Below are 54,732 nucleotides of genomic sequence, written 5' to 3'. Positions count from 1 at the left end.
ATCGACACGCCGAGGTCATTGACCACCACCTTGGCGCCGGCGGCGGCCAGTGCCAGCGCGATGCCGCGCCCGATTCCACCACCTGCGCCCGTCACCAGCGCGACCTTGCCTGCCATCAAACCGCTCATTGCGTTGCTCCTCTGAATACTTTTTGTGCGGTCACCGACCGCAAACCCGGCCAAACACCCCTGCGCCGCGGGCATTCGCCCGCCGGTGCGGTCAATCCGGATGTCCACTCCGCAGCGGATACGATAAATTGACGGCCGAGACTTTGGAATTCACGAATCACAAAACTGGCCTTTGGCCTGACGGAAGCCCATGCATTACGACCTGACCGATCTCCGCCTCTTCCTGAACGTTGGCGAGACGGAGAACCTGACCCGCGCGGCCGAACGCAGCTTCCTGTCGCTGCCCGCGGCCAGCACCCGGATCAAGCAGCTGGAAGAGGCGTTCCAGACACAATTGCTGATCCGCCAGGTCAAGGGGGTGCGCCTGACGCCGGCGGGCGATGCGCTGCTGCGCCACGCGCGCGAGGTCTTCCGCGAACTGGAATGCCTGCACGCCGACCTGCGGCCCTATGCCAAGGGCGTCAAGGGCCGGGTGCGGCTGCTGGCCAATACCACCGCCACCAACTCGTTCCTGGCCACCGGCGTATCGCGCTTCCTGAGCGAGAACCCGGACGTGGATATCGAGCTGGAAGAGCACCTGTCGCAGGAAATCGTCTCGGCGATCAGCGCCGGCGCCGCCGACCTGGGCATCGTGGCCGGTGAAGTCGCCACCCAGGACCTGGACGCGATGCACCTGTGCAGCGATGAGCTGATCGTGATCGCCCCCGTCAACCACCCGCTGCCGGCCTTCAAGCGGCTGCATTTCGCCGACCTGCTCGATACCTGCCGCTTTGTCGGCCTGAACCAGTTCAGCGCGATCCAGTCGTTTTTGGACCGCATCGCCGGCGGCATGGGCAAGCGCATCAGCCTGCGCATCCAGGTGGGCAGCTTCGATGCCGTATGCCGCATGGTCGAGGCCGGCGCCGGCATCGCCATCGTGCCCAACAGCTGCGCGCGCCGCTACGCCAGCCGCAAGGTGCTGCGCTTTATCCAGCTGGAAGACGAATGGGCCAAGCGCGAGCTGCGCCTGGTGCGCCGCCCGGGGCGCGAACTGCCCCAGTTTGCCGAAACCCTGATCCAGTACCTGGTCGACGCGGCGCGCGAGCCCGTGTAAATCAGGGAAGCCGCCGGCCGTTCAGCCGGCGGTCAGCCCGCCGCCCTGCACCACCAGCCCCGCCAGCGGGCTCAGCGACACCGTCATCACGACCAGCAGCAGGCCCATGGCGAAGACACCGGGCCAGCTGGTGCGGCCACAGCGCGCCAGCGAATCATGCACCAGTTCCGGTGAGAAATGGTACTCGCGCAGGTGCCGGATGGTCGCCTCGGCATGCCAGCGGTAGATCTGGTTGCCATACATGCCCAGCAGCAGCGCCATGGCATACAGCATCGGCCGGACCGCCAGCGGCATCTTCAGCCCGAACAGCGCGTGCAGCACCGGTTCGGCGCAGACGATCAGCGCATAGACCCCCACCTGCCAGTACATGCGCCGGTAGGCCATCCAGAACGGCCCCAGCAGGCACGCCGCCCAGTTCCACGACATGCCGCCGCGTGCCTCTGCCAGGGACCAGCGCTGGCTGTAGTACGCATAGCGCGGCCCCACGAATGCGGCCAGCGCCGCGTCGTCACGGATCGATGATTTCATGGCTGCCTCCCCCTGCTCTGCCACGGCCGCGCCTGTGGATCGCGGCGCAACCTGTGCCACAGCATAGGGCGCAGCGCGCGCGGGCAGCGTGCGCTGGCGCGCATTGCTGTGGGAAATGACGCAAATTGGCGGGCAAGCGAACAGACCGGCGCACGCCGGGCGGCACGGGGTGCCGGATGCGCCGGGCGCGGGTGCGCTATTTCCAGCGCTGCAGGACCTGCAGGATGACCAGCGTGAAAATGGTGGCGATCACCGCCGTGGTATCGCGACCCAGGCCGGCAGCCACGCCGATGGCCGCGACCATCCAGATGCTGGCCGCGGTGGTCAGGCCCTGGATGTGGGCTTCGTCGCTGTGCTTCAGGATCGCGCCGGCGCCAAGGAAGCCGATGCCGGCAATCAGCCCCTGCAGCACGCGGCTGATGTCGGCCAGCGGCGTCCCTGCCTGCAGCGGCACCAGCACGAACAGCGCCGAGCCCAGCGCCACCAGCATATGGGTGCGCAGCCCCGCTGCCTTGCCGGAGGCCTCGCGCTGATAGCCGATCAGGCCGCCCAGCAGCACCGCCATGAACAGGCGTGCCAGGATGCGGGTGGCCTCGCCAGCGTCCGGCACATCGGCGAACTCGGCGCGCAAGACACTGTAGATCTCGGACCAGACCCCGTCCATGGCTCGTCTCCGGGTGCTTGGGTACAGACCTGAGCGTAGCACGGGATGGCCTGCCGGCAACCGGGCCGGCGGGCCGCAAGGCACTCGCGCCACGCCGCGCGGGGCCGCCCGCCAGGCGCTTGCGGCTGCGTCCTACATCGCAAGCGGAAGCTTTCCGACAGTGCCGGCATGACGGCATTCCTATATTGGAATCACCGATTACCGTCATCGACAGGAGTTGCACCATGCCCTATATCCTTGCCTGGCTACTTGGCGTCCCGGCCTTCATCCTGGTCCTGATCTGGCTCTTCATGCACTGATTCCCAGGCCCGGCGTGCCAGCCATCCCCGCGCAAGAGGCCGCTGCACCGGCCTCTTGCGCAACTGCGGGCGCCCCGGCGCCGCATGCAGCTTCCGCCTCCCCCCGCTTCCGGCCCACCTAAGCCGCTCTTTCGCAAATCCGAATTTCAGCGTGCCGGGGGCTCGGGAATAATGGCCCCATTCAATCCGAGCGGGGCTACCCCATGCACGCACATCAGGATCCAGACCAGCTGTACCCCGAAATCCGCGAAGCGATGCGCGACCTCTGCGCCGGCTTCGATTCGGCGTACTGGCAACGGGTGGAAGAGCAGAACGCCTTTCCTGAGACCTTTGTCCAGGCGCTGACCCAGGCGGGCTGGCTGTCGGCGCTGATCCCCGAAGCCTATGGCGGCTCGGGCCTGTCGCTGACCGCGGCCTCGGTCATCATGGAGGAAATCAACCGCAGCGGCGGCAATTCCGGCGCCTGCCACGGCCAGATGTACGTGATGGGCTGCCTGCTGCGCCACGGCTCCGAAGCGCAGAAACAGCGCTGGCTGCCGGGCATCGCCTCGGGCGAGCTGCGCATGCAGTCGATGGCCGTGACCGAGCCCACCACCGGCACCGACACCACCAAGCTCAAGACCACCGCGGTACGCCAGGGCGACAAGTACATCGTCAATGGCCAGAAGGTATGGATTTCGCGCGTGCAGCATTCGGACCTGATGCTGCTGCTGGCGCGCACCACGCCGCTGGACCAGGTCAAGCGCAAGTCCGAGGGCCTGTCGGTGTTTGTGGTGGACCTGCGCGATGCCATCGGCAAGGGCCTGACGGTCAAGCCGATCCGCAACATGGTCAACCACGAGACCAATGAGCTGTTCTTCGACAACCTCGAAGTCCCCGCCGAAAACCTGATCGGCGAGGAAGGCAAGGGCCTGAAGTACATCCTCGACGGCCTCAACGCCGAGCGCATCCTGATCGCCGCCGAGTGCATCGGCGACGGCTACTGGTTTGTCGAGCGCGCCAGCAACTATGCGCGCGACCGCATCGTGTTCGACCGCCCGATCGGCCAGAACCAGGCCGTGCAGTTCCCGATCGCGCACTCCTACATCAATGTCGAGGCCGCCAGCCTGATGCGCTACAAGGCCGCGCAGCTGTTCGACTCCGGCAAGCCGTGCGGCAAGGAAGCCAATATCTCCAAGCTGCTGGCCGCCGACGCGTCGTGGGAAGCGGCCAACGTCTGCCTGCAGACGCACGGCGGCTTCGGCTTTGCCGCCGAGTACGACATCGAACGCAAATTCCGCGAAACGCGCCTGTACCAGGTGGCGCCGATCTCGACCAACCTGATCCTGTCCTACGTGGCCGAGCATGTGCTCGAGCTGCCGCGTTCGTTCTAAGGCTTTCCATGTCCCAATCCCCCCAAGGCATCCGCCCGCTCGACGGCGTCCGCGTGGTGTCGCTCGAACACGCGGTGGCCGCTCCCTTCGCCACGCGCCAGCTGGCCGACCTGGGCGCCCGCGTCATCAAGATCGAGCGCCCCGGCGCCGGCGACTTCGCGCGCGGCTATGACCAGTCGGTGCACGGCCAGGCCTCGTACTTCGTCTGGCTCAACCGGGGCAAGGAAAGCCTGACGCTGGACCTGAAGGACAACGAGGCGCAGACCATCCTGCACCGCCTGCTGGCCGATGCCGACGTGCTGGTGCAGAACCTGGCGCCCGGCGCCGCCGCCCGCATGGGCCTGGACTTCGACAGCCTGCATGGCAAGTACGAGAAGCTGATCGTCTGCGACATCTCCGGCTATGGCGACTCGGGCCCCTATCGCGACAAGAAGGCCTATGACCTGCTGATCCAGGCCGCCGCCGGCCTGGTGGGCCTCACCGGCGGCCCGAACGAGCCGTCGCGCGCCGGCGTTTCGATCGCCGACATCGCGGCCGGCATGTATGCCTACAGCGGCATCCTCTCGGCGCTGCTGCAGCGCGGCCGCACCGGCAGGGGCCTGCGCGTGCAGGTGACCATGTTCGAGGCGATGGCCGAATGGATGAACCAGGTTCTCTATTTCGGCCACTATGGCGGCAAGCCGCCGGCTCGCTTCGGCGCGTCGCATCCGACCATCGCCCCGTATGGCGTGCATCGCACCGGCAATGGCAGCGTGATCTTCAGCGTGCAGAACGAACGCGAGTTCGCCAGTTTCTGCGAGGTCGTGCTCGGCAATCGGGAACTGGCACAGGACGAGCGCTTTTCCAGCAATACCGCCCGCGTGCGCAACCGCCCCGAACTCACCGCCCTCATCGAAGAACGTTTTGCGTCGCTGACGGTGGAGCAGGCCGAGGCGCTGCTGGACCAGGCGCAGATCGCCAATGCTCCGATGAACGACATCGAAGGCGTATGGAACCATCCGCAACTGCAAGCGCGCCAGCGCTGGCGCGAAGTCGCCACCCCGGGCGGCCCCATCGATGCGCTGCTGCCGCCCGCCAACCTGTCCGGCGTGGAGCCGGTGATGGGCGACGTACCGGCGCTGGGCGCGCACAGCCGCAAGATCCTCGCCGAACTCGGCTATGCCGACAGCGACATCGCCGCGCTGGCGGACAAACAGACTATCTGAGCCAATACCGGCGCCCGGGCAAACCGGGCGCTCCCTTCTTTCTGCAAGCACCTGTTCAATTTCCGGAGCCGGCATGAGCCAAGCCGCAGACACCACTTACCCCACCCGCCAGCTTTGCGATTTCCTGGCCAACCTCAAGCTGTCCGACGTGCCCGCGCCCGTGATCGAGCGCGCCAAGGACCTGTTCCTTGACTGGATCGCCTCGGCCATCGCGGGCAAGGACGCCCCGGCCGTGCGCCGCATCCAGGAGTTTGCCGCCGCGATGGGGCCGACGCAGGGCGCGGCCGAAGTGCTGGTGGACCGCCGCCGCACCTCGCCCTACTTCGCCGCGCTGATCAACGGCGCTTCGTCGCACGTGGTCGAGCAGGATGACGTGCACAACGGCTCGGTGCTGCACCCGGCCGCCGTGGTGTTCCCTGCCGTGGTCGCCGCCGCGCAGGCCGAAGGCAAGACTGGCGCCGAGGTGCTGCTGGCCTCCATCGCCGGTTATGAAGCCGGCATCCGCATCGGCGAATTCATGGGCCGTTCGCACTACCGCGTGTTCCACACCACCGGCACGGTGGGCACCCTAGCCGCCGCCGCGGCCGTGGCCAAGCTCTACGGCCTGGATGCCGAAGGCATCAACCAGGCTCTGGGCTCGGCCGGCACGCAGGCCGCGGGCCTGTGGGAATTCCTGCGCGACGCCGCCGACTCCAAGCAGCTGCATACCGCCAAGGCCGCGGCCGATGGCCTGCAGTCGGCCTGGCTCGCGCGCGCCGGCTTCACCGGCGCCAGGCAGATCCTGGAAGGCGCGCAGGGCATGGCCGCCGGCATGTCCAGCGATGCCAATCCCGCCTGCCTGACCGACGGCCTGGGCACGCGCTGGGCCACCGCCGAGACCTCGTTCAAGTTCTTCGCCTCATGCCGCCACACGCACCCGGCCGCCGATGCGCTCAAGGCGCTGATGCAGCGCGAAGGCATCGGCGCCGACCAGGTCGCCAGCGTCACCACGCACGTGCACCAGGGCGCCATCGATGTGCTCGGCCCGGTGGTCAACCCCACCACCATCCACCAGGCCAAGTTCTCGATGGGCACGGTGCTGGGGCTGGTGGCCGTGCACGGCCATGCGGGCCTGGGCGAGTTCGAGCAGCATGCGCTGCAGGACCCGAAGGTGACCGCCTTCCGCGGCAAGGTCGGCATGGAACTGGATGCCGAGATCAACGCCGCCTACCCGCGCCAGTGGATCGGCCGCGTCACCGTCACGACCACCGACGGCCGCACACTGGCGGCGCGCGTCGACGTGCCCAAGGGCGATCCCGACAACACCCTGTCGCGCCCGGATCTGGAAGCCAAGGCGCTGCAGCTGGGCGCGTTCCGCCACGGCGCGAGCGAGGCCGAGATGCGCACCATCATCCAGCGCGTGTGGGCGCTGGAGCAGGCCCCGAACGTCAACGACTGGCTGCCCGCCGCAGGCTGAGAGCCAAGACATGACCACTGCAGTCACCTACCTGTTCGTGCCGGGCGACCGGCCGGAACGCTTTGACAAGGCCGCGGCCGCCGGCCCCGATGTGATGATCCTGGACCTCGAGGACGCGGTCCATCCGGACGCCAAGCCCGCCGCGCGCGAAGCCATCGCCGAGTGGCTGGCCGGGCGGCCCGCGGCCAACGCCTTTGTCCGCCTCAACGACAGCGCCTCGCCATCCTTTGCCGCCGACCTGGCCTGGCTGCGCGCGCTGCCGCCGGGCACCGCGCTGGCCGGCCTGCTGGTGCCCAAGGCAGAAGATGCCGCCGCGCTGGCCACCATCGCGCAGGCCCTGCATGCGATCAACCCGCAGGGCGAACTGGTCGCGATCATCGAAACCGCGCTGGGCCTGCATCAGATCGATGCCGTGGCCACGGCCCCCGGCGTGGCACGCCTTGCCTTCGGCTCGCTCGACTATGCAGTCGACCTGGGCTGCAGCCATACGCGCGACGCGCTCGCCTTTGCGCGCGCCCGCATCGTGCTGGCCTCACGCGTGGCCGGCCTGCCACCGCCGGTCGACGGCGTGACCACCGCACTGAAAGACGAAGCCGTGCTGGCCAGCGATGTTGCCTATGCGCGCGAACTCGGCTTTGCCGGCAAGCTCTGCATCCACCCGGCCCAGCTGGGCGCGGCGCGCGCAGGCTTCCTGCCCAGCCCCGAGCAGCTCGACTGGGCCCGCCGCGTGCTGGAAGCTACCGCCAGCGGCAGCCATGCGGTGCAGGTCGATGGCAAGATGGTCGACCGGCCCGTGATCGAGCAGGCCCGCCGGCTGCTGGCACTGGCGCAATAACCGGCCGCCCGACCACCTTCACGCATTACAAGGCTTATTGTCATGACTGACGCCACTCCTGAACTCGAACGCCTGCGCGGCTGGATCGGCCGCAGCGAAGCGCGCACCGAAACGCTGTCGCCGGAACCGGTGATCGGCCTCGCCGCCACCTTCGACCTCGACCCCGAGGCCGTCGCCGCCGGCCCGCTGCCGCCGCTGTGGCACTGGCTCTACTTCCTGCCGCGCGCGCCGCAGCGTGAACTGGGACGCGACGGCCATCCCACCCTCGGCGGCTTCATGCCGCCGGTGCCGCTGCCGCGCCGCATGTGGGCCGGCAGCGAGCTGAGCTTCAGCCATCCGCTGCATATCGGCGATACCGTCACGCGCACCTCCACCATCAAGGACGTGCAGTACAAGACCGGGCGCACCGGCGAGCTGTGGTTTGTCGCCGTCGATCACGAGCTGACCGTCAACGGCAAGACCGCGGTCAACGAGCGCCACGATATCGTCTACCGCGCCATGCCCGACCCGTCCAGGCCGCAGCCGCCGCGCCCGCGCCTGGAGCAGGCCGCGCAGTGGCAGCGCACGCTGCAGGCAGACCCGGTGATGCTGTTCCGCTACTCGGCACTGACCTTCAACGGCCATCGCATCCACTATGACCGCCAGTACACGCGCGAGGTCGAGGGCTACCCCGGCCTGGTGGTGCACGGGCCGATGCAGGCCATGCTGATGCTGGACCTGGTGGCGCGCGAGCAACCGCAGGCGCGCGTGCGCCGCTTTGGCTTCCGCGGCCTGGCCCCGCTGTTCGACCAGGACATCATCACCGTCGGCGGCGCGGCCGATCCGGCGCAGCCTGGCCGGCTGGTGCTGTGGACGGGGGACGATGCCGGCGGTCAGGCGATGCAGGGTTGGGCGGAAGTGGAAGGTTAAGAGCGCCGCCGGTTTGCTCTCCGGTCCCCCCTCTCCGATCGGGAGCGGGGTGCAAACCAGCAGCGCCGGAAACAACAGCATGTCAAGGCATGCCCTAGGTTGACCCCTTCTTGCAGCTTCCAGGGCCGAGCAGGCTGAGGCCATGGACGCCTGACGGAGCCTGAATCGGCGACAGCTGGTTCAGGGCCTGAAGGTGTCGGCTGGCATGCGGTCCACGAAATCGCTCGCGCGCCTGAGGTGTTCGCGCATCAGTTGGGCAGACTTGTCGGCATCGCCGCTGACGATGGCCTGGGCGATGAGGCGGTGCTCGCTGACCGACTCCTGCAGCGCCTCGCCTTGGATGGCATTGCCGAGCTGGAACATGAGCATCGGCAGTTGCAGGCGTCCGATGAAATCGGTGAGTTGCGCATTCCCGCATTCATCGGCGATGGCCTGGTGAAAGCGCCTGTTCTCCTCGAAGTAGGCCGCCGGGCTCATTGCATGGTGATCTTCCCAGATCGCCTGGGTCGCCTGCAGGAAACGTTCGCGCACGCATGCCTCGTTCATGCGGCCGGCCGCGCGGCGCGCCGCCAGTGCCTCAAGCTCCGCGCGCACCTCGAACAGCTCCCGTATTTCGGTGTGCGAGTAGCGCCTGACCATCGTGGTCTGATTCGGAATGCTCTCCACCAGGCCTTCAGCCGACAGCCGGCGGAAAGACTCGCGCACGGGACCGCGGCTGACGCCAAGCTCGCGCGTCAGATCGGCTTCGACCAGGCGCTGGCCCGGCACGAAGCGCCCGCTCAGGATGGCCTGCCTCAGGCTGTCGACGACATATTCGAGCGTGCTGCGTGGCGGGGCGGATGGATTGGTCATTTCAGGTGCTCTCCTCGCGATTACGCTGATTTTACCGCACCAATTCGTACATTATTGTCCTACATATTGATAGGGTACTCTTCACAAAAGTGATGAGCAAACTGCAATAGTGTCTTCAGCGGCATTCCCATATGTTGCCTTTCTGAGGCCAAATAGCCGCCAATCCCAGAGCTTCCCAAGCCCGATCAGGACTAACCCTCATTGGCATTGCCTCGATAGCTACACTATTGTCCTACAAAATAGTCGAACAAAAAGACGACGGCTGAATGTGGAACTGGCATGCGCCGTAAAAGCGCATCCGATAAGCGACAGGGCGCCGATGCACACGCATCCCCCGACCCATAACGAATGGAGACTGCAATGGCCGTGAGCATTCAGCAAACGCCGATCGACGCCACCTTGCCCGATCTTGAGAAGCGCACTTATGACAAGGTGTTCTGGCGGACAGTGCCGCTGTTCTTTGTCTGCTACGTGATCTCGTACCTCGACCGCGTCAATATCGGCTTCGCCAAGCTGCAGATGCTCGGCGACCTGGACCTGAGCAACAACGTCTATGCGCTCGCGGCAAGCATGCTTTTCTGGGGCTATGTGCTCTTTGAAATGCCGAGCAACCTGATCCTGCACCGGGTCGGCGCGCGGCGCTGGATTTCGCGGATCATGATCAGCTGGGGTTGCGTCTCGGTTTCGATGATGTATATCGAGCCGCTGGCCGCGGTGTTCCACACCAGCTCGGCAACCATGTTCTATGTGCTGCGCTTCCTGCTGGGCGTTTGCGAAGCCGGCTTCTTCCCCGGCGTGGTGCTCTACCTGAACCAGTGGTTTCCCTCGCACAAGCAGAATCGCGTGCTGGCCGGCTTCATGTTCGCGCTGCCGCTGAGCCTTTGCATCGGCGGACCGGTATCGGGTTGGATCTTGCAGAACATGCATGACACGCTCGGGCACCGCGGCTGGCAATGGATGCTGCTGGTCGAGGGCCTGCCCGCAGTGATCCTGGGCATCGTGGTGCTGGCTTGCCTGACGGACTCGGTCGACAAGGCGCGCTGGCTCAACGCCGACGAGAAGGCGCTGATCAAGCGCAACCTCGCCACGGAAAACGCGCACAAGACCCACAATTTCGGCGCCGCCCTGAAAAGCCCCGTGATCTGGCTGCTGTGCGCGATCCTGCTGACCATGAACACGGGCTTCTACGGCCTGTCGTTCTGGCTGCCTTCCATCATCCAGGCCACCGGGCTCAAGAACGTCTATCACGTCGGCCTGCTTTCAGCGCTGCCCTACGTGGTCGCGGGCGTGGTCCTGGTGGCCAATGCGATGCACTCGAATCGAACCGGCGAACGCCGCCTGCACGCCGCGATTCCGGCGGCCTGCGCCGGCATCGGCCTGATCCTGAGCGCGGCCTGCGCCGAACAGCTGGGCCCGTCCCTGCTGCTGATCTCAGTCGCCGCGGCAGGGATCCTCGGCGTGACGCCGCTGTTCTGGATCTTCGCGGGGCGCGCCCTCACCGGCGCCGCTGCCGCGGCGGGGCTGGCCATGATCAATTCGGTCGGCAGCCTGGCCGGCATCACCGGCGCCATGATCACCAATGTCGCCAAGAACGTGACCGGCAACATGAACAGCGGCACCTATGTGCTCGGTGCATGCCTGCTGCTGTGCTGCCTGCTGATCCTGCTGTTGCCGCGCGCCATCGTGTCGGCCGATGCGCCGAAGTCCTAGTGTCCTGAGAATTCAATACGGAGAAGTTGATGGAAGAACAGAAGCTGCAATCGGACATGGGCTGGAGCACGGCCGATCGCATCACGGTGCGCGGCCTGGATCTGTGCCAGGACGTGCTGGGCAAGATCGCGCTCGGTGACTTTGCCTTTCTCGAAGTCACCGGCAGAAGGCCGAGCGCGGCCGAGTCGACCGTGTTCAACGCCATTCTCGCGGTGCTGGTCGAGCACGGCATGACGCCCTCCGCCATGGTGGCCCGCCTGACCTATCTTGGAGCGCCGGAATCGATGCAGGCCGCCATTGCTGCCGGCCTGTGCGGCATGGGCACGACCTTCGCCGGCACCGCCGAAGGTGCGGCCCGGCTGCTGCAGCAGGTCCGTCCCGTCGGCTCGGCGAGCAGCTATGACGTGGCGGAGACGGCCGCGCGCATCGTGCAGGAGCATCGGCAGCAACGCCTGCCGGTGCCAGGCATCGGCCACCCCGTACACAAGCCGGTCGACCCGCGCGCCGTCGCGCTCTTTGCCATCGCCGAGGAAAACGGTCTGGCCGGGCCCTACGTCGCCCTGATGAAGGCGATCTCGGCTGAAGCCGAGCGCGCCTTCGGCAAGCCAGGCAAATTGCCGGTGAACGCCACCGGGGCGATTGGCGCCATCGCTTCCGAGCTTGGCCTGTCCTGGAAGCTGTGTCGCGGCCTGGCCGTGGTGAGCCGCGCCGTCGGCCTGCTCGGCCATCTGGCCGAGGAAATCGAACACCCGATCGCCAATGCGTTGTGGGTGCGCACCGAGGAAGAGACTTCGTCGCACCTCGTTCCGAAGGAGTCGCAATGAAAGTCCTGCAGAGAATCCGCGTCATCGAGATCGGCCGCTTCATCACCGCGCCGCTTGCCGCCCAGTTGCTGGGCGAGCTCGGGGCCGAAGTGATCAAGATCGAGTCGCCCAAGGTGGTCGACCCGTTCCGCACCTTCGATGGCGGCATGTACGCCGGCCATTTCCAGTCGCACAACCGCAACAAGCGTTCGCTGGTGCTCGACTTCACCACGCCTGAGGGCCGGCAGGTGCTGCAGGAGCTGCTGCTGGACGCGGATGTGCTGCTGCTGAACATGCGCCCCGGCAGCGAAAGCAAGCTGGGCCTGGACGCCGGACACCTGCACCGGCTCAATCCCCGGCTCGTGCATTGCTCGATCACGGGCTTCGGCGCCGACGGGCCCTACGCGCACCGCCCCGCCTTCGACAACGTCGGCCAGGCGCTGTCCGGCTGGATGTCGATGTTCCATCGCGGCACCGATTCACGCGTGCCCGGCCCGCCGGTATCGGACACCATCTCCGGCATCTATGCCTGCATCGGCATCCTTGGCGCGCTGGTCGAGCGCGCCAGCACCGGACGCGGCAGGAAGGTCGAGGTCTCGATGCTGGAGGCGATGATCGCGCTGGCCACGGAACCGCTCGGACAGTTGTCGGCCTATGGCAGCACGCCGGAATTCTTCAGCCGCGCCTCGAAGTCGCAGTCCTACCTGGTCACGTGCAAATGCGGACGCCGCATCGGGCTGCACTTGTCATCGCCGGACAAGTTCTGGCAGAACCTGCTCGCCGCCATCGAGCGGCCGGATCTGGCGCAGGCGTATCCCGACCGCCAAAGCCGCGTACACGGCTATGACGCCATCGCCGCCGAGCTGAGCGCAGTCTTTGCCAGCGCCGACCGCGACACCTGGATGGCACGCCTGGAACAACACGACGTACCGGCGGCGCCGGAACTGCGGCTCGACGAGCTGGAAAGCGATGCCCAGGTACGCCATCTCGACATCTTCTATCAGCTCGACCATCCCGACTACGGACCGGTCCGCGCCGCCAACCGCGCCATCCGCTACGACGGGGACAACGCCAGCGGCTTCCGCGCCCCGCCGGCGTTCGGTGAGCACTCAATCGAAATCCTGCGCGAGGCTGGCATTGCCGAGGCCCGCATCGAGCAGCTTCTCGCCTCGCATGCGGTGGTCGACCATCACAGGTCCGGGAGCGGCGACGGCCCATGATCGATCTCGACAAAATCGACCTCAGGATCCTGGCCGAGCTGCAGCGCGACGCCAGCCTCACCAATGTGGAACTGGCCGCGCGCGTCAATCTCTCGCCGTCGCCGTGCCTTGCCCGTGTGCGCCTGCTGAAGCAGTCCGGACTGATCAGCAGGCACGTCACGCTGCTGGATCCCCGCAAGCTTGGCCTCAACGTCAACGTGTTCATCCAGATCACGCTGGAAAAGCAGACCCGCGCCGGTCTGGAATCGTTCGAGCGCGAGGTCTCGGCACTGCCACAGGTCATGGAGTGCTATCTGATGAGCGGCGATTCCGATTACCTGATCCGGGTGATGGTTTCCGAGGTGCAGGCACTGGAGCACTTCATCGTCGACAAGCTGACGCGGCTCGATGGCGTGGCCAGCATCCGGTCGAGTTTCGCGCTCAAGCAGGTGAAGTACCAGACCGCGCTGCCATTGCCGGAGCCCATCGCACAAAGGTAGGGACTGCCGCGGCAATCGCCTGCCCCCTCACACATGCACCACAGTGCAGCACATCGTGCCGCCCGAGCCCGGCACCGCGGAATTTTCGCCGGTGCACCCGGTGCATTCGGCCCCGGAACGACACATCATGCTTCGCCCCCATCCGTAGAATGGCCGAAATAAGTGTTTGAAAACACATCCGATGACAAAGCGGCAGGAGACACAATGCGCTACCCGAAGAGTTGCCTCGGCCTGTTAGGAATCAGCGCCGCGATTCTCGCCGGCGTGCCCGCCCAGGCCGCCGCCGATGCATACCCCACCCGCCCCATACGGCTGGTGGTTCCGTTCGTGCCGGGTGGCGTCACCGACGCCACCGCGCGGCTGGTAGCGGACCAATTGGGGCAATCCCTGGGCCAGTCCGTGATCGTCGACAACCGGCCCGGTGCGTCCGGCAATATCGGCGCGGAAGCGGTGGCCAGGTCGAACGCCGACGGCTACACCCTGTTGCTCGGCTTCGACGGCGCGCTCGTGACCGGCACGCACATCACGAAACCGCGCTTCAATGTGCTGACCGACTTTGCACCCATCACCAAGGTCGGTGACGCCACCCTGATCTTCGTGACGAGCCCTTCGGTGCCGGCCAGGGACTTCAAGGACCTGGTCGCCTACGCCGCCACCAGGAAGAGCGCCGGCTTGTCATACGGCAGCTCCGGCACCGGCACCACTTGCCATCTTGCCGGCGAACTCCTCAAGGAGCAGGCCGGCATCAACCTGCAGCACATTGCGTACAAGGGCGGCTCACAGGCGCTGACGGATGTGCTTGGCGGCTCCCTCCCCGTCCTGTGCACCGCCGTCGCCAGCGTGTCCCAGTATGTGAAGAGCGGCCAGGTCCGCGCTATCGCCGTCACTGGTGGCCGCCGTATCGCCTCGCTTCCCGAAGTGCCGACACTGATGGAATCCGGGGTCAGCAACTTCAGCGTCGATTCCTGGGTCGGCATCCTCGCGCCGGCCGGCACCCCAGCCGCAGTGGTCACGCGCTTGCAGCGGGAGATCAGGAAGGTGCTTGAGCAGCCGGAAACCAGGGCCAGGATGCTCGAGCTCGGCATCACCCCGGTCGGCAACACCCCGGATGAATTCGGCAAGCAGATCCGCCTGGACTACGCACGATACGGCGAGGTGGTGAAAAAGGCCGGCATCACGCTCAACTAAGCAGGCGCGGCCAAGAGGGACGGCACTGTACGTCATGCGGCCGCGCGCATTCCTTTGACTTCACACTCTTCTCTCATCATGTTTTCCACCAGCGATCTTTCCGACGAACACCCCGGCACAACCTCTGTCTGCCAGCTGCAATTCCGCAGCTTCGGCTTGCGCGAGCATTTTTCCGGCCCCTGTGCGACCTTGCGAGTGCAAGAGGATCACCGGCCCGTCTTGCGCCGGCTTTCGGCGCCCGGCGCCGGCCGTGTCCTGGTGGTGGATGTGGGCGGCTCCCTGCGCATCGGCGTCTTTGGCGACCGGCTGGCCGGACTGGCGGCAAGCAATGGCTGGGCCGGACTGGTCATTCATGGCGTGATTCGCGACAGCAAGACCGTCAATGCGATCGACATCGGCGTCAAGGCGCTGGGCACGACCGCCTTGCGCAATGCGGCCGAGCAGCCCGGCGCCGAGGATGACGTCCCGCTGGCCTTCGGCGGCGTCACGTTCACGCCGGGTCAATGGGTGTACTGCGACGCGGATGCCGTGCTAATCAGCCCGGAGGCGATCCGGGCAACGGAGCCGCAAGCCTACTGATCCCTTGGGCTGATGCGGGTGTCGATTCGGTGATCGTAAGCAAGGGAAATTGAATCAACTGGCCTGTGTGATTGACTGGACCAAAAGGAGTAGGGATGGCTGAGAGGCACCCGGCGCAGATTCTGCACGGCGATTTCGGGCGTGCGACGATCAACACGACTGAGCAAGCGATTGTCGAGCACGCACATCGTGAATTCAACGTCATCTTCAAGCTCAGCGGCGCGGATACGACGTTACAGTTGGAATCCACCGCGCTGGAGGTGAACGATAGCTCCGTGGTCTTGCTCAATCCATGGGTGGTGCACGCGAAGCATCCCAGCGATCGCGGCCCGACCACAATTCTGTCGCTCTTCCTGAACCCATCCTGGTTGGCGAACGAGTTCGAGGATGCTGCGCCGCACCTGGACCATCTGTTCCCCAATCCACAAGCACCGCTTGTCGACGAGCTGCGGGCAAAAGTGAACCTGCTTGTGGCCGCGATCTCAACGCGGTCGCTGGAGTCGCCAGGGCTATGCGAGGAGCGCCTGAAGGCGCTCGTGGGTACTGTCGTGCGGCAGTATGGGAAGCTCGATGCGGATGGCAGGACGCTAAGGAACACGCGTCCGACCGATCACCGGATCAGGAAGGCGATAGCCTATATCCACGAACATGCGACGGAGAATCCGAAGGTCAGCGAAATTACCCGATCCGCAGGTATTTCCCGTTCACATTTCTTTGCGCAGTTCAGCCGTTGCGTCGGTGTCTCGCCTCGGCACTACATCGACAGCCTGCGTCTGGGCTTTGCAACGCGCTGGCTTGCCACCACGGACAGGCCGCTGATCGACCTGGCCGACGAACTCGGCTTTGGTACCCATAGCAACTTTACGCGCTTCTTCACCAGGCACATGGCGTTGTCACCGAGCGAGTTCCGCCGACGCGCGACCAACCTTGCTTTCCTGGAACGGCAGTAAGGGCAACCAAGACAGTGGAGATGGGCGGGAAGAGGCGACGGCGGGCACAAAGAAGAAGTGCCGCCGCTGCCCGTAGCTAAACGCGTCTCTTTCCGCTCATCGGCTTGAAGGCGGCCCGCGTGTTGATCCGCGCGTACCACGCTTCCAAGGCAGGAAAGTCAGCGCAGTTCGGCTCCATGATCTTCCAGATGTTGTAGCTAATGGCCATGGCGATGTCGGCTATGGTGAAAGTATCGCCGGCGGTATAGCCGCGCTGCCCAAGCGCGCTATCCAGCAAGCGGAGCAGCGGAATGATTCCCGACCGTGCAGCTTCGATCTCCTCCGGGGAGGGCATCGTGCTTCTCGGCTTGATGACAAGTACGACAAGGGAGCGAATCGCAGGCCACAGATGCGCGCATTGCCAGTCCATCCATTGATCGATGGACGCGCGAACCCGCAAATCGTCGGAGGTCAGTCGCTTGTCAGGGTCCCTGGCGGCCAGATATCGAAGGATCGCGTGGGATTCCCACAAGGCAAAGCCATCGTCCTCTATCGTTGGCACGCGGCCATTCGGATTCCTGGCCAGGTAATCGGGAGAGTCCGTTCCTCCGAACGGTCCCCCGACCTCCTTCAGGACATAGCGGGCCCCGAGCTCCTCGCAGGCCCAGATGACCTTCTGCACGTTGGGTGAGCCCAGGTGCCCCCAGATTGTCAGCATGAATGCTTCCTTATCGGCTGGAGTTCGACCTCAGATCGCTGTCGCTGCGACAACGGATCCACCAATCGATGCGATGGCTTTGGTCAGCATCTCTTCTTCGATCTCGGCTGCGCCACCGCTGGTCCCCATGGCCCCGATCAGCTTCCCATCCATCCAGACCGGCAGTGAACCGATGGCAGGAAGCAACGGTGCCCCATAGCCCAACGACGAGATATTGCCCCACACCATGGGATGGTCGACATAACGCTGGCGCAGCGCCCTGCCCGACTGCCCGCCGGTTGCCACGCAAGCGAAAGCCTTTCCGCGCGCGACTTCCATGGTGATAAAGGGGGCACCATCCATCCGCGCGGCAGCAACAAGATGCCCGGCGCTGTCGACAATCACAAAGCTCAGCGCGGTGCCATGTTCTTCCGCGAGCCGCACTGCCGCATCAAGCGCCTGCCTGGCTTGCTTGTAGCTGATCAGGGCGAGGCTATTGGCGTTCGAACTTTCCGTAGACATTGGCATTTCCATTGTTTCGAGGTGACAAATTCTTCTCACTGCTTGATTGCAGCGCGGAAGGTTGAGGTTCGGCTCAGGAGGAAGACCAGAACGGCGGCCAGTAAGCCTGGCAGGGCGATAGCCGAATAGATGCTGGCCGTGGACCACTGGAATCCAAGCAGCAGCCCGACGCAAACCGGACCAAGCACCGCTCCCGTCTTCCCGAAACCCAGGGACCAGCCCACACCCGTGGCACGGACGCGTTCCGGATAGAGGCTTGCCGACAGCGCCAGCAAACAACCGCCCGCCGCGGAGGAAAAGAAACCCGCAAGGCTTGCCGCGACTGCAACCACGGCAAAACTGTGCGCGAAGGTGCCCAGTATCACCAGCGATGCGGCCGCGGCGATCAGCGCCAGCATCAGCGCCCGTTGCGGAGGAACGTATCTGAGCCCGGCGCCAATCAGGAATGTTCCGGCGACACCGCCCGCATTCAGCAATCCAAGCATCAACGCGGCCATGGGTATGGTCCAGCCGGCCCGTTGCAGCAATGACGGGGTCCAGACACCGACGACGACGAGCAACATCCAGATCATCCAGGACGCAAGCCACAACCACAGCGTGGCAACGCCGCGCCCTTCGCCGAACAGCGCCCCGATCGGCGAAACGCGCAATCGGGGGGCGCCATGGTCGCTTGAACCGCGTCGAATCTCCCGAGACTCCGGCAGCAGGAAAACCAGGGCCGGCACGAGCAAAAGCGGCGCCCCACCGCCGAGGAAAAAGATCGCCTGCCACCCAAACTGAGAAAGCGTGACGGAACTCGTAAACGACCCCATCATTCCGCCAATCGGGACAGCTGCCCATAGCATCGTGACCACGCGGGCGCGTAGCGCAGGTGGAGTGAATTCCGATGCCAGGCTGATAAAGAGCGGCGTCACCCCGCCAAGGCCGAGCCCGGCCAGGATGCGAATCGCCACCAGTTCATGGTACGAACCCGCAAGTGCGGTCCCCAGCGAGCTGAAGGCAATAATCAACGTCCCCGCAACCAGCAACCGCTTCCGGCCAAAGTGGTCTCCCAATGCGCTGAAAATCATGGCGCCGATCAGGAACCCGATCTGCGACGCGCTGAAGACCGGACCAAAATCCTTGATATCAATACCGATTGAAGCCGCAATCGCATCGGCGGCGGGCCCGATGGCCTGAGTGTCGAAACCATCCAGAAAGGCCACCAGCCCGCACAGAATGTAGACGTGCCATTGCAGGCGCTGCATGCCGTCCGGCTCAAAAGGCACGACATCGGCTTGCGCAGCCTCCATGTCTTGTCGAAGGGAGACCATGATCACAAGCCCTCAGGACGGAGAGAGCGCGAAATCTGCGCCTGCCGCTCCGCGCTGAATATGCGCTTGGGCAACATGGCTTGAATGACCTTAGGTGACTGGAAGCGATAGTTGCCCTCGGTCTGGTTTGCGTATTGAGTCACCCGGAAACTACCGTCGATACTGCAAAGCGCATAAACATCGTGCCTGGAAAGGCCGGTTGCCGCGCTGATCCACCCGATCGTCTGGCGCAGGGCTGCTGTCAGCGCTTCCTCAAGGGTGGCGCCTGATCCGAGCGCGATCCAATGCGTCGGCGTTTCAGCCACCGGCGCGCTCAGCGCCACTCGCTTGTGCAGCACATATTGAATCCGCAGGTCTTCCATCGCAGACTCAATGCCAGTCTGGTTGACGACACCGTCTCCCTGCGCTGCATTCGAGTCCCCGGTCCACATTTTTGCGCCGGGCACCTGCACCGACACAAACAGCGACGTGCCCTCGACCAGAGCCGGAAGCGAAATGCTGCCCCCATATGCCCCGAGCAACAACGCACTCGTCGGCTTGTCGCCCGCCGGCTGAGCCGCGATCGTGCCTTGAGTCGGCGCCAGCGGTATGCGTACGCCGGGAGAGAATTCAGCAAATCGCCGCTCAGCGTCGAAGCGGAAATAGTGCAAGTACCCCTCCTGGAAATCTCCGGGCAACGCGCCCATGCCCTTGACAGCCGAGTTCCAGCCCCAGTCGATCGGACGCAAACGGATCATCCTGCACTCCACCACATCCCCCGGCACGGCACCTTTGATACTCACTGGCCCGATCATCGATTGAGGGCCCTGGGGATACCGCTTGCGAATCGCGTTGCGCTCGGCCAGGGGCATGCCGAATTTGGCTTCGTTGCCCCAATGCGTCCACGTGTTTGGGTAATGAACCACGTCGCCCGATTCGATCTCCAGCACCGGCTGCGCCGCGGGATCCATCTCGCCAAAGCGCACCGTCTCCGGCGTCGAGGGCAGCGTGTGAACCTTGCCATGCCGGTTCGGGTCAAAAACGCGCGTCCCGTCACGCCCCCCTTCGCTGGCCGGAGCGGCACGAGCCGTCGCGCCCAGGATCATCGAGGCCCCACCGATACCAGCCAGCTTGAGCAAGCCACGCCGGCTGCAATCAGCTCTGCCATCACCTGCGAACCGGCGATGTTCATCGTGAGCCGAGCCAACGGCGTCATCGAAATCATTCGCCCGGCCGGTGATGCTCTTCCCTGCAGTCATTTGCCTACCCCCAGTTCTGGTTTCCCGAATCCTGCCGATGTCGGCGGTCGATGAATACATTAATCGCGGGAGCGCGCCAGCCATTAACCGGTGCGTCGCTTCGCTTTTCAGATCGTCTGAATTTGACGCCTGCCGGCTTCAGCGTCCTGCTGCATCAAGTTGACCGTTACTCGAACCCCGTCTATCCCAGGCGCTGGTTTTCCTGGGCCGAGCGTTCTGTACCGAGCACCACGGCAGCGATCCAGGCCCGCTCCGTGCCGTGGTTCAACCAACGGTGGCGTACCCCGTTCTGAATCACGGTATCTCCCGCGTGCAACACCGTCGCGACACCACTGTCGAGCTCGAGCGTGATTGCTCCACTGAGGACGACGATGAAATCGATCGACGTGGTCGCATGCATGCCTGGCACGTCCGGATCCATCAGTTCCAGCAGGCCTGGAACCTCCCGCTCCATCTCCTCCCTGGCTTTCCCGATGTCGGCCGGGGGCTCGGCAGCCAAGACTTCGCTCATCGGAGGCACGCTGAAGACCGAGAAGTGATATCCGCCTGGCGGGGGAGAGAACTTCGGCGCCTGGGCCAACTCCCCTGCGTTGGGGACTGCAGGTGGCGTTTCCGCCCCGCACAGGGGCACCGTAGTGACGCCGCCCGCAAGCGCCAGCAAGAGCTCGGGCACTTCCACGTCGGAGGCGATCACCGCCTTTCCGTTCAGCAAACCTGTCACCACGCGCCGAATCTTCTTCATCGATCCATCTCCCGGATGTGATGTTTCTGCAAGTGAATGAATTGCATAGCGGGTCTGTCCCCTGGGAAGGGACTCGTTCTTGGTCGGCACAGGGGCGCACCCGCCATCTCGCAATTCAGGCCATGAGAGGCCACGGCAGTCTAGGGCGCGCCTGGCCGCGTTTACCCCTTGTTCAGGAAATTTTCGGACTGGAGGGAAAACCTGCGGGCTATCCGGTCATGTCGATCGGCCGATGGCCGCTTAGGCTGGGACCCCATACGAGGTGTGCAGGAACAGCGAGGAGACAAGAGTGAATCCGCCTATCTCATTTCGATTTCAACCCTGAAGAACCGGACCCGAACATGAAGATCATTGCTTATGCGGAAGGCAGCGCCACCGCGCTTGGTGTCGTCACCAGCCCGACGCATTTCGTCGCCGTTGCCGATATCGCACCGGAACTGCCCGCAAGCCTTATCGCGATCCTGGAACTGGAGCACGGACTTGCGCGCCTGCGCGAGGCGGCGCAAGGCGCACAGGGAGATCGCGCGCTGGCGTCGGTCAGGCTCAAACCGTTCCTCGACCGCCCGAATGCCATGTGGGCGCTTGCCCTGAACTTCAAGAGCCATGTTGCGGAGACGGGTCTTCAGACCAACGCCGACTACCCTCATCTCTTCCTGCGGATGCCAGCGTCCTACGTCGGCTCGGGCGAAGCGCTCGTCGCCCCGCCCGAATCCATCGCGCGTGCGTTCGACTACGAGGGTGAGCTGGCCGTGATCATCGGCAAGCCCGGACGCTACATCCCCGTGCAACGCGCGATGGAGCACGTGGCGGGATACACCTGCCTCAACGAAGGCTCTGTCCGCGAGTATCAGGTGCACAACCGTCAGTTCGGCCTCGGCAAGAACTTCGGAGCATCGGGATCGTACGGGCCGTGGCTGATGACCAGCGACGAGTTCGGCGATCCGGCAAAACACACGGTGCTGACCCGGATCAATGGTGTCGTGCGCCAACGCGCGCCGCTCGACGACATGCTGATTGACGTCGCCAGGGTGATCAGCTACCTGAGCCAGGGCTACAACCTGCGGCCTGGCGACCTGATTGCGATGGGTACGCCCGGCGCACTCAAACCGCAGCCGGACGACGTCGAAGGCCGGGATATGTCCCGTCAATACGGCCTGTTCAAGGTGCCCGGCCTTGTACACATGCGGCCGGGCGACCAGGTCGAGGTGGAGATCGACGGACTGGGGATCCTGCGCAACCCGGTAGTTCGTGACGAGTCCTTTCACGGTGATACGCAGTAGCAGCGAGAAACAGGCACTAACGAGCGATACCCGGGTCCGCAAACGGCCACCTGATTCCCCACGATGCATGGAACCCGTTGCCCGAAGCGAACTCGGCGCTTCGGGGTCTGTGTGCGCTTCGCATTTATAACAAGAGAGAGAGAGGAGAAGATGTTGAAAGCAAGTCGTTGCATCAAGAGCCAGTTGACCATTGCATTGCTAGCCTGCCTGGGTGCCTCCGCCACAGCACATGCCAATGGCGGCGTCCGGCTCTACGGACTGATCGATAACTATGTCGGCAGCGTCAAGCCTAGCGGCGCGGCTGCAAGCACATGGCAGCTCGATAACGGCGGCGGGACCACCCCCTTCTGGGGCATGGGCGGAGAAGAGGATCTTGGCGGCGGCCTGAGCACCGTGTTTGCCATTGAGAGCTTCTTCCGCTCCGACACAGGCGAGGCCGGTCGAAACCCGACCGACTCCCTCTTTGCACGCAATGCCTATGTCGGCCTTTCTTCAAACAAGTTCGGTGAACTCAGGCTCGGCAGAAATTCCACGCCCATGCTCTATCTGACGGGGCAATTCAATCCCTTCGCCGGCTCAACGCGCTTCTCACCGCTCAATGTCCAGAACTGGATCCCCTCTTTCGGGCGGCTGATTCATGGAGATACCGGCTGGAGCAACTCGGCGCGCTACATCTCGCCAACCATGGCCGGCTTCAGCGTCCAGGTCATGTACGGGCTGGGCGAGGCGGCCAACAACAATGGCACCAACAATCTGGGCGGATTCATCCGATACCAGCGCGGCGCACTCGATGTGGCCGTTGGCGGCAATCACACCAAAGTGGGACCAGCCATCACGGCGCTCGAACCCAGCCAGAAACTACTGTTCGCCGGAGCTTCCTACGATTTCAAGGTGCTCAAGCTGTTCGGCACCTTCAACATGACCAAGAACGGCCGGTCCGAGCTGCGCACATATACCTATCAGGCCGGTATCTCGGCCCCGCTCGGACCCGGCCAGATCAACGCCAGCTACGTGTGGACGAAGAACGATCGCAGAACCCTGGATGACTTCAACCGAGCCACCGCGGGCATTGGCTATACCTACAACTTCTCCAAGCGCACCGACGTCTATGCCAACTATCTCTACGACAAACTGACTACCGCCGCCACCGGCAACACCTTTGGCGTCGGACTGCGCCACAAGTTCTGACCGCACGGCGGCGCAGCCTGCCGGCCGGGAAGCCTGCCGATCGTCGGCGCGGGCTTCCTGGCACCGGCGAGGTGCCCGCTGTTCTGAGATCAGCCCCCCAACCAACCTATAAGCGCGCGAACGCGCGGCGGGCACCGTCGAGAGGTTCCGAGCGCCGCCATTTTCAGGAGACCCCATGCCTATTCAGCGCTTTTCACACGTGGCCTATCGCTGTGCCGATGCCAGCAAGACGGTCGACTTCTATACGCAACTACTCGGCCTCGACTTCGCCTTCGCCGTTGCGGAAAACTACGTTCCGTCGACCGGCAGGTTCGACCCGCACATACATGTGTTCCTGCGCGTCAGCCCCGGATCCTATCTGGCCTTCTTCGAGCTGTCCGAGGCTGCGGAGATGGGGTTCGATCCGAATACTCCGGACTGGGTCCAGCACATTGCGTTGCAGGTACCCAGCGTCGAAGAAGTCAGCAGCTTCAAGGAAGCGCTGGAGAACGCAGGCATCGCCGTGATCGGGATTACCGATCACGGTATTTTCAAATCGATCTATTTCCGCGATCCGAGCGGACATCGCGTTGAAATCACCTGCGATTCACTGAGTGAGGAGATGTCCGAGCAACTACGCAGCAGATCGAAGGCGCTGCTTGATGAGTGGAGCCAGACACGCCGCGCGCCCGACATCGGCATCCATCGTTCGGGAGATCTCGCAGTTCCTGACGTGCCCAAGCCAAGCATTTAATCAAGGAAGCAGAGCATGAACGTCCTTTTTGAACACGTCGCGATCGATGTGCGACCTGGAGTCGTGATGGAAAGCCAGTCTGGCCTCCAGAACCTGCGGCCCAGAATCTACGGCGTACTGGGGCGCCCAGCCACCGGAAATCCCAAGACCGCGGCCCTGATCATGCACCCGACGTCCAACTACATGGGGCACTATTTCGTTGGGCCGCTGGCCGCGATGAATGTGCCATGCCTGGCACTCAACTCCCGCTACGCGGGCAACGATGCCCTGTTGCAGATGGAGCGCGTCATCCTTGACCTCGGTGCCGGTATTCGGTATTTGCGCGATCGGGGCTACCAGAAGGTTATCCTGATCGGCAGTTCCGGTGGCGGCGCTCTCGCAGCGTTCTATCAAGCGGAATCGGAAAACCTGACCGTGCATGAGTTCATCGAAGGTGGCCCGACCGGGGTCACCAGGAATGACCTGCCTCCGGCTGACGGCATTGTCCTTAGCGCCGCGCACCCGGGGCGCGCAGAAATTTTCGCCGAATGGGTCGACCCCGCGGTAACGAACGAGAACGACCTGTTTGCAACCAACCTGGAACTGGACATCTACGACGGTCCGATCCAGCCGCCCTTTACACCGCAGTTCATCGCCACGTTCCGCGCAGCACAGCTTGCGCGCCGCGCGCGGATCGAAAGCTGGGTAGAGGACGAGATCGCGGCACTCACGAGGCGACCGAACGGGCCGGCAGATCGCATCTTCGTCATTCACCGAACCCATTCCGATCCGCGCATGATCGACCTGGGCCTGGATAGCAACGATCGCAAATGGGGCAGCGTGTGGGGCGATCCACGCACCGTGAACTTTGCTGCCAACGCATTCGGCAGGGTGACGAGTCTGCGGGCGTTCATGTCACAGTTCTCATCGAAATCCCGTGCCCTGGGCCCGGCCAACCTCAAGCAGACCAGCGTGCCGGTGCTGCTGCTCGTGCACACCGCCGATGCCTCCACTTTCCCGAGCACGCGAGATGCATGGCAGGCTTCAGCCGAGGGACGTATCTCGACGGTGAACCTGGCGCGTGGCAACCATTATCTGGTCGGGCAGACTGAACTGGTCGAATACGGTGCAAATTCGATTGTCGACTGGATCGGCAGGAACGTTCACTGAGTCCCCGCCTGCGCGGGGAAGAGGTCGGCTCTGGGCTGTGCCCGAGCCGCCTCCCCTCTCAACGCGAGGCTTCGGCCAATGCGCTTTCGCCCAGCAGCATCTCACCAATGCCGCGCCCGCCGGGGATCATCGGCCAGACGTTCTCGCTGCCGTCGACGTGGATGTCGACGAAGACGGTGCGCGTCTTCTGCGCCAACGCCTCGCGCAGGGCCGGCTCCACCTCGGCCTCGGTCGTCACTGACAGGCCGACGTGGCCATAAGCCCGTGCCAGCGCCGGGAAGTCGGGCAGCGCTTCCATGTATGACTGCGAGTAGCGCCGCTCATATTCGACGTGCTGCAGCTGTCGCACCATGCCCAGGTAGCCATTGTTCAGCGAGACGATCTTGACCGGCAGATCGTACTGTTTGCACGTAGACAACTCCTGGATGCACATCTGGATCGAGCCGTCACCGGTGATGGTGATGACGTCGCGCTCAGGGAAAGCGTGCTTGACACCCATCGCATAGGGCAGGCCCACGCCCATCGTGCCCAGCCCGCCCGAATTGATCCAGCGGCGCGGCTGCGTGAAGCGGTAGTGCTGGGCGGCCCACATCTGATGCTGGCCGACGTCGGAGCAGATGATGGCGTCGGCGCCCGCCAGCCGGCTCAGGGTCTCGATCACGTACTGCGGCTTGATGCGCAGGCCGTCGCGCGCATAGGCCAGGCACTGGCGTGCCCGCCAGCCGTCGATGCGCTGCCACCAGTCGGCACGGTCGGCCAGCGGCGTTCGCGCTTCGCGCAGCATGGCGACCAGCTTGTCCAGCACCCGGCGCGCATCGCCGACGATCGGCACGGTCGGGCGCACGCGCTTGCCGATGCTCGCGGGGTCGATGTCGATATGAATGATCTGCCGCGGCGTCGCGCAGAAGTCGGCGACATCACCGATCACCCGGTCGTCGAAGCGCGCGCCGACGGCGAGCAGCACGTCGCATTCCTGCATGGCCCGGTTGGCCTCATAGGTGCCGTGCATGCCCGGCATGCCGAGGTAGCGCGGATCGGCGGCGGGGAAAGCGCCGAGTGCCATGAGCGTGGTGGTGACAGGTACATCGGCGAGCGCTGCCAGTTCCCGCAGCGCCGCGGTGGCGCCTGCCGTCACCGCCCCGCCGCCCACGTACAGGTAGGGCCGCCGTGCTTCGCGCAGCAACTGGGCAGCATGCCGGATCTGGCCATCATGGCCTTCCACCGCTGGCCGGTAGGAGCGGATTTCGACCTTGTCCGGGTAGTGGAATGGCGCGCTGGCGAGCGCGACGTCCTTCGGGATATCGACCAGCACCGGCCCCGGACGCCCCGTGCGGGCGAGATGGAAGGCCTTCTTCAAGGTGACTGCCAGGCTGCCGACATCGGCCACGAGGAAGTTGTGCTTGACGATGGGCCGGGTGATGCCGACCGCGTCACATTCCTGGAAGGCGTCTTCGCCGATCATTGACGTCGGCACGTTCCCCGACAGCACCACCAATGGGATCGAATCGAAATACGCGGTGGCGATGCCAGTGACCGCATTGGTCACGCCCGGGCCGGACGTCACCAGTGCCACGCCCACCTCACCGGTGGCGCGGGCATAGCCGTCGGCGGCGTGCACGGCTGCCTGCTCGTGGCGCACCAGCAGGTGCTGCAGTGCGGACTGGCCGGCGATGGCGTCGTAGATCGGCAGCACTGCCCCACCCGGATAGCCCCATACTGTGCGCACGCCCTCCGCGAGCAGCGCTTCGACGATCATCTCTGCGCCGCGCAGGACTCGCGGGGCGTTTGCATTGGGCGTGGCGGGGGTATTGCGGAACTCCGGGGTCGGCATGTTCATGAATTGACTCTCTTCTCGATACTGTCCGCCGATGGCGCAGACGTGAAGGAAGAATTCTAGGAACAGACCGGCCGCATGGGCTGCCGAACTTGGCCTCCGGCACTGGCGCCCGCAGTGGATCGTGCCGCAGCTGGTGTCGGCACTGCGCGAATCTTCCGCCGACAGGGCAAATGCAACAAACTACTTGTCGTCTACCGCGCCATGCCCGAACCGTCCAGGCCGCAACCGCCGTGCCCGGAGCATTCTAGTCAGCTGATTCCCTGAGCATGGCCGGCGCCTGCCATCTCAGTGAATCAGCGACCGACTGCGATTGGCTACCCGACCATCGCTTCCTCAATTCCCTCCGCGACTGCTTCTACCCTGTCAGCCAGCAATCCAAGGGAGGCCCGGCAGAGCCCTCGCAAGGCATCCAACGTAGCCGGCTGCAGGGCTACGCTCCCCTCTTCCTGTGCGTCGCATTCGCTGTGCGTAACCAACGTCAGTACACAGGCCGTGCCTCGCGCAACCGCATCGGCTTGATCCAACAGATTCAATAGCAAGAGTTGCCGAGGAACAGGTAGCGCGTCCTCACGCGCTGCACGGCGGGTTTCGGGGCTGAACCGCGAAAGGGAATCATCGAGTCGGGGTGGGGTGAAGGTGTCGGGTTCGATGTTGGACTGGTACATTGCTGACCTCTGTAACGTAGAAGTGGAGGCCCGCCGCTCATTCTCACTTGAGGTGGCGGGCCCGACGACGGGGGTGAGAAAACCGGACGTTACCCGGCCCAGCCGAAGCTGGCCCCGCCCGGCCCGCCGTAAAGTGAAGGCGCACACAAGCGCAACGGACTCGAAAATTGCCGCTTACGCGAGCGTCCGCTGTAACGTGAACCGGGTTCTCACACCCGACTCCTGTTGATCAGGAGTCCAGCCAGTCTAGAGAACCCTGCCGTTCACAATCAAGGAGCAGATTGTGAAGGATCGATACGCTAAGTCAAGCGTAACAGTTGACTCCACAGAGCGGTGAGCTCCACGCCTTGGCGAAGGCACGCATCACGGTTTACAGGCAATGCCTTGATGGCATTCAACAAGGTACTTCGGCGGATTTGTGGTGCTGGTGAGATGTTGTCTCAGTTTGAACCGCCTGGTTCCGCCCTCCTGGGCGGGTCACTTTTTGTCCGAGCGACAAAAAGTAACCAAAAAACGCGTCGCCTGTGCGGCTGGCAATAAATTCCGCGGCGTTGGTCATATGGGCGGCGGTGGTTGCCGTTTTGCGTGGTTGCCCGTTCGACCCAGCTACGCTCCCTGTCTGGTGCCTACGTCGACGGACTATTGGACGAACCCGACTTTAGGCTATTGGCAGCCTGCTAATCAGGTCATCGGTAGGACGCCTTCGGCTGCGCTGCGCGCACTCAGTATCGTAGATCGGGTGCTCTGGCACGGAGTGCGTCGCTGCGCTCGCACGGCGCTGTCGTGATGCTGGGCCCAAGGCGCAAATCAGGAGGTGGCCGTCCCTCTGCCACCGTCAGCGCATTTTGAGCCGGCGTAGCAGCCGTAGGCGTCCCCGCGATATGGTCGGCAGCAGGCGGCCTACGCCCTGCATGGGGATCGTTCAATAGTGGGTTAACGCAGACGCTGTCACTAACTCACATGGCGTTAGCAGGGTCGAACGGGCAACCACGCCCAAACGGAAAGCACCACCGCTCGAACTACCAACGCCGTGAAATTGGTTGCCAGCCGCATAGGCGACGCGTTTTTTGGTTACTTTTTGTCGCTCGGACAAAAAGTGACCCGCCCAGGAGGGCGGAACCAGGCGGTTCAAACTGAGACAACATCTCACCAGCCCCCCAAGCCCCTCCCCCCCTCAATCCGCCTGAATCTTCGCCGCCTTCACCACCCCACCCCACAACGCCAGCTCCCGCTGAATCCGATCCCCCAGCGCCTTCGGCGTGCTGATATTGACGTCATACCCCCCAGCCGTCATCCGTTGCCGGAAAGCAGCATCCTCCCCAACCGCCTTCTGCGCCTTGACCAGCTTGTCCACCACATCGGCCGGCAGCTTCTGCGGCCCCACCAGCGCATACCAGCCAGTCAGGTCATAGTCTTTCTGGCCAGACTCGATCATGGTCGGCACGTTCGGCAGCGCCGGGTTGCGCGCCTTCGACGTGACCGCCAGCGCGCGCACCTTGCCGCCATTGATATGCCCGATGGCCGTACCGGTAATGTCGAACATGAACGTCACCTTGCCGCTCATCACGTCAGCCATGGCCGGCGCATTGCCCTTGTACGGCACATGCAGCATCTTCACGCTGTTCATCTGCGCCAGCAGTTCCGCGGACAGATGGTTCGACGCCCCAATGCCGGCCGAGCCGAACGAGACCCCCTCAGGATGCTTGCGCGCGTAGTCGACCAGCTCGCCCACGTTCTTCGCCGGGAAGTCCTTGTTCACCAGCAGCACGTTGGTGTAATCGGTGATCAGGCCGATATAGGTAAAGTCCTTGACCGGATTGAAATTGACCGAGTGCTGGATCAGCGGCGTCATGGTCATGGTCGGGCTGGCGACGAAATACAGCGTGTAGCCGTCCGGCGCCGCCTTGGCGGTCATGTCCGCGGCAATCGCGCCGCTGGCGCCCGCGCGGTTGTCCACCACCACCGGCTGCTTGAGCACGCGCCCGAGCTGCTCGGCATAGATGCGCGCGGCGGTGTCGACCGGGCCGCCCGGCGCGTAGCCCACCAGCAGCTTGACCGGCCGCGACGGGTAGGCGTCGGCGGCCCATGCCGCGCCCTGCAGCAGCAGCGTGGCGGTCAGGGCTGCCAGTGTCGTCCATGTCTTCATTATTGTCTCCTCCAGGTATGGCTGATATTGCCCGGGGCCGGCGGGCCCGGCGGGCGCTTAATCGAGCATGGCGCGCAGCGGCTGCTTGAGCAGCTTGCCGCTCGCCGTGGTCGGAATCACGTCGACGGTGCGGACCTCGGCCGGGCGCTTGTACGGGGCCAGGCTCTCGCGCAGGTAGGTGTCCAGCGCCTTGCGGTCAAGCTCGGCGCCGTCCTGCATTTCAATGAAGGCCACCACTTCCTCGTTGCCGTCGCCGGTGGTGCGTCCGACCACGGCCGACTGGCGCACGCCGGGGAAGGCATTGATCACCGACTCGACCTCGATCGGGTAGACGTTGAAGCCGGAGCGGATGATCAGGTCCTTGGAGCGGCCGGAGATAAACAGCGCGCCGTCGGCATCCAGGTAGCCCAGGTCGCCGGTATTGAGCCAGCCGCCGGGCAGCAGCGCCTCGGCGGTCTGCTCGGGGTTGCGGTAGTAGCCCAGCATCACGCCCGGGCCGCGCACGCGGATCTGGCCGCGCTCGCCGGCGGGAAGCCGCTTGCCTTCGGCATCGGTGATCTCGATCTCAACGCCTTCGACGATATAGCCGGCCGAGCAGTCGGCGCGCGGGGCTTCCATGCGCGTGATGAAGAGCGAGCCGGCGTATTCGGTGATGCCGTAGCCATGGTGCAGCGCCTGGCCGAACAGGGTTTCGACCTCGCGCTTGAGCGTGGGGTCCAGCGGCGCGCCGCCGGTATAGAGGTAGCGCAGGCGCGGATAGGCGCCGGGCTTCGCGCCGACGGTGGGCGCCACCGCCATGATGCGCGTGAACATGGTCGGCACGCCCTGCAGGATGGTGACGCCGGGCGATGCCAGCGACTCGAACACTTCACTGGCGTCGAAGCGCGGGCGCAGGAACAGGCTGGCGCCGGCATACAGCGTGGCCATCAGCACCGTGGCAATGCCGAAGATATGCGACATCGGCAACGCGCCATAGGCCACGTCAGCCGGGCCCATGTCGCGCGAGGTGGCGGAGATGCGCGCAAACTGCGTCAGGCCCTGATGCGGCACCATCACGCCCTTGGGCGCGCCGGTGGTGCCTGAGGTATAGATCAGCGTGGCGACGCTGCGGGCCAGCCCGGCCGGCTCGCGCTGCGGCGGGGTGGCCGCACGCACCACCCGCATGCCGGCGTCGAACACCGGGCAGCCGGTGGCCTGTGCGCCCAGCCGCTCGCCGTGCGCCGCGGCCACGTCGGAGACATGGCCGGTGAACAGCACCAGCGCCGGCTGCGCATGATCGCGGATATTGTCGATCTCGCGCGCGGACAGGCGCGCATTGACCTGGATCGGCCATGCGTGCAGCAGGCTGCTGGCGAACAGCGTGACCACCATCTCGTTGCAGTTCTCGCCGACCACCATCACGCGGTCGCCCTCGCCCACGCCCTGCGCCGCCAGCCAGTCGCGGGCGGCCTCGATGCGCCGCCACAGCTCGCCGTAGCTGATGACGGCGCCGTTCTCGTGCAGGCACGGCGCGTCAGGCGTCTGCGCGGCCCAGTAGCGGGGGATGTCGTGGATATATTCGGGGCGGAAGGAAGACATGGTGCTGGTGGGTCTCTCGATGCAGGCTGACTTGGATATGCGGCGGAATGCACCCGGCCACATGAAACTGGCTGCATCAGTTTGCGGCAAGCCCCGTGCCGGAGCCATTTGGAATTCACTAAGGCCGTGTTCGTCAACGCCACTGGCCAGCCGCCGTTCGCCCCGCCACCACCCGGCGCAGGTGGTTCCGCCTCCGCGAAGGACGGCTTTATGATTGATGAAGCAAAGAATCGCGCCCGGCCCCTACAATCGGCCGGCACAGTGAGGGCCGCCGCTTTGACGCACTGCACAACCAGGCTGGGCAAGAAGCGCCGCGCGGCCCGCGTACCACAGGGGACATTCAGATGGATTTGCGTTTCACCGCCGAGGAACAGGCCTTCCGCGAGGAGGTCCGTGCATTCGCGCAGGCCAGCCTGCCGGAAGACATCCGCAACAAGGTTCTCAACCACCAGCGCGTGGAAAAGGACGACTACATCCGCTGGCACCGCATCCTGCAGGCCCGCGGCTGGGGTGCGCCGACCTGGCCCAGGCAATGGGGCGGCACCGGCTGGACCGCGCTGCAGCGCCTGATCTTCGAGATCGAGACCTTCCGCGCCGGCGCGCCGCGCCTGCTGCCGTTCGGCCTGACCATGATCGGTCCGGTGCTGATGAAGTACGCCAGCCCCGAGATGCAGCAGCGCTTCCTGCCGCGCATCCCCAATATCGACGACTTCTGGTGCCAGGGCTACTCCGAGCCGGGCTCGGGTTCCGACCTGGCCTCGCTGAAGACGCGCGCGGTGCGCAAGGGCGACAAATACATCGTCAACGGCCAGAAGACCTGGACCACCATGGCCCACTTCGCCGACTGGATCTTCTGCCTGGTGCGCACCGACCCCGAGGCCAAGGCCCAGGAAGGCATCTCGATGCTGCTGATCGACATGAAGTCGCCCGGCGTGACGGTGCGTCCGATCAAGACGCTCGACGGCGGCCACGACGTCAACGAGACCTGGTTCGAAGACGTGGAAGTGCCGGTCGGGAACCTGGTCGGCGAAGAGAACCGCGCCTGGACCTATGCCAAGTACCTGCTCGGCCATGAACGCACCGGCATTGCCGGCATCGGCCACTGCCACCGCGAGCTGCGCCTGCTCAAGCACTACGCCAGCCAGGCCACCGACGGCGCCGGCCGCCCGCTGATCGAAGACGTGCGCATGCGCGACAAGATCGCCCGCGTCGAGATGGACATCATGGCGCTGGAAATGCTGCTGCTGCGCGTCGCCACGCAGGCCGCCGGCACCCCCGGGCCCGAGGCCTCGATCGTCAAGATCCGCGGCTCCGAGGTGCAGCAGGACCTGGGCATGCTGATGATGGAAGTGGCCGGCCCCAACGCCTGGCCGTATTCGCCGGACTGGCTTGAACCGGGCGCGGCGCAGCCGGTGGCGGGCCCTGACTGGGCCGCCCCTGCCGCCTCCACCTACTACGACATGCGCAAGACCTCGATCTACGGCGGCGCGACCGAAGTGCAGAAGAACATCATCTCCAAGATGATCCTGGGTTTCTGAAGGGATAGCTGACATGGACTTCACCTACAGCGAAGAGCAACAGATGCTGGCGGACAGCCTGCGTCGCTTCATCGATACCGAATACACCTTCGAGGCCCGCCGCAAGAGCGCGCGCGCAGGCGAGAGCCTGGATCGCGGCGTGTGGAACAAGCTGGCTGAAATGGGCGTGCTGGGCCTGACCGTGCCGGCCGACTTCGGCGGCTTCGGCGAAGGCCCCGCCAGCCAGCTGGTGGTGCAGCGCGAACTGGGCCGCGGCCTGGTGCTGGAGCCGGTCACGCCCAGCGGCGTGATGGCCGCGGCCATCCTGGCCGCCCACGGCAGCGCCGCGCAGAAGCAAGAATGGCTGCCCGCGATCGCCTCGGGCGAGCGCATCGTGACGCTGGCCTACCTGGAGCCGACCACCCGCTACCGCCCGGAATCGGCGCGCGCCAGCGCCGAGCGCAGCGGCGACGGCTACGTGCTCAACGGCATCAAGAGCGTGGTCTGGCACGGCGCCGCCGCCGACGCCTACCTGCTGACCGCGCGCGTGGCCGGCAGCAATGAGATTGCGTTGTTCCTGGTGCCGCGCGACAGCAAGGGCCTGGGCGTCACCGCCTACCCGACCATCGACGGCCTGCGCGCCGCCGACCTGTCGCTGCAGAACGTCACCGTGCCGGCCAGCGCGCTGGTGGGCCAGCCCGCCGACGGCCTGGCCGCGCTGGGCGTGGGCCTTGAGCACGGCGTTGCCGCGCTGTGCGCCGAGGGCGCCGGCGCCATGGAAAAGCTGATCGAGATCACCGCCGAGTACCTGGGCACGCGCCAGCAGTTCGGCAAGCCGCTGGCCAGCTTCCAGGCACTGCAGCACCGCATGGCCGACATGCTGGTGCAGAAGGAGCTGGCACTGTCGATGGCCTACGTCGCAGTCCAGGCACTGGACGAGGCCGATCCCGCCGCGCGCCGCCGCATGCTGTCCGCGGCCAAGGTGACGCTGGCCCGCGCCGGGCGCTTCGTCGGCCAGCAGGCCGTGCAGCTGCATGGCGGCATGGGCATGACCGATGAGCTGTCCGTGGGCGACTACTTCAAGCGCCTGACCATGCTGGACCAGTTGCTGGGCGACAGCGACTACCACCTGCAGCGCTTCGGCGAAGTGATGGAAGCCTGACCCTGGCTGCGGCCGCTGGCCGCACGCTGGCGCGAGGCCGGGCACTTGCCCGGCCCCGCGCCGTTTAAGTCCCCTACCCCCGCCTCCCCCCTTCCCGTACCGCCCCGGTACGCTCCCGCACTCCTCGCGGGATGCTGGCACGCCACCCGGATTGTCCCCGCCCCCTCCGCCACGCCGGACGCTAGGGAAATCCACTAGTCCGTTCCAACGATTCCCCGCCGCCGCGCCATCACTACGCTGTCACCACAGGCACAGGCACAGCCGGCGCCGGCAATTCCTCTTTACAAGGAGCGAGACTTCAATGAAATCCAGCACAAGACAACTGATACGCGGTGGCCTGCTGCTCACCAGCATGGCCCTGGCGGCGGCATCGTGGGCGAAGGCCACCCCGGAGGAACTCAAGCAACTGGATGGCCCCCTCACGCCGATGGGCGCCGAGCGTGCCGCCAGCAAGGACGGCGAGGTCCCGGCATGGTCCGGCAAGTGGCTGGGCACGCCGGCGCATGTCAAATACCAGCGCGGCGAACGCTACCCGGACCCGTATGCCGATGAGAAGCCGCTGTTCGTCATCACCGCGCAGAACATGGCGCAGTATGCCGAGCGGCTCAGCGACGGGCAGAAGGCGCTGTTCAAGAAGTATCCCGATACCTTCAAGATGCCGGTGTACCCAAGCCATCGCGATTTCCGCTACGAGGACGCGGTCTACAAGGACATCCGCACCTACGCCACCACCGTCAGCATGACGAGTGATGCCAACGGCCTGAAGGAAGCGGGTCCGCAGGTTCCCTACCCGATTCCGAAAACCGCGATGGAGCTGTTGTGGAACCAGCGTTTCTCGTCGGCCATCGGCACCGAGAAGGCTCAGTTCGACCAGGCCGTGGTGTATCCGAACGGCTCGATCGCGTGGGGGCGCGTCTCGTACAGCATCCTGTCGCCGCGCAACAATGGCAAGTTTGACCCGCGCAGCGCCCTCAACGAGCGCTCCTTCTTCCGCACCTCCACGGATCTGCCGTTGCGCGACCGCGGCCAGGTGATCGTGGGCTATGCGGTCTGGGACCAGGAGGGTTCTGACTCCAACCGCACGTGGATCTACAACCCGGGCACGCGGCGGGTGCGCCAGGCGCCGGAATTCGGCTTTGACCAGCCCCAGGGCCCCGGCGGCTTCCGCACCGTGGACGACGACCGGCTCTTCAACGGCTCGGGCGAGCGCTACAACTGGAAGATCGTCGGCAAGAAGGAGATCTTCGTCCCGTACCACAACTACAAGCTGCTGAGCACTTCCGTCAAGTACAAGGAACTGCTCACGAATGGCCATGCCAATCCGGACGTGATGCGCTATGAACCGCATCGGGTGTGGGTACTGGAAGCAACGCTCAAGTCCGGCTTCCGGCACCAGTATGCGAAGCGCGTGCTGTATCTCGACGAAGACAGCTGGCTGGCCCTGGCGGCCGACAACTACGATGGCCGCGGCCAGTTGTGGCGCACCAATCTCCAGGCCTCGGTATACGCCTATGATGCGCGCCGCTACTATCCGACCACGGTGTTCTACCATGACCTGATTTCGGGTGCCTACATGGCCGACCGCCTGACCAACGAAGGCCCGATGGCAACGCTGAACAACAGCCCGGAATTCAACGAGGTGTTCTTCTCACCGGACGCCGCGCGCGGGTCGGGTACCTGATCCCATCGTGATACCCGGCCGGGCGCAGCCTTTGGCGCCCGGCCGGGCTCCCCCTCCCCGCCCTGAACTGCCCCCCAGAAGTTGGAGACAACTTTTGGGGGTTTTTACATGGAAAAACCCGGCCCCCGGGCTGCGCCGGTTGCTTCTACCTCGAAAAGGAAACCCTGTATCCCGGCGAACGCGAGCGCCGGATGCAGGACGATGTCGTGGTCGCGTAGGTCCGGAACGCCATCGAATAAAAATGGGGCATCCGCCGCGGCTCGCGGCGGATGCCCCATTGGCCAGGAGATCAGAAGTTCAGCGGCCGCTGCGCTGCATCCAGCCCACCGTCGATGAACACCACATTGCCGTGCATGTAGGCCGCCTGCGGCCCGCACAGGAAGGCGATCAGCGCGGCCACTTCCTCAGGCTGCGCGCGCCTCCCCAACGGCGGCAGGAAATCGCGGATGGCATCGCCATAGCGCGGATCCTTCAGCCCGGCCTGCAGCAGCGGCGTTTCCACCGCGCCCGGCGCGACCACGTTGAGGCGCACGCCGGCCTGGCCCCACGCGGCGGCGCGTTGCCGCGCGGCCGCCGCCACCGCATGCTTGGAACTGGCATAGGCAATATAGCCAGCCTGGTCCCGGGTGCCTTCCGCCGCCGCGGCGGCTGCCACTATCGCGCGCACGCCGGGCTCGTCGCCGGCAAGGTAGGCATCACGCAGCGGGCTGCCCTCCCAGGACTGGAGCGTGGCCGAACTGGACGACACCACCACGGCGCACGGATCCGAGCCCTGGCGCAGCGCCTCGAACAGGCCATCCAGCAGCGCCACCACGCCGAAGTGGTTGACCGATGCCACCAGCGTGGCGGGTTCGACATGCGGGCCCAGGCCGGCGCAGCAGACCAGCTGGTCGATGCGGCCGCCCGACCGCGACAGTACGGCGTCGATCGCGGCAGCGCGGCCCTGCTGGCTGGACAGGTCGGCAACGATGTCGGCATCGCGCAGGTCGATGCCGATGACCCGGCAGCCGTCGGCGAGCATGCGCTGGCGCACGGCCGCACCCATGCCGGACGCGGCTCCGGTAATGACGACGGTTTTCATGGTGCGAGGTTCCGTGGAGGTTGCCATCAGGCCTCGAACACATGCCGCAGCGCCGGCGGCTCGATATTGCCCGGGTTCAGCTCGAAGATGCGCCGTGCCACGCTGGACGGCCGCACCTGCTCCACGTCGGTGTAGAACTGCTGGTACCAGTCACGCATCTGGTAGATGGGCCCGTCGCCTTCGCACAGTAGCGGGTTGTCGATGCGGATCTTGCTGTCCCAGATCGCCACGTCCTCGTAGAAGGCCTGTTTGGCCTGCTCCACATAGGCTTGCGCCATGGCACGGTTCTGCTCCTCGGACAGCCCCGGGATCTTCTTCACCAGCACGCCGTAGCGCAGCGCGAAGCTGTTGAGGTCGATCGGCACATGGCAGTTGAGCAGGATCGAGTGGATCTGCTGGTCGCCCATCTGTCCGATCATCTCGGTGATGTGGTACGCGGGCCCGAAGTACGTGGACAGCGCCGTCAGCTGTGCATCGCCCGAGAGCCGGGCACTGCGCCCGATCATCAGCTGCGTGGCCTTGTGGTCTTCGAACAGGTTGGCAAAGTAGTCCACCGGCGCGCCATGGACCGTGCCGAAATGCGCCATGTCGGAGATGTTGTCGACCAGCTCGCGGCAGTTGGTCTGGATCACCATCTCGTCGATGGCCCAGTCCGACCACTCCGGCGAGAAGCAGGCCTCGATGCGCGGAATCGCCACCTCGGGGGGTGCCGGGCGGCCTTCGGGATCGTGCCAGATGAAGAGCAAGCGGTTCTGCTCGCAGGTCTCCCAGGCGCCGACACGGGCCTTGGGCGGCACCCGCTTGCAGTAGGGAATGGACTTGCAGCCACCGTCGCCGCCCCACTGCCAGCCGTGGAACGGGCAGACCAGGTTGTCGCCCTGCACGGTGCCGGTGCTCAGGTCTGCGCCCATGTGCGGACAGTAGCCGTCAATCACGCGAATCGCGCCGGTCGAGTCGGCAAACGCGGCCAGGCGCCGGCCGAAGATATTCAGCGTGTGCGGCACGCCGTCGCGGTAGCCATCGGCAGGGCCGAGGCAATGCCAGCCGCGCGCGTAGCGGGCCTCGAGCGGGCGTGATTCGATCTTGTAGCCGGCCTTGTAGCCAGTCTGGTTGCCGTCAGCGGTCATGGCGTCTGTCTCCTTGAATTCCCGTGGGACCTTCAAGATAAGAGCGTCTGGCCGGCGGCTCATCGTCTCATCGGACTACTGCAGCGCGGCGGCAATCCTGGTCAGCGCCGGATCATTGCCCGGGCCATGCACGCAACTGACGCCCGCCGGATCGTAGATCCGGGCCACGCAGCCATTGCAGCTGTCACAGGCCGAATGCGCCACCGCGCCGCTGCGCCAGTTGGCGACCAGCGCGGGATCATGGATCAGCGCGCGCGCCAGCGCGACACAGTCGAAGCCCTCTTCCATCAGCTGCGCGACATTGCCGATCGACTTGACGCCGCCGATATAGGCCAGCGGCATGCGCACCGCCCGCCGCACCACGCGCGACGCCTCCAGGAAGTACAGCTCGCGAAAGGCCAGCGCGCGCGGCGTGCGCTTTTCCAGCATGGTGATGCCGAAGCGCGCCACCGCGGTCGGCGCGGCGGCCTTCATCTGCGCCGTGGGCATGGGGCTGCCGAACAGCGCCCACGGGCTCTCGACGTTGCGCCCGCCGCTGAGGGTCAGCAGGTCGGCGCCTTCCGCCTCCAGCAGACGCGCGCTCACGGCGGAATCCGCGGGCTCGTTGCCGCCCGGCACGCCGTCGCTGACGCTCAGCTTGCAGCAGACCGCCAGCTCGGCGCCGACCGCGTCCTTCACCTGGCGCAGTACCGCGGCCGGAAAGCGGGTGCGGTTCTCCACGCTGCCGCCGAACGCATCGCGCCGCCGGTTGCTCAGCGGCGACAGGAACTGGTTGAGCAGGTAGCCGTGGCCCATGTGGATTTCCACCGCGTCGAAGCCGGCTTCGCGCGCCAGCCGCGCCGCCGCGGCAAACTGGCCGGCAACGCGCGCCATGTCCGCCTCGCGCATGGCACGCTGGAAATACACGCCGTGCAGCATGCCAAAGGCATTGAGTCCGGATGAAGCGCTGCCTGGCGCACGGCTGCCGCCGTGGCGCATGGTGGTGAACGAGCCCGCATGGGTGATCTGCAGGCAGGCCGCCGCGCCTTCGCGATGCACGGCATCGGTCAGCACGCGCAGGTGCGCAACCTGCTCCGGGCGCATGCTGAGCTGGTGCGAAAAAGTCAGGCCGTCGTCGGCCACCGCCGCATACGCGACCGTGGTCATGCCCACGCCGCCCGCGGCAAGCTCGCGGTGGTGCCTGACCAGCGCCTCGGTCGGCAGGCCCTGCGGCGTCATGCCCTCGTTGGCGCCGGCCTTGATAATGCGATTGCGCAGCGTGAGCGGGCCGATGCGGACCGGCGTGAATGCCGCCGCCGCGTAAGCCTGGTGATCGTGCATGCTGTCTCTCCGGGCCATCGGCCTTACACCGCGTCGGATTTCAGGGCGTGCGCCGGCGGCACCGTCTCGCCGCGCGCGGCGCCACCGGCACCACCGGCGGCCACGCGCGCACGCTCCTCTTCCTCCACGCCCAGCCACGCAGCCAGCGCCGGCAGCAGCGACACCGCGCCGAACAGGTTCACCAGGAACATGAAGGCCAGCAGGATCCCCATGTCGGCCTGGAACTTGAGCGCGGCAAAGGCCCAGGTGCCCACCCCGATGCACATCGTCAGCGCCGTGAACAGCGCCGCCGAACCGCGCTGGCGCATGGCCTCGGCAAAGGCCTGCGGCAGGGCCTGCCCTTCCTCGCGGATCTGGTGCTGGATGCGCTCATACAGGTAGATGCCGTAGTCCACGCCGACGCCCACGCCCAGCGTGATGACCGGCAGCGTCGACACCTTCAGCCCGATGCCAAGCCGCGCCATCAACGCATTGCACAGCACCGACACCAGCGTCAGCGGCACGATGATGCACAGCACCGCGCGCCACGAGCGGAACGTCAGCAGGCACAGCAGCGTGATCGCACCGAAGATCGACAGCAGCATGGTCACTTCGGCTTCCTCCACGGCCTCATTGGTGGCCGCCATCACGCCGATATTGCCCCCGCCCAGGCGGAACGCCACGTTGGGGGTCTTGTCGGCGGCGGTGAAGCGGCGGATCTCGCGGATGATGTGGGCGATGGTGGCGCCCTCATGGTTGGCGGTGTAGATCAGCACCTGGATGGCCTGGCAGTTCGAGGTATTCATGCCGTTGTCCGGGTCAAAGGCCTTGGCGCCCTGGCTCAGGCCCTCGCTGCTGCGCGGCAGCGCCTCCCAGCGCGGGTTGCCCTCGTTGTAGGCGCCGATCACCACCTTGGCCAGCGACGACACGCTCACCACCGACTGCACGCCGGACACGCCGCGCATATGCATCTCGAAGCGTTCCACCGCACTCATCACCGGGTAGTGCAGGCAGCCGTCGTCGAAGCCGGTGGGCTCCACCACCACGGTCAGCGCATCCGAGCCGATGTTGTACTGGCTCACGATGCTGGCGCTGTCGCGGTTGTAGCGCGAATCCGCGCGCAGTTCCGGAGCGCCGCTGCCGACATCGCCAATCTTGAGGCCGCGCGAATCGATGGCACCGGCCGCAAGCAACGCCAGCGCGGCAACGAACACGCCCAGCGCCGGGCCCGGGCGCGCCAGCGCGCCGAACTTCTGCCACAGCCCGCCGGTTCCGTGCGCGCGCCGGGCCTGCGCCGATGCCAGCGCCGACGGCTCCAGCCGCGTGTACGACAGCAGGATCGGCAGGAACACCTTGTTGGTCACGATCATCAGCAGCACGCCCAGGCAGGCGGTGATGCCAAGCTCGCGCACGATGTCGATCTCGATGCGCATGATGACCATGAACCCGAGCGCGTTGGTCAGCAGCGCGACCGTGCCGGGGATGAACAGCTTGCGGAAGGCCGCGCTGGCGCTGTCGAGCGCACCATGTCCCTGCACCACCTCTTGCTTCCAGGCATTGGTCATCTGCACCGCGTGCGAGACCCCGATCGAAAAGATCAGGAACGGCACCAGGATCGACATCGGATCGATGCCGTAGCCCAGCAGCGGCAGCAAGCCCAGCAGCCAGGCCACGGGCAGCAGCGCCACCACCAGCGACAACAGCGTGATGCGCAGCGAGCGCGTGTACAGCCACAGCAGCAGCGCGGTCACGGCGAAGGCCAGCGCGAAGAAGCCCATCACGCCGGCGATGCCCTCTTCCACATCGCCCACCAGCTTGGCAAAGCCGACGATATTGACCTCGACGTCGGTGCCGCTGAATTCCCCGCGGATCTTCTCCAGCTGGCGTGCGACCGAGCCGTAGTCGATGGTCTTGCCGGTGGCCGGATCGGTCTCGCGCAATTCCGCGCGGATCAGCGCGGACTTCAGGTCGTTGCTGACCAGGCGGCCGATCTGGCCAGAGCGCGCCACGTTGCGGCGCACCTTGTCGAGCTCGGCCGGCGCGCCGGAGAAGCGTCCCGGCACCACCACGTCGCCGCGGAAGCCCGCCTCCGTCACCTCGGTGTAGCGCACATTGGGCGTGAACAGCGAGAACACGCGCGAACGGTCCACGCCGGGGATGAAGAACACGTCATCGGTGGCGCGGCGCAGCTTGTCCATGAAGGCCGCGTTGTAGATGTCGCCGTCGCCCTTCCAGCGCAGGCTCAGCAGCACCGTGTTGGCACCGGAGAAGGTGCTCGCGTACTTGGTGAACACCTGCATGTACGGGTGCTGCAGCGGGATCATCTTGTTGAAGCCGGGATCGAGCCGCAGCCGCGTGGCCGAGACGCCCAGCGCCACGGTCACGGCCAGGCACAGCACCAGCAGCAGGCGGCGCCGCTGCATCAGCAGGCTGGCGCAGGCATCGACAAAGCGGCCCAGGCGGCCGGAAGAATGGGGGCGGTTCATGATCGTTCTCGCATTCGGTAAGCCAGGGTCAGGCAGGGTCAGCGGGGATTGGCGGCGAGCGTGACGCCGGCAAGGCCGCCATTGCCGCCCAGCGCCAGCGTGTCCTTGCCGGCAGGGACCAGCGCGGCCAGGGTCTGCGGGCTGCCGGCGGGCAAGGCGGTGAAGTGGCGCCCGCCATCGGCGGAGATCACCAGCGTGCCGCCCTGCCCGGCCAGCACGATGCGGCCATCGGGCAGTTCGACGCCGCCGAAGAGCGAGGTCTTGAGGCCAGTGTCCGCGGCCTGCCAGGTGGCGCCGAAGTCATCGCTGCGCAAGGCGTTGCCGCGCATGCCGAAGGCCAGCCAGGCGCCGTCGCGCAGCGGCTGCACGCCGTACAGCGAACCCTCGTAGGGGGACTTCACCACCTCCCAGCGGCTGCCGCCGTCGGGCGAGCGCAGCACCAGGCCGGCTTCGCCGACCAGCATCAGGCGTCCCTGCCCGTCGCCGGCAATGCCGTTGAGGTGGCGGTCCTGCATGGCCTTGTCGGCGGCCGGCTCCCAGTGCCTGCCCTGGTCGCGCGAGACCAGGAAGCGGCCAAAGCTGCCGACCGCGAACCACGGGCCGCCCGCCTGGGCCCAGGCACCCAGCAGCGGATCGGACGAGCTCGCCTCGAACGCCACCTGCTGCCAGTGGGCACCGCCGTCTTCGGTGCGCAGGATCCAGCCGCTGTGCCCGACCGCCATGCCGTGGCGGCTGTCGGCAAAGGCCACCTGGGTCAGCGCGGCGCCTTGCGGTTGATCCACGGCGGCCGTGCGCCAGTTGCGGCCCTGGTCATCGCTGAACAGGATCTGGCCACGCTCGCCCACTGCCACCAGGCGCTCGCCGGCGCGCGCGATGCCGTTGACCTGCAGGCCGTCCGGGCGCAGCGTCGTGGCCGCGAACGGCGGCAGCGGGCGCGGCGCGAAGGCCCATACCGCGGTGGCCAGCACGGCCAGCGACATGGCGACGCCGATCAGTCGTTTCATGATGTCTCCTCCGGTTGGAGTGATGGCAGGCGGCCTCGTTGCGGGCCGTCCCTGCAGGGGCTGCTTGTGATTACAGAACGTCGAACAGCGCGGCGGCGCCCATGCCGCCGCCGATGCACATGGTCACCACCGCCTGCTGCACGCCGCGGCGCCGGCCTTCAATCAATGCATGCGCGGTCATGCGCGCACCCGACATGCCGAACGGATGGCCGATCGAGATCGCGCCGCCGTTGACGTTCAGGCGCGCATCCGGGATGCCCAGCTTCTGCTGGCAGTACAGCACCTGGCAGGCGAAGGCCTCGTTCAGCTCCCACAGGCCCACGTCGGCCGCCGTCATGCCATGGCGCGCGAGCAGCCTGGGCACGGCGAACACCGGGCCGATCCCCATCTCGTCCGGCGCGCAGCCCGCCACCGCCATGCCGCGGTAGCGGCCCAGCGGGCGCAGGCCGCGCCGGCGGGCCTCGTCGGCGCTCATCAGCAGCACCGCGGCGGCGCCGTCCGACAACTGCGAGGCATTGCCGGCAGTGATGTGCTCGCCGGCGGCCACCGCCTGGCCGCCGCTCCAGACCGGCTTCAGCGCCTCCAGGCTGCTGGCCGTGATATCGGGCCGGTTGCACTCGTCGTGCGCAAGCCGAACGGTCTCGTGGCCGGTCAGCGTGCCGGCCTTGTCGAACAGCGCGCGGCGCGTTTCCAGCGGCACGATCTCGTCATCGAAGGCCCCGCGCCGCTGCGCCTCGGCGGTGCGCTGCTGGCTGCGCCAGGCGTAGGCGTCCTGCTCGGCGCGGCTGATGCCGTAGCGGCGCGCCACCACCTCGGCGGTCTCGATCATTGCCATATAGGCTGCCGGCTGCCGCGCCAGCACCGCTTCGGACTGGGCGCGGTAGCTGTTCTTGTGCTTGGTCTGCGTCAGCGAGATGGATTCCGCGCCGCCGGCGACGATGATGTCGGCCTCGCCGCACTGGATCGCACGGGCGCCCGCCGCGATTGTCATCAGGCCCGAGCCGCACATGCGGTCCATGGTCATGCCGGGCACGCTGTCCGGCAGGCCGGCCGCCACCGCGCACAGGCGGCCCAGGTTGTAGCCCTGGGTGCCCTGCTGCGCGGCCGCGCCGATCAGCACATCTTCCACCTCGGACGGATCCACGCCGGCGCGCTCCACCACCGCGCGCACCACGTGGCCGCCCAGCACCGGGGCCTCGGTGTCGTTGAAGGCACCGCGGAAGGCCTTGCCGATCGGTGTGCGCGCGACGGCGACAATGACTGCTTCTTTCATGCTGGATTCCTGTTCAGAAGTAATAGCGGCTGATGGTCTCGGCCACGCAGGCCGGCTTGTCTCCGCCTTCGATTTCCACGGTCATGCGCACCACCGACTGCACGCCGCCCTGCAAGGTCTCGGCCCGCACCAGTTCCCCCACCCCGCGCACGCGCGCGCCCACGCGCACCGGCGCCGGGAAGCGCACCTTGTCGCAGCCGTAGTTGACGCCCCACTTCATGCCTTCGACCGTGACCAGCTCCGGCAGGAACTGGTTGACCAGCGCCAGCGTCAGGTAGCCGTGCGCGATGCAGGCGCCGTATGGGCCCTGCGCGGCGCGCTGCGGGTCCACGTGCAGCCACTGGTGGTCGCCGGTGGCATTGGCGAACTGGTTGACCTGTTCCTGGGTGATCTGGGTCCAGGCGCTCTCGCCGAGGCGCTGGCCGACGGCGGCGTGGATGTCTTCGGCAGAACGGAAGATTCTTGGCATGTCTGGTTCCTGCGTTGTTCCCGGTCCCAACTGTTTCCCTTCAAGCCCGCTGGCTGCTCACCGGCAGCACCTCGCCCGTCATGTACGAGGCATAGTCGCTGGCCAGGAACACCATCACATTGGCCACCTCCCACACCTCGGCCGCGCGCCCGAACGCTTCGCGCTCGCTGAGCTGGCGCAGCAGGTCGGCCGGCGCCGACTTCTTCAGGAAGTCGTGCAGCGCGATGCTTGGCGCCACCGCATTGATGCGCACGCCAAATTCGGCGGCCTCCATCGCGCTGCAGCGCGTCAGCGCCATCACCCCGGCCTTGGCCGCGGCGTAATGCGACTGTTCCTTCTGCGCACGCCAGCCCAGCACCGAGGCATTGTTGACGATGGCGCCGCGCCGGCGCGCCTGCATGTGCGGCAACATCGCGCGCGTCATGCGGAAGGTGCCGGTGAGGGAAATATCGATCACGCGCGACCACTCGGCATCGTCCATATCAACTAGGCGGCGCGAGCCGCCCAGGCCGGCGTTGTTGATCAGCACGTCGGTGCCGCCCAAGGCTTCTTCGGCGGCGGCCACAAGTGCGCGCACCTGCGCTTCATCCGACACATCGCAAAGCTGGCCATGGATCGCCTGCAGGCCGGTTTCCGCGCGCAGGCGCTCGACCGCGTCTGCCAGCCGCTTCTCATGGACGTCGGAGATCATCAGCGCGCGGCAGCCCTCCTCGGCGCAGCGGCGCGCGGCGGCAAAACCGATGCCGGCGCCCGCCGCGGCGGTGATGAGCACACTCTTGCCGGCGAGCAACTGATGGCCAGGCACATAGGCCGGGGCGCTGGGGATTTCGGTGTTCAGGGTCATGACTGTCCTCGTGCTTCGCGCGGCATGCCGAGGCCGCGTTCGGCGATGATGTTGAGCTGGATTTCGTTGGTGCCGGCGTAGATGGTGTCGGCGCGCGAGAACAGCGCCATCTGCTGCAGCCGCGTGCGGCGCGTGTCGCCGGCGTCCAGCACATTGGCCAGCGGGCCCAGCACGTCCAGCGCCAGCTGGCCCAGGTCGCGGTGCCAGTTGGACCAGTAGTACTTGTAGATCAGCGCCTCGCGCTGCAGCGCGGTGCCGCCGTCCTGGCCCGCCTGCGCCGCGCCCGCAAGCATGCGCAGCGCATTGGCCCGCATCACGCGCAGGCCGGCCCAGGCGCGCGCGATGCGCTGGCGCACCAGCGCGTCGCGGCTGCTGCCGTTGTCGCGCGCGGCCTGCGCCACCCACTCCAGTTCATGCGTGAACTGCATCTGCTGGCCCAGCGTGGAGATGCCGCGCTCGAAGCCCAGCAGCGCCATGGCGATGCGCCAGCCATCGCCGGGCGCGCCCAGCACATCGGCGGCGGCGGCACGCGCGCCGTCGAAGAACACCTCGTTGAATTCGGCGCCGCCGCCCATCTGGCGGATCGGCCGGATCTCGATGCCGGGCTGGTCCAGCGGCAGCATCAGGAAAACCAGGCCCTTGCTGCCGCGCGAGCCGGGCTCGCAGCGCGCCAGCACGAAGATCCAGTCCGAATCGTGCGCGAGCGAGGTCCACACCTTCTGGCCGCTCACCAGCCAGTCGCCGGTGGCCGCATCGCGCTCCGCCCGCGTGCGTACATTGGCCAGGTCCGAGCCCGCGCCAGGCTCCGAATACCCCTGGCACCAGAACGTGGTGCCGTTCAGGATGCCGGGCAGCAGGCGCGCCTTCTGGTCGTCGGTGCCGAAGGCGACCAGGGTCGGGCCGATCAGCCCCTCGCCGATATGGCCCATGCGGCCCGGTCCCCCTGCCCGCGCGTATTCCTCATGGAAGATCACCTGCTGCATGACCGGCAGCTCGCGCCCGCCATGCGCGCGCGGCCAGCCCAGGCCGGTCCAGCCGCCTTCGGCCAGCCGGCGCTCCCACGCCTTGCGCAGTTCGGGATAGGCCTCTTCGTCGCCGGGGCCGCCGCGGTGCTTCAGGCAGGCGAACTCGCCGGCCAGGTTGGCGGCCATCCATTGCGCGACTTCGGCGCGGAATGCCGCCTCTTGATTCGCTATCATGCTGTCCTCCAGGCGTGCGGGCCATTTGCTGCGAGATACGCCAGCGCCGCGCCGGCACCGCCCAGCCAGTGGCTGGCGGCCTGCGCGCGCTTGAAATAGAGCTGGGGGTCGTATTCCCAGGTGAAGCCGACACCGCCATGCAACTGGATGGCCTCCTGCGCGCAGAAGCGCAGGGCATCGTCGGCGGCCACGGACGCGGCGGCGATGTCGAGGCGGATGCCGGTGCCATCGGCCACCTCGCCCGTTTCCCACGCCTGCGCCGCGCCATACACCGCCGAGCGCGCCGCCTCGACCAGCACCATCATCTGCGCGCAGCGGTGCTTGACCGCCTGGAACGAGGCGATGGCGCGCCCGAACTGGATCCGTTCCGATGCATAGGCCACGGTCAGGTCCAGGCATTGCTGGGCCGCGCCAAGCTGCTCCGCCGCCAGCATCAGCTTGCCGTGCCACCAGGCCTGGGCCAGGCCGAAGGCCGCCGCGTCCGCGCGCGCCAGGCAGGCGCTGGCGGGCACGGGCAGCCCGTCCAGCCGCAGCGCGGCCTGCGGCCGCGTGCGGTCCAGCGTATCGAGCGGCGCCAGCATGCATCGCGCATCCTGTGCCAGTGCTGCCGGTTCCAGCAGGAACAGCGCAGGCACGCCGTCTCCGAGACGGGCCGGCACCAGCAGCCAGTCGGCGCCGGCGGCATCGGCCACCTGGGCGGCGCTGCCACGCAGCACGAAGCCATCCGCGCTTGCCTGCGCGCCAATGGCGACGCCGTCGTACTGCCAGCCGCCATCGTCCGGCAGCACCGCGGCGGCACGCAGCTCGCCACAGGCCAGCCGCTCCAGCCACTGCGCGCTGCCACGCGGACCCAGGCTGGCCTGCAGCCAGGGCGCGGCCACGCACACGGCGGACCAGAACGGCACGCAGGCCAGGCGCTGGCCCAGTTGTTCCTGCAGCAGCACCAGCCCGGGCGCACCCAGGCCGGCGCCGCCCACGGCTTCGGGCAGCGCGATGCCGCACCAGCCGAGTTCGCCCGCGACCGCGTGCCACAGGGCCTCGTCGTGCGCCGGGCCTGCCTCGGTCACGCGCCGCACCGCCGCCGAATCGCTGTACGCGGCGAGGTAGTCGCGCGCGCTGTCGCGGACCATCTGCTGTTCGACGCTAAGGGAGAAGTCCATGGCCGTCGCGCTCAGCTGCCGTAGACCGGGTGGGGCGGCTGCGCCTGCGCCAGCAGTTCCGCCACGGCTGCGCCCAGTTCGGCCGGCTGCCAGCGCGATCCCTTGTCGGTCCTGGGTCCGGTGCGCCAGCCGTCGGCCACCGAGACCATGCCGCCGGCCGCCTCGAACATGCGCCCGTTGACCTGCGCGGACGCGGCGCTGCCCAGCCACACCACCAGCGGCGCGACATTGGCGGGGTCGTAGTAGTCGAAGCCGTCTTCCGGCGCCTGCATCATTTCGGCAAACACCTCCTCGGTCATGCCGGTGCGCGCCGCCGGTGCCAGCGCATTGGCGGTGATGCCATAGCGGCCAAGCTCGGCGGCCTGCACCAGCGTGAGCGCGGCAATGCCGGCCTTGGCGGCGGCGTAGTTGGACTGCCCGACCGAACCCTGCAGGCCCGCGCCGGAGCTGGTGTTGATAATGCGCGCGTCGACGGCGCGGCCGGCCTTGGCGGCATCGCGCCAGCGTTTGGCGAGCAGGTTGGCCAGGCAGAAGTGGCCGCGCAGGTGCACGCGCATGACGTCGTCCCAGTCGGCCTCGGTCAGGCTGACGAACATGCGGTCGCGGCAGATGCCGGCGTTGTTGACCAGCACATGGACCTCGCCGAAGGCCTCGACCGCGGCATCGACGATGCGCTTCGCGGTGGCCAGCTGGGTGATGTCGTCAGCGCTGGCCAGTGCGCTGCCGCCGGCCGCGCGGATCTCCGTGCAGACGGCCTCGGCCGCCTCGCGCCGGATGTCGTTGACGACCACATTGGCGCCCTCGGCGGCGAAGGCCAGCGCATAGGCACGGCCCAGCCCGCCGCCGGCGCCGGTGATGATGACGGTGCGTGCGTCACAGATTCCCATGGCGGTCTCCTTACAAGCGTTCGATGATGGTGACGTTGGCCAGGCCACCGCCTTCGCACATGGTCTGCAGGCCGTAGCGGCCGCCGGTGCGTTCCAGCTCATGCAGCAGCGTGGTCATCAGGCGCGCCCCGGTGGCGCCCAGCGGGTGGCCCAGTGCGATGGCGCCGCCATTGGGGTTGGTGCGCTCGGCCGCGTAGCCGGTCTCGGCCAGCCATGCCATCGCCACCGAGGCGAACGCTTCATTGATCTCGACCACGTCGATATCGGCCAAGCGCAGGCCGCAGCGCTCCAGTGCGCGTTTGGTCGCCGGGATCGGTGCGGTCAGCATCCACAGCGGGTCGTCGCCCAGCACGCTCATATGCGCGATGCGCGCACGCGGCTTGAGCTGGTAGCGCTTGAGCGCGTCTTCCGAGACGATCAGCAGCGCGGCGGCGGCATCCGCGGTCTGGCTGGACACGGCCGCGGTCAGCGAACTGCCGGGCATCAGCGGTTCCAGCGCAGCCATCTTCGCCAGCGTGGTATCGGGGCGCGGGGTCTCGTCATGCTTCACGCCCTCGCACGGCACGATCTCGCGCGCAAAGCGGCCGCCTTCGATGGCCGCGGCGGCGCGCTGGTGGCTTGCCAGCGCGTAGGCTTCCATGGCCTCGCGCGACAGCTTCCAGTGATCGGCAATGCGCTGCGCGGCATGGAACTGCGACACCGGCACATCGCCAAAGCGCACCTGCCAGCCCTTGCTGCCCGAGAACGGGTCGGCAAAGCCCAGTGCCTGCCCGGCCAGCATGGCCGACGAGATCGGGATCTGGGTCATGGTCTGCACGCCGCCGGCGATCACCACGTCCTGCGTGCCGCTCATCACTGCCTGCGCGGCAAAGTGCACCGCCTGCTGCGACGAGCCGCACTGGCGGTCCACGGTCACGCCCGGCACCGTCAGCGGCAGGCCGGCCGCCAGCCACGCGCTGCGGGCGATATTGCCGGCCAGCGGGCCGATGGTGTCGACGCAGCCGAACACCACGTCGTCATAGTCCTCGGCGGGAATGCCGTTGCGGCGCACCAGCTCGGCCAGCACGAAGCCGCCGAGGTCGGCGCCGTGCATGTGCGACAGTCCGCCCTTGCGGCGCCCGGTGGGCGTGCGCAGGGCATCAACGATATAGGCGTCTTTCATGGTCTTGGTTCTCTTTGGATTCAGGCGAAGGTGGCGCCGGCGCCGATCTCATGCGCGCCGTCAAGGATGTGCGCGCCCATGCGCGCCTTGTGGAAGGCACGGTCGCCCCAGCTTCCCGCCAGGGCCCAGGCCCGCTTGGTGAAGATCTGCAGGTCCAGCTCCCAGGTGTAGCCCATTGCGCCATGCACCTGGATCGCCTGGCGCGCCGCGCTCCACGCGCAGCGCGCGGCGGCCACGCGGGCGTGCGAGACATGCAGGCCCGCATCGGGCAGGCCGTGCGCCAGCGCGGCGGCGGCGCGCAGCAGCACCGGCCGGGCGAACTCGAGCTGGATCGCCACGTCGGCCAGCAGGTGCTTGACCGCCTGGTAGGCGCCGATGGCCTTGCCGAACTGCTTGCGCTGCGCGCTGTAATCGATCGCCAGGTCCAGCATGCGCTGGGTCAGGCCCAGCTGCTGCGCGGCCACGCCAAGCGCGCCGCGGTTCAGCGCGCTGTTCCACAGGCCGCTGCCGGACGGGATCAGTTCGGACTCCGCGGCCGGCGTCCACGCCAGCTCAAACAAGCGGCGCGAAGGATCGAGCCCGGTGCGCGCCGTCAGCACGGCCTGGTCGGGCCGCAGCAGGTGCACGGCGCCTTCGTGCGCACACAGGATGGCGTCGGCGACATGGGCGTCGGCGACCAGCCGCTCTTGCGGATGCGCCACCGCCACGCGGGCATCGCCGGCGGCGATGCGCTCCAGCAGCGTGGCGCAGCGTTCGTGCGCCGAGGCGTTCGGCGCCGCCGCGAGCGCATCGCGCAGCAGCCCGGCCGCGACCAGCGCGGTGTCCAGCAAAGGCTCGGGCAGCGCAAAGTAGCCGCAGGCCTGCGCCAGCGGCGCCCATTCGACCTCGCCCAGCCCCAGTCCGCCCTGCTCCTGCGGCACCATCACCGCGGTCAGGCCCTGGTTGGCAAGCTGGCGCCACAGCGCGTCGGAGCGGCCGGACTCGGTGGCCCACAGCTCGCGCGTCAGTTCGGGCGTCATCTCGGTCATCAGGAAGCGCCGGATCGCCTCGGCAAACTGCTCCTGCTCTTCGGTCAATGCGAAATCCATGGTGTTTTCCCCGGGTGCCGTCATGCGCGCGGCATGCCGAGCAGGCGCTCGGCGACGATATTGCGCTGGATCTCGTTGGTGCCGGCATAGATCGGCCCGGCCTGCGAGAACAGGAAGCCGTCCAGCCAGTGGCCGAGCGAACCCGGCGGCTGGCCGTCGGGCGCGACCTCTGCCGACTGCCCCAGGATGGCCAGCGCGGTATCGTGCATATGGATGTCCAGCTCGGACCAGAACACCTTGTTCGTGCTCGACTCCGCGCCGATATGGCCGCCGCGCACCAGGCGGCTCGCGGTGGCGTAGGTGGACAGCGTGTAGGCCTCGGCGTCCATCCAGGCGCGCAGCACCGCCTCGCGCAGCGACGGGTCGCGGTCCGCCGCCTCGCGGTTGGCCTGGTACAGCCTGACCAGCGCGCGCGCGGTTTCCTGGAAGCGCGCCGGCGAGCGCAGCATCAGGCCGCGTTCGAAGCCGGCGGTGGCCATGGCCACCTGCCAGCCGGCGCCTTCTGCGGCCAGGCGGTTTTCCACCGGCACGCGCACTTCGTCGAAGAAGATCTCGGCAAAGCCGGTCTGGCCGTTGAGCTGGCGGATCGGGCGCACGGTGATGCCGGGCGTGTCCAGCGGCATCAGGATGAAGGTCAGGCCATGGTGTCGGGTCGAGGCCGGGTCAGTGCGGAACAGGCCGAACAGCCAGTCCGCCCACACCGCCCGCGTCGACCAGATCTTCTGGCCGTTGATCACATAGTCATCGCCCTGCCGGATCGCGCTGCAGCGGATCGCGGCCATGTCCGAGCCTGCGTTCGGCTCGGACCAGCCCTGCGCCCAGACATGCTCGCCCGAGGCCATGCGCGGCAGGAAGCGCGCCTTCTGCGCCTCGGTGCCGAATTCCATCAGCGTGGGCCCGAGCAGGAAGATGCCGTTCTGGTTGACGCGCATCGGCGCGCCGGCACGCCAGTACTCTTCCTCGAAGATCAGCCACTCGATCAGGTCGCAGCCGCGCCCGCCCAGCTCGGCCGGCCACGTGACCATGCTCCAGTGGCCCTGGTTGAGCGTGGCCTCCCACGCGCGGTGCTGGGCGAAGCCCGCTTCGGTATCGAAGCTCGCCAGCGGCGTGCGCGGCACGTGCGCGGCCATCCAGTCGCGCACCTCGGCGCGGAAGGCACGCTGGGCGTCGGTGTATTCAAGCTGCATCGCGCTCTCCCTGCGCAAAGCGGGCTTCGCGGCCTTCGACAAAGGCGGCGCGCGCCTCGCCGGAATCGGCGCTCATGTAGGCCTGCAGCGTGAAGCCCTGTTCCCAGCGGTATTTGTCCTCCAGGTTGCCGTCTTCCACGCCGTTGAGCGCTTCCTTGGCCAGCTGCAGCATGGCCGGGCTCTTGGCGGCGATCTGGCGGGCCAGCGTCATGGCGGCCTCGCGCAACTCTGCGCGCGGCACCACGCGCTCGACCGCGCCCAGCCGGTACGCCTCGGCGGCATCGATCATCTCGCCGGTGAAGTACATCGCCCTGACCTTCTGCACGCCGAACATGCGCTGCAGGTGGGCGCCGCCGCCCATGGCGCCGCGGTCGATCTCCGGCACGCCAAAGCGCGCACAATCTGCGGCCACGATGATGTCGGCCGCGCCGCAGATGCCGATGCCGCCGCCCAGCACGAAGCCGTGCACGGCCACGATGACCGGCTTGGGATTGCGGTGCACGGCGCGGAAGGTGGCGTAGTTGCCGGCGTTGACATCGACGATGCGCTGCGGGTGCGCGGCCAGCTCCTTGATGTCGACGCCGGCGCAGAAGCCGCGGCCTTCGCCGCGCAGCACGATCACGCGCACGGCGGAATCGGTGCCCAGCTGGTCGATCGCGGCGGCCAGCGCATGCCAGCCGGCGCAGTCGAGCGCATTGACTGGCGCATGGTCGATCACCAGTTCGGCGATGCCGTCGGCAGTGTCGATGCGGAACGGCCCGGTCTTTTTGTTCGTTTGCATGGTTTCCTCTGTCTGTGGGTCAGGCCGCTGCAGCCAGTCCGGCGCCAGCCAGCGCCGCAAGGCGCGCCTGTGCCTGCGCGGCCATGCCGGCCACGATCTGCTCGCAGGATTCGATGGCCCGGATCGCCGCTGCCGCCTGGCCGCTGGGCAGCACGCCTTCATCGGGGCATCCCTCCACCATCGCGCGCTGGATCAGCACCGGCGCGTTGGCGGCCATCAGGGTCTGGGCGGCGCTGTAGTCCTGCTCGCGCATCGCGCGCCAGGCGGTGGCCAGCATCTGCGCGCTGCGCATGCCGGTACGTGCCTGCCATTTGCGCGCGGCCGCCAGCGCCAGCCAGGTGCGCCGCAGCGGACCGGCCTTCTCCAGCGCCAGCAGCAGGTCGTTGTCGATCATTCGCTGCGGCAGGCCGTCGATGGCCAGCGATACGCGGATGCTGGCCGGGTCGCGCACCTTGACGTAGCGCTCAAGCGTTGGCGCCGGCACCGGCGATTCGGCCGACATCAGGAAGCGCGTGCCCATGGCCACGCCGGCCGCGCCGTAGGCCAGCGCCGCGGCCAGTCCGCGGCCGTCGAAGAAGCCGCCGGCGGCCACCACCGGCACGCTCACGCTGTCCAGCACCTGCGGCAGCAGCAGCGTGGTCGGTGTGCCGCCGGTATGGCCGCCGCCCTCGCCGCCCTGCACGGTGACCACGTCCGCGCCCAGTTCCACGGCCTTGGCCGCATGCTTGGCCGCGCCCACGGTCGGCATGCAGACCACGCCAGCCGCCTTGAGCTTGCCGATCATCTTCGCGTCCGGGCCGCGCCCGTAGCTGACCGCGCGCAGCCGGTGGCGGATCGCCATCTCGATCACTTCTTCCGCGTTGGGCTGGAACATGTGGAAGTTGATGCCGAAGGGCCGGTCGCTGAGCGCCTTCACGCGCAGGATCTCGCGCTCGACCTCGCCGGGCGCAATGGTGGCGCCGGCCAGGAAGCCGAAGGCCCCGGCATTGCCGCTGGCCGCGACCAGCTTCGCATCCGCCACCCAGCCCATCGCCGTCTGCACGATGGGGTAGCGGCAGCCCAGCAGGTCGCACAGCACGGTGTGCAGGCTCGCGGTGCTCATGCCTTGTCCTCGCCGGTGCGTTGCGAAGCGGCCATGGCGCGCGCGTCATAGCCGCCGAGCTTGTCGCCGCTGACCAGTTCGTTGTGCGCATGGGCGAAGTGGTGCCAGGCAAAGACGGCATCCATCGCGGTGCGCTTGCCCTGCAGGTCTTCCACATGGTTGACCGCCTGCTTGGTCAGCGTCAGGCCCAGCCGCGGCATCTGCGCGACCTTGGCGGCCATGCCGTAGGCGGTGTCTTCCAGCGCGTCGCGCGGCACCACGCGGTTGACCATGCCCATGCGCTCGGCGCGTTCGGCACCCATGCGCTCGCCCAGGAACAGGAACTCCTTGGCGATGCGCGGATGGAGCTCGTAGGGATGGGCGAAGTACTCGACGCCGGGAATGCCCATGCGCACCACCGGATCAGCAAAGAAGGCATCGTCCGACGCCACGATCAGGTCGCAAACCCACGCCAGCATCAGCCCGCCGGCGATGCAGGCGCCATGCACCATGGCGATGGTCGGCTTGGGCAGCTCGCGCCAGCGCCGGCACATGCCCAGGTAGACCTCCTGCTCGCGGGCATAGAGGAACTCGCCGCCCGGCTTGTTGACATGGTCATACCAGAGCGAGGCGCGCTCGAAAGTTTCATTGATGTCGCGCCCGGGCGTGCCGATGTCGTGCCCGGCCGAAAAATGCTTGCCGGCGCCGCGCAGCACGATCACCTTGACCGCGTCGTCCGCGGCGGCGCGCCGGTAGGCCTCGTCCAGCGCGTAGGTCATCTTTGAGTTCTGCGCGTTGTGAAACTGCGGCCGGTTCATGGTCACGGTGGCAATGCCGTCCGCGACCTGGTAGAGCACCTCGGCATTGGGGCCAAGGCTGATGGCTTCGGTAGCTGGCGTTGTCATG

General features: G+C 66.7%; 49 protein-coding genes. 20 read left to right on the top strand and 29 right to left on the bottom strand.

Going from position 1 to position 54,732, the window contains the following annotated elements; genetic code table 11:
• A partial coding sequence (locus AC3WVS_RS27475) for an SDR family NAD(P)-dependent oxidoreductase (protein ID WP_492321149.1) occupies positions 1-128 on the bottom strand: 128 nt, incomplete at its 3' end.
• 190 nt (positions 129-318) lie between these two features.
• Between AC3WVS_RS27475 and AC3WVS_RS27470 the strand changes: the two genes are divergently transcribed.
• Complete coding sequence (locus AC3WVS_RS27470; protein WP_010813949.1) at positions 319-1,221, top strand: LysR family transcriptional regulator; 903 nt, start codon at positions 319-321, stop codon at positions 1,219-1,221.
• A gap of 21 nt (positions 1,222-1,242) precedes the next feature.
• Here AC3WVS_RS27470 and AC3WVS_RS27465 read toward each other — a convergent pair whose 3' ends face one another.
• Together AC3WVS_RS27465 and AC3WVS_RS27460 are read right to left on the bottom strand one after the other, a co-directional pair.
• A complete protein-coding gene (locus AC3WVS_RS27465; protein ID WP_492321142.1) occupies positions 1,243-1,749 on the bottom strand; it encodes a DUF2628 domain-containing protein in 507 nt (168 codons plus the stop codon).
• Between the two features lie 196 nt (positions 1,750-1,945).
• Entirely contained in the window at positions 1,946-2,413 is a 468-nt protein-coding gene (locus tag AC3WVS_RS27460; protein ID WP_010813951.1) for an MgtC/SapB family protein, read from the bottom strand.
• Between the two features lie 502 nt (positions 2,414-2,915).
• On the opposite strand from AC3WVS_RS27460, the gene AC3WVS_RS27455 reads away from it, so the two are divergent.
• From AC3WVS_RS27455 to AC3WVS_RS27435, 5 genes are all read left to right on the top strand, one after another.
• Positions 2,916-4,085: an acyl-CoA dehydrogenase family protein gene (locus AC3WVS_RS27455; RefSeq protein ID WP_492321141.1), complete on the top strand. Its 1,170-nt coding sequence runs from the start codon at positions 2,916-2,918 to the stop codon at positions 4,083-4,085.
• 8 nt (positions 4,086-4,093) lie between these two features.
• The gene (locus tag AC3WVS_RS27450; protein ID WP_492321140.1) at positions 4,094-5,290 is read left to right on the top strand and encodes a CaiB/BaiF CoA transferase family protein; all 1,197 of its coding nucleotides are present in this window, start codon (positions 4,094-4,096) and stop codon (positions 5,288-5,290) included.
• A 73-nt stretch (positions 5,291-5,363) separates the two neighbouring features.
• The gene (locus AC3WVS_RS27445; RefSeq protein ID WP_492321139.1) at positions 5,364-6,746 is read left to right on the top strand and encodes an MmgE/PrpD family protein; all 1,383 of its coding nucleotides are present in this window, start codon (positions 5,364-5,366) and stop codon (positions 6,744-6,746) included.
• A 10-nt stretch (positions 6,747-6,756) separates the two neighbouring features.
• Complete coding sequence (locus tag AC3WVS_RS27440) at positions 6,757-7,581, top strand: HpcH/HpaI aldolase/citrate lyase family protein (RefSeq protein ID WP_492321138.1); 825 nt, start codon at positions 6,757-6,759, stop codon at positions 7,579-7,581.
• Positions 7,582-7,623: 42 nt separating this feature from the next.
• A complete protein-coding gene (locus tag AC3WVS_RS27435; protein ID WP_492321137.1) occupies positions 7,624-8,490 on the top strand; it encodes an HTD2 family dehydratase in 867 nt (288 codons plus the stop codon).
• 180 nt (positions 8,491-8,670) lie between these two features.
• Here the strand turns inward: AC3WVS_RS27435 and AC3WVS_RS27430 are convergent, their stop codons facing one another.
• Positions 8,671-9,342 (bottom strand): GntR family transcriptional regulator, encoded by a 672-nt coding sequence (locus AC3WVS_RS27430; protein ID WP_492321136.1) that lies wholly within the window; start codon positions 9,340-9,342, stop codon positions 8,671-8,673.
• 360 nt (positions 9,343-9,702) lie between these two features.
• On the opposite strand from AC3WVS_RS27430, the gene AC3WVS_RS27425 reads away from it, so the two are divergent.
• From AC3WVS_RS27425 to AC3WVS_RS27395, 7 genes are all read left to right on the top strand, one after another.
• A complete protein-coding gene (locus AC3WVS_RS27425) occupies positions 9,703-11,052 on the top strand; it encodes an MFS transporter (protein WP_492321135.1) in 1,350 nt (449 codons plus the stop codon).
• Positions 11,053-11,081: 29 nt separating this feature from the next.
• Entirely contained in the window at positions 11,082-11,876 is a 795-nt protein-coding gene (locus tag AC3WVS_RS27420; RefSeq protein WP_492321134.1) for a citryl-CoA lyase, read from the top strand.
• Positions 11,873-13,075 (top strand): CaiB/BaiF CoA transferase family protein, encoded by a 1,203-nt coding sequence (locus AC3WVS_RS27415; protein WP_492321133.1) that lies wholly within the window; start codon positions 11,873-11,875, stop codon positions 13,073-13,075. The genes AC3WVS_RS27420 and AC3WVS_RS27415 overlap by 4 nt, the downstream gene beginning before the upstream one ends.
• Positions 13,072-13,554, top strand: coding sequence for an Lrp/AsnC family transcriptional regulator (locus AC3WVS_RS27410; RefSeq protein WP_492321132.1), 483 nt, complete (start codon positions 13,072-13,074; stop codon positions 13,552-13,554). The genes AC3WVS_RS27415 and AC3WVS_RS27410 overlap by 4 nt, the downstream gene beginning before the upstream one ends.
• 204 nt (positions 13,555-13,758) lie before the next feature.
• Positions 13,759-14,742 (top strand): Bug family tripartite tricarboxylate transporter substrate binding protein, encoded by a 984-nt coding sequence (locus AC3WVS_RS27405; RefSeq protein WP_492321131.1) that lies wholly within the window; start codon positions 13,759-13,761, stop codon positions 14,740-14,742.
• 78 nt (positions 14,743-14,820) lie between these two features.
• Positions 14,821-15,321 carry a ribonuclease E activity regulator RraA gene (gene rraA, locus AC3WVS_RS27400; RefSeq protein WP_492321130.1) on the top strand — a complete coding sequence of 167 codons (501 nt, stop codon included), beginning with the start codon at positions 14,821-14,823 and terminating at the stop codon, positions 15,319-15,321.
• A 95-nt stretch (positions 15,322-15,416) separates the two neighbouring features.
• Positions 15,417-16,271, top strand: coding sequence for a helix-turn-helix domain-containing protein (locus tag AC3WVS_RS27395; RefSeq protein ID WP_492321129.1), 855 nt, complete (start codon positions 15,417-15,419; stop codon positions 16,269-16,271).
• A 76-nt stretch (positions 16,272-16,347) separates the two neighbouring features.
• Here AC3WVS_RS27395 and AC3WVS_RS27390 read toward each other — a convergent pair whose 3' ends face one another.
• The 5 genes from AC3WVS_RS27390 to AC3WVS_RS27370 form a co-directional block, all read right to left on the bottom strand.
• A complete protein-coding gene (locus AC3WVS_RS27390; protein WP_492321128.1) occupies positions 16,348-16,968 on the bottom strand; it encodes a glutathione S-transferase family protein in 621 nt (206 codons plus the stop codon).
• Between the two features lie 30 nt (positions 16,969-16,998).
• Positions 16,999-17,469: a GlcG/HbpS family heme-binding protein gene (locus tag AC3WVS_RS27385; RefSeq protein WP_492321127.1), complete on the bottom strand. Its 471-nt coding sequence runs from the start codon at positions 17,467-17,469 to the stop codon at positions 16,999-17,001.
• 35 nt (positions 17,470-17,504) lie between these two features.
• The gene (locus AC3WVS_RS27380; protein ID WP_492321148.1) at positions 17,505-18,782 is read right to left on the bottom strand and encodes an MFS transporter; all 1,278 of its coding nucleotides are present in this window, start codon (positions 18,780-18,782) and stop codon (positions 17,505-17,507) included.
• A gap of 2 nt (positions 18,783-18,784) precedes the next feature.
• Positions 18,785-20,020 (bottom strand): acetamidase/formamidase family protein, encoded by a 1,236-nt coding sequence (locus AC3WVS_RS27375; protein WP_492321126.1) that lies wholly within the window; start codon positions 20,018-20,020, stop codon positions 18,785-18,787.
• A gap of 181 nt (positions 20,021-20,201) precedes the next feature.
• The gene (locus tag AC3WVS_RS27370) at positions 20,202-20,762 is read right to left on the bottom strand and encodes a cupin domain-containing protein (protein ID WP_492321125.1); all 561 of its coding nucleotides are present in this window, start codon (positions 20,760-20,762) and stop codon (positions 20,202-20,204) included.
• A gap of 341 nt (positions 20,763-21,103) precedes the next feature.
• Between AC3WVS_RS27370 and AC3WVS_RS27365 the strand changes: the two genes are divergently transcribed.
• The 4 genes from AC3WVS_RS27365 to AC3WVS_RS27350 all read left to right on the top strand — a co-directional run bounded on the left by AC3WVS_RS27365 (position 21,104) and on the right by AC3WVS_RS27350 (position 25,112).
• A complete protein-coding gene (locus tag AC3WVS_RS27365; RefSeq protein WP_492321124.1) occupies positions 21,104-22,042 on the top strand; it encodes a fumarylacetoacetate hydrolase family protein in 939 nt (312 codons plus the stop codon).
• Between the two features lie 150 nt (positions 22,043-22,192).
• Complete coding sequence (locus AC3WVS_RS27360) at positions 22,193-23,230, top strand: porin (RefSeq protein ID WP_492321123.1); 1,038 nt, start codon at positions 22,193-22,195, stop codon at positions 23,228-23,230.
• A gap of 175 nt (positions 23,231-23,405) precedes the next feature.
• A complete protein-coding gene (locus AC3WVS_RS27355; RefSeq protein ID WP_492321122.1) occupies positions 23,406-23,963 on the top strand; it encodes a VOC family protein in 558 nt (185 codons plus the stop codon).
• A 15-nt stretch (positions 23,964-23,978) separates the two neighbouring features.
• Positions 23,979-25,112 (top strand): alpha/beta hydrolase family protein, encoded by a 1,134-nt coding sequence (locus AC3WVS_RS27350; protein ID WP_492321121.1) that lies wholly within the window; start codon positions 23,979-23,981, stop codon positions 25,110-25,112.
• A 58-nt stretch (positions 25,113-25,170) separates the two neighbouring features.
• On the opposite strand, the gene ilvB is transcribed toward AC3WVS_RS27350, so the two are convergent.
• The 3 genes from ilvB to AC3WVS_RS27335 all read right to left on the bottom strand — a co-directional run bounded on the left by ilvB (position 25,171) and on the right by AC3WVS_RS27335 (position 31,338).
• Entirely contained in the window at positions 25,171-26,949 is a 1,779-nt protein-coding gene (ilvB, locus tag AC3WVS_RS27345; protein ID WP_492321120.1) for a biosynthetic-type acetolactate synthase large subunit, read from the bottom strand.
• Positions 26,950-28,788: 1,839 nt separating this feature from the next.
• Positions 28,789-29,760 (bottom strand): Bug family tripartite tricarboxylate transporter substrate binding protein, encoded by a 972-nt coding sequence (locus AC3WVS_RS27340; RefSeq protein WP_492321119.1) that lies wholly within the window; start codon positions 29,758-29,760, stop codon positions 28,789-28,791.
• Between the two features lie 57 nt (positions 29,761-29,817).
• Positions 29,818-31,338, bottom strand: a complete 1,521-nt coding sequence (locus tag AC3WVS_RS27335) for a class I adenylate-forming enzyme family protein (protein WP_492321118.1) — start codon at positions 31,336-31,338, stop codon at positions 29,818-29,820.
• 344 nt (positions 31,339-31,682) lie between these two features.
• On the opposite strand from AC3WVS_RS27335, the gene AC3WVS_RS27330 reads away from it, so the two are divergent.
• The 3 genes from AC3WVS_RS27330 to AC3WVS_RS27320 all read left to right on the top strand — a co-directional run bounded on the left by AC3WVS_RS27330 (position 31,683) and on the right by AC3WVS_RS27320 (position 35,698).
• Entirely contained in the window at positions 31,683-32,876 is a 1,194-nt protein-coding gene (locus tag AC3WVS_RS27330) for an acyl-CoA dehydrogenase family protein (RefSeq protein WP_492321117.1), read from the top strand.
• 13 nt (positions 32,877-32,889) lie between these two features.
• The gene (locus AC3WVS_RS27325; protein ID WP_492321116.1) at positions 32,890-34,017 is read left to right on the top strand and encodes an acyl-CoA dehydrogenase family protein; all 1,128 of its coding nucleotides are present in this window, start codon (positions 32,890-32,892) and stop codon (positions 34,015-34,017) included.
• Between the two features lie 301 nt (positions 34,018-34,318).
• Complete coding sequence (locus AC3WVS_RS27320) at positions 34,319-35,698, top strand: DUF1329 domain-containing protein (protein ID WP_492321115.1); 1,380 nt, start codon at positions 34,319-34,321, stop codon at positions 35,696-35,698.
• A gap of 289 nt (positions 35,699-35,987) precedes the next feature.
• On the opposite strand, the gene AC3WVS_RS27315 is transcribed toward AC3WVS_RS27320, so the two are convergent.
• The 17 genes from AC3WVS_RS27315 to AC3WVS_RS27235 form a co-directional block, all read right to left on the bottom strand.
• A complete protein-coding gene (locus tag AC3WVS_RS27315) occupies positions 35,988-36,779 on the bottom strand; it encodes an SDR family oxidoreductase (protein WP_492321114.1) in 792 nt (263 codons plus the stop codon).
• Positions 36,780-36,805: 26 nt separating this feature from the next.
• Positions 36,806-37,906 carry a 3-ketosteroid-9-alpha-monooxygenase, oxygenase component gene (locus AC3WVS_RS27310; RefSeq protein ID WP_492321113.1) on the bottom strand — a complete coding sequence of 367 codons (1,101 nt, stop codon included), beginning with the start codon at positions 37,904-37,906 and terminating at the stop codon, positions 36,806-36,808.
• A 75-nt stretch (positions 37,907-37,981) separates the two neighbouring features.
• Entirely contained in the window at positions 37,982-39,163 is a 1,182-nt protein-coding gene (locus tag AC3WVS_RS27305) for an NADH:flavin oxidoreductase (RefSeq protein ID WP_492321147.1), read from the bottom strand.
• Between the two features lie 86 nt (positions 39,164-39,249).
• Positions 39,250-41,691 (bottom strand): efflux RND transporter permease subunit, encoded by a 2,442-nt coding sequence (locus tag AC3WVS_RS27300; protein ID WP_492321112.1) that lies wholly within the window; start codon positions 41,689-41,691, stop codon positions 39,250-39,252.
• Between the two features lie 38 nt (positions 41,692-41,729).
• On the bottom strand, positions 41,730-42,695 hold the full coding sequence (locus AC3WVS_RS27295) for a WD40/YVTN/BNR-like repeat-containing protein (protein WP_492321111.1): 966 nt from the start codon (positions 42,693-42,695) through the stop codon (positions 41,730-41,732).
• Between the two features lie 70 nt (positions 42,696-42,765).
• Complete coding sequence (locus tag AC3WVS_RS27290) at positions 42,766-43,968, bottom strand: acetyl-CoA C-acyltransferase (RefSeq protein ID WP_492321110.1); 1,203 nt, start codon at positions 43,966-43,968, stop codon at positions 42,766-42,768.
• Positions 43,969-43,981: 13 nt separating this feature from the next.
• Complete coding sequence (locus tag AC3WVS_RS27285; protein ID WP_492321109.1) at positions 43,982-44,437, bottom strand: MaoC family dehydratase; 456 nt, start codon at positions 44,435-44,437, stop codon at positions 43,982-43,984.
• Positions 44,438-44,477: 40 nt separating this feature from the next.
• Positions 44,478-45,281, bottom strand: coding sequence for an SDR family oxidoreductase (locus AC3WVS_RS27280; protein WP_010813970.1), 804 nt, complete (start codon positions 45,279-45,281; stop codon positions 44,478-44,480).
• Entirely contained in the window at positions 45,278-46,480 is a 1,203-nt protein-coding gene (locus AC3WVS_RS27275) for an acyl-CoA dehydrogenase family protein (protein WP_492321108.1), read from the bottom strand. Before AC3WVS_RS27275 ends, AC3WVS_RS27280 begins: the two co-directional genes overlap by 4 nt.
• Complete coding sequence (locus tag AC3WVS_RS27270; RefSeq protein ID WP_492321107.1) at positions 46,477-47,640, bottom strand: acyl-CoA dehydrogenase family protein; 1,164 nt, start codon at positions 47,638-47,640, stop codon at positions 46,477-46,479. The genes AC3WVS_RS27275 and AC3WVS_RS27270 overlap by 4 nt, the downstream gene beginning before the upstream one ends.
• A gap of 11 nt (positions 47,641-47,651) precedes the next feature.
• On the bottom strand, positions 47,652-48,527 hold the full coding sequence (locus tag AC3WVS_RS27265; protein WP_492321106.1) for an SDR family oxidoreductase: 876 nt from the start codon (positions 48,525-48,527) through the stop codon (positions 47,652-47,654).
• A 10-nt stretch (positions 48,528-48,537) separates the two neighbouring features.
• Positions 48,538-49,689, bottom strand: coding sequence for an acetyl-CoA C-acetyltransferase (locus AC3WVS_RS27260; RefSeq protein ID WP_492321105.1), 1,152 nt, complete (start codon positions 49,687-49,689; stop codon positions 48,538-48,540).
• 20 nt (positions 49,690-49,709) lie between these two features.
• Positions 49,710-50,777, bottom strand: a complete 1,068-nt coding sequence (locus tag AC3WVS_RS27255) for an acyl-CoA dehydrogenase family protein (RefSeq protein ID WP_492321104.1) — start codon at positions 50,775-50,777, stop codon at positions 49,710-49,712.
• A gap of 20 nt (positions 50,778-50,797) precedes the next feature.
• On the bottom strand, positions 50,798-51,964 hold the full coding sequence (locus tag AC3WVS_RS27250) for an acyl-CoA dehydrogenase family protein (RefSeq protein ID WP_492321103.1): 1,167 nt from the start codon (positions 51,962-51,964) through the stop codon (positions 50,798-50,800).
• Positions 51,954-52,745, bottom strand: a complete 792-nt coding sequence (locus AC3WVS_RS27245; protein ID WP_492321102.1) for an enoyl-CoA hydratase family protein — start codon at positions 52,743-52,745, stop codon at positions 51,954-51,956. Before AC3WVS_RS27245 ends, AC3WVS_RS27250 begins: the two co-directional genes overlap by 11 nt.
• Positions 52,746-52,764: 19 nt before the next feature.
• On the bottom strand, positions 52,765-53,847 hold the full coding sequence (locus AC3WVS_RS27240) for an NAD(P)H-dependent flavin oxidoreductase (RefSeq protein ID WP_492321101.1): 1,083 nt from the start codon (positions 53,845-53,847) through the stop codon (positions 52,765-52,767).
• A complete protein-coding gene (locus tag AC3WVS_RS27235) occupies positions 53,844-54,731 on the bottom strand; it encodes an enoyl-CoA hydratase (protein WP_492321100.1) in 888 nt (295 codons plus the stop codon). The genes AC3WVS_RS27240 and AC3WVS_RS27235 overlap by 4 nt, the downstream gene beginning before the upstream one ends.
• Position 54,732 lies beyond the last annotated feature (1 nt).

The sequence above is a fragment of the Cupriavidus sp. CPT47-8839-RL05A genome (assembly GCF_058792255.1).
The sequence above is the reverse complement of the archived record's forward strand: the minus strand, read 5'-3'. Positions and strand labels throughout refer to the sequence as shown.

What these genes read in the sequence shown, in the direction of transcription:
- AC3WVS_RS27300 (WP_492321112.1), bottom strand. Translation starts at nt 41,691, where the DNA reads ATGAACCGCCCCCATTCTTCCGGCCGCCTGGGCCGCTTTGTCGATGCC.
- AC3WVS_RS27420 (WP_492321134.1), top strand. Translation starts at nt 11,082, where the DNA reads ATGGAAGAACAGAAGCTGCAATCGGACATGGGCTGGAGCACGGCCGAT.
- AC3WVS_RS27275 (WP_492321108.1), bottom strand. Translation starts at nt 46,480, where the DNA reads ATGATAGCGAATCAAGAGGCGGCATTCCGCGCCGAAGTCGCGCAATGG.
- AC3WVS_RS27350 (WP_492321121.1), top strand. Translation starts at nt 23,979, where the DNA reads ATGAACGTCCTTTTTGAACACGTCGCGATCGATGTGCGACCTGGAGTC.
- AC3WVS_RS27310 (WP_492321113.1), bottom strand. Translation starts at nt 37,906, where the DNA reads ATGACCGCTGACGGCAACCAGACTGGCTACAAGGCCGGCTACAAGATC.
- AC3WVS_RS27450 (WP_492321140.1), top strand. Translation starts at nt 4,094, where the DNA reads ATGTCCCAATCCCCCCAAGGCATCCGCCCGCTCGACGGCGTCCGCGTG.
- AC3WVS_RS27355 (WP_492321122.1), top strand. Translation starts at nt 23,406, where the DNA reads ATGCCTATTCAGCGCTTTTCACACGTGGCCTATCGCTGTGCCGATGCC.
- AC3WVS_RS27455 (WP_492321141.1), top strand. Translation starts at nt 2,916, where the DNA reads ATGCACGCACATCAGGATCCAGACCAGCTGTACCCCGAAATCCGCGAA.
- AC3WVS_RS27255 (WP_492321104.1), bottom strand. Translation starts at nt 50,777, where the DNA reads ATGGATTTCGCATTGACCGAAGAGCAGGAGCAGTTTGCCGAGGCGATC.
- AC3WVS_RS27250 (WP_492321103.1), bottom strand. Translation starts at nt 51,964, where the DNA reads ATGCAGCTTGAATACACCGACGCCCAGCGTGCCTTCCGCGCCGAGGTG.
- AC3WVS_RS27460 (WP_010813951.1), bottom strand. Translation starts at nt 2,413, where the DNA reads ATGGACGGGGTCTGGTCCGAGATCTACAGTGTCTTGCGCGCCGAGTTC.
- AC3WVS_RS27335 (WP_492321118.1), bottom strand. Translation starts at nt 31,338, where the DNA reads ATGTCTTCCTTCCGCCCCGAATATATCCACGACATCCCCCGCTACTGG.
- AC3WVS_RS27410 (WP_492321132.1), top strand. Translation starts at nt 13,072, where the DNA reads ATGATCGATCTCGACAAAATCGACCTCAGGATCCTGGCCGAGCTGCAG.
- AC3WVS_RS27315 (WP_492321114.1), bottom strand. Translation starts at nt 36,779, where the DNA reads ATGAAAACCGTCGTCATTACCGGAGCCGCGTCCGGCATGGGTGCGGCC.
- AC3WVS_RS27240 (WP_492321101.1), bottom strand. Translation starts at nt 53,847, where the DNA reads ATGAGCACCGCGAGCCTGCACACCGTGCTGTGCGACCTGCTGGGCTGC.
- AC3WVS_RS27435 (WP_492321137.1), top strand. Translation starts at nt 7,624, where the DNA reads ATGACTGACGCCACTCCTGAACTCGAACGCCTGCGCGGCTGGATCGGC.
- AC3WVS_RS27365 (WP_492321124.1), top strand. Translation starts at nt 21,104, where the DNA reads ATGAAGATCATTGCTTATGCGGAAGGCAGCGCCACCGCGCTTGGTGTC.
- AC3WVS_RS27465 (WP_492321142.1), bottom strand. Translation starts at nt 1,749, where the DNA reads ATGAAATCATCGATCCGTGACGACGCGGCGCTGGCCGCATTCGTGGGG.
- AC3WVS_RS27390 (WP_492321128.1), bottom strand. Translation starts at nt 16,968, where the DNA reads ATGCTGACAATCTGGGGGCACCTGGGCTCACCCAACGTGCAGAAGGTC.
- AC3WVS_RS27290 (WP_492321110.1), bottom strand. Translation starts at nt 43,968, where the DNA reads ATGAAAGAAGCAGTCATTGTCGCCGTCGCGCGCACACCGATCGGCAAG.
- AC3WVS_RS27235 (WP_492321100.1), bottom strand. Translation starts at nt 54,731, where the DNA reads ATGACAACGCCAGCTACCGAAGCCATCAGCCTTGGCCCCAATGCCGAG.
- AC3WVS_RS27280 (WP_010813970.1), bottom strand. Translation starts at nt 45,281, where the DNA reads ATGACCCTGAACACCGAAATCCCCAGCGCCCCGGCCTATGTGCCTGGC.
- AC3WVS_RS27270 (WP_492321107.1), bottom strand. Translation starts at nt 47,640, where the DNA reads ATGGACTTCTCCCTTAGCGTCGAACAGCAGATGGTCCGCGACAGCGCG.
- AC3WVS_RS27260 (WP_492321105.1), bottom strand. Translation starts at nt 49,689, where the DNA reads ATGAAAGACGCCTATATCGTTGATGCCCTGCGCACGCCCACCGGGCGC.
- AC3WVS_RS27375 (WP_492321126.1), bottom strand. Translation starts at nt 20,020, where the DNA reads ATGACTGCAGGGAAGAGCATCACCGGCCGGGCGAATGATTTCGATGAC.
- rraA (WP_492321130.1), top strand. Translation starts at nt 14,821, where the DNA reads ATGTTTTCCACCAGCGATCTTTCCGACGAACACCCCGGCACAACCTCT.
- AC3WVS_RS27245 (WP_492321102.1), bottom strand. Translation starts at nt 52,745, where the DNA reads ATGCAAACGAACAAAAAGACCGGGCCGTTCCGCATCGACACTGCCGAC.
- AC3WVS_RS27370 (WP_492321125.1), bottom strand. Translation starts at nt 20,762, where the DNA reads ATGAAGAAGATTCGGCGCGTGGTGACAGGTTTGCTGAACGGAAAGGCG.
- AC3WVS_RS27445 (WP_492321139.1), top strand. Translation starts at nt 5,364, where the DNA reads ATGAGCCAAGCCGCAGACACCACTTACCCCACCCGCCAGCTTTGCGAT.
- AC3WVS_RS27330 (WP_492321117.1), top strand. Translation starts at nt 31,683, where the DNA reads ATGGATTTGCGTTTCACCGCCGAGGAACAGGCCTTCCGCGAGGAGGTC.
- AC3WVS_RS27470 (WP_010813949.1), top strand. Translation starts at nt 319, where the DNA reads ATGCATTACGACCTGACCGATCTCCGCCTCTTCCTGAACGTTGGCGAG.
- AC3WVS_RS27320 (WP_492321115.1), top strand. Translation starts at nt 34,319, where the DNA reads ATGAAATCCAGCACAAGACAACTGATACGCGGTGGCCTGCTGCTCACC.
- AC3WVS_RS27265 (WP_492321106.1), bottom strand. Translation starts at nt 48,527, where the DNA reads ATGGGAATCTGTGACGCACGCACCGTCATCATCACCGGCGCCGGCGGC.
- AC3WVS_RS27295 (WP_492321111.1), bottom strand. Translation starts at nt 42,695, where the DNA reads ATGAAACGACTGATCGGCGTCGCCATGTCGCTGGCCGTGCTGGCCACC.
- AC3WVS_RS27425 (WP_492321135.1), top strand. Translation starts at nt 9,703, where the DNA reads ATGGCCGTGAGCATTCAGCAAACGCCGATCGACGCCACCTTGCCCGAT.
- AC3WVS_RS27415 (WP_492321133.1), top strand. Translation starts at nt 11,873, where the DNA reads ATGAAAGTCCTGCAGAGAATCCGCGTCATCGAGATCGGCCGCTTCATC.
- AC3WVS_RS27430 (WP_492321136.1), bottom strand. Translation starts at nt 9,342, where the DNA reads ATGACCAATCCATCCGCCCCGCCACGCAGCACGCTCGAATATGTCGTC.
- AC3WVS_RS27440 (WP_492321138.1), top strand. Translation starts at nt 6,757, where the DNA reads ATGACCACTGCAGTCACCTACCTGTTCGTGCCGGGCGACCGGCCGGAA.
- AC3WVS_RS27395 (WP_492321129.1), top strand. Translation starts at nt 15,417, where the DNA reads ATGGCTGAGAGGCACCCGGCGCAGATTCTGCACGGCGATTTCGGGCGT.
- AC3WVS_RS27285 (WP_492321109.1), bottom strand. Translation starts at nt 44,437, where the DNA reads ATGCCAAGAATCTTCCGTTCTGCCGAAGACATCCACGCCGCCGTCGGC.
- AC3WVS_RS27325 (WP_492321116.1), top strand. Translation starts at nt 32,890, where the DNA reads ATGGACTTCACCTACAGCGAAGAGCAACAGATGCTGGCGGACAGCCTG.
- AC3WVS_RS27405 (WP_492321131.1), top strand. Translation starts at nt 13,759, where the DNA reads ATGCGCTACCCGAAGAGTTGCCTCGGCCTGTTAGGAATCAGCGCCGCG.
- ilvB (WP_492321120.1), bottom strand. Translation starts at nt 26,949, where the DNA reads ATGAACATGCCGACCCCGGAGTTCCGCAATACCCCCGCCACGCCCAAT.
- AC3WVS_RS27340 (WP_492321119.1), bottom strand. Translation starts at nt 29,760, where the DNA reads ATGAAGACATGGACGACACTGGCAGCCCTGACCGCCACGCTGCTGCTG.
- AC3WVS_RS27360 (WP_492321123.1), top strand. Translation starts at nt 22,193, where the DNA reads ATGTTGAAAGCAAGTCGTTGCATCAAGAGCCAGTTGACCATTGCATTG.
- AC3WVS_RS27385 (WP_492321127.1), bottom strand. Translation starts at nt 17,469, where the DNA reads ATGTCTACGGAAAGTTCGAACGCCAATAGCCTCGCCCTGATCAGCTAC.
- AC3WVS_RS27380 (WP_492321148.1), bottom strand. Translation starts at nt 18,782, where the DNA reads ATGGTCTCCCTTCGACAAGACATGGAGGCTGCGCAAGCCGATGTCGTG.